42 protein-coding genes, 2 tRNA genes and 1 CRISPR repeat array are annotated in these 57,671 nt (G+C 62.4%); of the genes, 14 read left to right on the forward strand and 30 right to left on the reverse strand.

Going from position 1 to position 57,671, the window contains the following annotated elements; all coding sequences use genetic code 11:
* Positions 1-234: 234 nt before the first annotated feature.
* Positions 235-310: transfer RNA gene (locus ACRQFC_RS06855), tRNA-His, on the reverse strand.
* A 181-nt stretch (positions 311-491) separates the two neighbouring features.
* Positions 492-1,415, reverse strand: a complete 924-nt coding sequence (locus tag ACRQFC_RS06860; RefSeq protein ID WP_087071074.1) for an ATP-grasp domain-containing protein — start codon at positions 1,413-1,415, stop codon at positions 492-494.
* Between the two features lie 31 nt (positions 1,416-1,446).
* On the opposite strand from ACRQFC_RS06860, the gene ACRQFC_RS06865 reads away from it, so the two are divergent.
* Complete coding sequence (locus tag ACRQFC_RS06865; protein WP_087071075.1) at positions 1,447-3,018, forward strand: aspartate:alanine exchanger family transporter; 1,572 nt, start codon at positions 1,447-1,449, stop codon at positions 3,016-3,018.
* Between the two features lie 198 nt (positions 3,019-3,216).
* Complete coding sequence (locus ACRQFC_RS06870) at positions 3,217-3,660, forward strand: hypothetical protein (RefSeq protein ID WP_145989816.1); 444 nt, start codon at positions 3,217-3,219, stop codon at positions 3,658-3,660.
* 96 nt (positions 3,661-3,756) lie between these two features.
* On the opposite strand, the gene ACRQFC_RS06875 is transcribed toward ACRQFC_RS06870, so the two are convergent.
* Both ACRQFC_RS06875 and ACRQFC_RS06880 read right to left on the reverse strand, forming a co-directional pair.
* Positions 3,757-4,866, reverse strand: a complete 1,110-nt coding sequence (locus ACRQFC_RS06875) for an alpha/beta hydrolase (protein WP_284897079.1) — start codon at positions 4,864-4,866, stop codon at positions 3,757-3,759.
* 94 nt (positions 4,867-4,960) lie between these two features.
* On the reverse strand, positions 4,961-6,433 hold the full coding sequence (locus tag ACRQFC_RS06880) for a sugar porter family MFS transporter (protein WP_284897081.1): 1,473 nt from the start codon (positions 6,431-6,433) through the stop codon (positions 4,961-4,963).
* 420 nt (positions 6,434-6,853) lie between these two features.
* On the opposite strand from ACRQFC_RS06880, the gene ACRQFC_RS06885 reads away from it, so the two are divergent.
* A complete protein-coding gene (locus ACRQFC_RS06885) occupies positions 6,854-7,741 on the forward strand; it encodes an AraC family transcriptional regulator (protein WP_284897082.1) in 888 nt (295 codons plus the stop codon).
* Positions 7,742-7,880: 139 nt separating this feature from the next.
* Here the strand turns inward: ACRQFC_RS06885 and ACRQFC_RS06890 are convergent, their stop codons facing one another.
* From ACRQFC_RS06890 to ACRQFC_RS06900, 3 genes are all read right to left on the reverse strand, one after another.
* The gene (locus ACRQFC_RS06890) at positions 7,881-8,372 is read right to left on the reverse strand and encodes an Hsp20/alpha crystallin family protein (protein ID WP_284897085.1); all 492 of its coding nucleotides are present in this window, start codon (positions 8,370-8,372) and stop codon (positions 7,881-7,883) included.
* Positions 8,373-8,567: 195 nt separating this feature from the next.
* A complete protein-coding gene (locus ACRQFC_RS06895) occupies positions 8,568-9,008 on the reverse strand; it encodes a hypothetical protein (protein WP_284883184.1) in 441 nt (146 codons plus the stop codon).
* Between the two features lie 368 nt (positions 9,009-9,376).
* Positions 9,377-9,449 (reverse strand) — tRNA-Lys (locus ACRQFC_RS06900).
* 910 nt (positions 9,450-10,359) lie between these two features.
* Between ACRQFC_RS06900 and ACRQFC_RS06905 the strand changes: the two genes are divergently transcribed.
* Together ACRQFC_RS06905 and ACRQFC_RS06910 are read left to right on the forward strand one after the other, a co-directional pair.
* On the forward strand, positions 10,360-13,131 hold the full coding sequence (locus tag ACRQFC_RS06905; protein WP_284897087.1) for a DEAD/DEAH box helicase: 2,772 nt from the start codon (positions 10,360-10,362) through the stop codon (positions 13,129-13,131).
* Positions 13,132-13,231: 100 nt separating this feature from the next.
* Positions 13,232-14,164, forward strand: coding sequence for a YggS family pyridoxal phosphate-dependent enzyme (locus tag ACRQFC_RS06910; RefSeq protein WP_284897089.1), 933 nt, complete (start codon positions 13,232-13,234; stop codon positions 14,162-14,164).
* A 6-nt stretch (positions 14,165-14,170) separates the two neighbouring features.
* Here the strand turns inward: ACRQFC_RS06910 and ACRQFC_RS06915 are convergent, their stop codons facing one another.
* The 3 genes from ACRQFC_RS06915 to ACRQFC_RS06925 are packed head-to-tail and all read right to left on the reverse strand — an operon-like array spanning position 14,171 to position 17,318.
* Positions 14,171-14,998, reverse strand: coding sequence for an ABC transporter ATP-binding protein (locus tag ACRQFC_RS06915; protein ID WP_284897091.1), 828 nt, complete (start codon positions 14,996-14,998; stop codon positions 14,171-14,173).
* 2 nt (positions 14,999-15,000) lie between these two features.
* Positions 15,001-16,152 (reverse strand): FecCD family ABC transporter permease, encoded by a 1,152-nt coding sequence (locus ACRQFC_RS06920; protein WP_284897093.1) that lies wholly within the window; start codon positions 16,150-16,152, stop codon positions 15,001-15,003.
* Positions 16,149-17,318 carry a FecCD family ABC transporter permease gene (locus ACRQFC_RS06925; RefSeq protein ID WP_284897094.1) on the reverse strand — a complete coding sequence of 390 codons (1,170 nt, stop codon included), beginning with the start codon at positions 17,316-17,318 and terminating at the stop codon, positions 16,149-16,151. The genes ACRQFC_RS06920 and ACRQFC_RS06925 overlap by 4 nt, the downstream gene beginning before the upstream one ends.
* Positions 17,319-17,452: 134 nt before the next feature.
* On the opposite strand from ACRQFC_RS06925, the gene ACRQFC_RS06930 reads away from it, so the two are divergent.
* A complete protein-coding gene (locus ACRQFC_RS06930; protein ID WP_284897095.1) occupies positions 17,453-18,493 on the forward strand; it encodes an iron-siderophore ABC transporter substrate-binding protein in 1,041 nt (346 codons plus the stop codon).
* Between the two features lie 291 nt (positions 18,494-18,784).
* Here the strand turns inward: ACRQFC_RS06930 and cas5e are convergent, their stop codons facing one another.
* Genes cas5e through ACRQFC_RS06950 form a run of 4 tightly spaced genes read right to left on the reverse strand, consistent with a single transcriptional unit; the run spans position 18,785 to position 22,890 of the window.
* Positions 18,785-19,510: a type I-E CRISPR-associated protein Cas5/CasD gene (cas5e, locus tag ACRQFC_RS06935; RefSeq protein ID WP_284897096.1), complete on the reverse strand. Its 726-nt coding sequence runs from the start codon at positions 19,508-19,510 to the stop codon at positions 18,785-18,787.
* Positions 19,503-20,612, reverse strand: a complete 1,110-nt coding sequence (locus ACRQFC_RS06940; protein ID WP_284897097.1) for a type I-E CRISPR-associated protein Cas7/Cse4/CasC — start codon at positions 20,610-20,612, stop codon at positions 19,503-19,505. Before ACRQFC_RS06940 ends, cas5e begins: the two co-directional genes overlap by 8 nt.
* Before the next feature lie 23 nt (positions 20,613-20,635).
* Positions 20,636-21,265, reverse strand: coding sequence for a type I-E CRISPR-associated protein Cse2/CasB (casB, locus tag ACRQFC_RS06945; RefSeq protein WP_284897098.1), 630 nt, complete (start codon positions 21,263-21,265; stop codon positions 20,636-20,638).
* Between the two features lie 2 nt (positions 21,266-21,267).
* Positions 21,268-22,890, reverse strand: a complete 1,623-nt coding sequence (locus ACRQFC_RS06950) for a type I-E CRISPR-associated protein Cse1/CasA (protein WP_284897099.1) — start codon at positions 22,888-22,890, stop codon at positions 21,268-21,270.
* A gap of 305 nt (positions 22,891-23,195) precedes the next feature.
* Here ACRQFC_RS06950 and cas6e point away from each other — a divergent pair, with 305 nt between their 5' ends.
* The 5 genes from cas6e (at position 23,196) to ACRQFC_RS06975 (ending at position 33,650) form a co-directional block, all read left to right on the forward strand.
* Complete coding sequence (gene cas6e / locus ACRQFC_RS06955) at positions 23,196-23,819, forward strand: type I-E CRISPR-associated protein Cas6/Cse3/CasE (RefSeq protein WP_435731067.1); 624 nt, start codon at positions 23,196-23,198, stop codon at positions 23,817-23,819.
* Positions 23,816-26,512: a CRISPR-associated helicase Cas3' gene (gene cas3, locus ACRQFC_RS06960; RefSeq protein WP_284897104.1), complete on the forward strand. Its 2,697-nt coding sequence runs from the start codon at positions 23,816-23,818 to the stop codon at positions 26,510-26,512. The genes cas6e and cas3 overlap by 4 nt, the downstream gene beginning before the upstream one ends.
* 2 nt (positions 26,513-26,514) lie before the next feature.
* A complete protein-coding gene (gene cas1e / locus ACRQFC_RS06965; protein WP_284897106.1) occupies positions 26,515-27,459 on the forward strand; it encodes a type I-E CRISPR-associated endonuclease Cas1e in 945 nt (314 codons plus the stop codon).
* Between the two features lie 9 nt (positions 27,460-27,468).
* Entirely contained in the window at positions 27,469-27,945 is a 477-nt protein-coding gene (cas2e, locus tag ACRQFC_RS06970) for a type I-E CRISPR-associated endoribonuclease Cas2e (RefSeq protein ID WP_284897108.1), read from the forward strand.
* A gap of 132 nt (positions 27,946-28,077) precedes the next feature.
* Positions 28,078-33,353: a CRISPR direct-repeat array (repeat unit 29 nt; unit sequence CTGTTCCCCGCGCAAGCGGGGGTAATTCC).
* A 51-nt stretch (positions 33,354-33,404) separates the two neighbouring features.
* Entirely contained in the window at positions 33,405-33,650 is a 246-nt protein-coding gene (locus ACRQFC_RS06975; RefSeq protein ID WP_284897353.1) for a helix-turn-helix domain-containing protein, read from the forward strand.
* Between the two features lie 222 nt (positions 33,651-33,872).
* Here ACRQFC_RS06975 and ACRQFC_RS06980 read toward each other — a convergent pair whose 3' ends face one another.
* On the reverse strand, positions 33,873-34,187 hold the full coding sequence (locus ACRQFC_RS06980; protein ID WP_284897355.1) for a hypothetical protein: 315 nt from the start codon (positions 34,185-34,187) through the stop codon (positions 33,873-33,875).
* A 374-nt stretch (positions 34,188-34,561) separates the two neighbouring features.
* The gene (locus ACRQFC_RS06985) at positions 34,562-35,551 is read right to left on the reverse strand and encodes an aldo/keto reductase (protein WP_284897356.1); all 990 of its coding nucleotides are present in this window, start codon (positions 35,549-35,551) and stop codon (positions 34,562-34,564) included.
* A gap of 158 nt (positions 35,552-35,709) precedes the next feature.
* Between ACRQFC_RS06985 and ACRQFC_RS06990 the strand changes: the two genes are divergently transcribed.
* Complete coding sequence (locus tag ACRQFC_RS06990) at positions 35,710-36,690, forward strand: diacylglycerol/lipid kinase family protein (protein WP_284897358.1); 981 nt, start codon at positions 35,710-35,712, stop codon at positions 36,688-36,690.
* Between the two features lie 139 nt (positions 36,691-36,829).
* Here ACRQFC_RS06990 and ACRQFC_RS06995 read toward each other — a convergent pair whose 3' ends face one another.
* Together ACRQFC_RS06995 and ACRQFC_RS07000 are read right to left on the reverse strand one after the other, a co-directional pair.
* Positions 36,830-37,972 (reverse strand): branched-chain amino acid aminotransferase, encoded by a 1,143-nt coding sequence (locus ACRQFC_RS06995; protein ID WP_284897360.1) that lies wholly within the window; start codon positions 37,970-37,972, stop codon positions 36,830-36,832.
* 30 nt (positions 37,973-38,002) lie between these two features.
* Positions 38,003-39,073, reverse strand: coding sequence for a 3-isopropylmalate dehydrogenase (locus tag ACRQFC_RS07000; RefSeq protein ID WP_284897362.1), 1,071 nt, complete (start codon positions 39,071-39,073; stop codon positions 38,003-38,005).
* Positions 39,074-39,249: 176 nt separating this feature from the next.
* Between ACRQFC_RS07000 and ACRQFC_RS07005 the strand changes: the two genes are divergently transcribed.
* The gene (locus tag ACRQFC_RS07005; protein ID WP_087071098.1) at positions 39,250-40,431 is read left to right on the forward strand and encodes a thiolase family protein; all 1,182 of its coding nucleotides are present in this window, start codon (positions 39,250-39,252) and stop codon (positions 40,429-40,431) included.
* Between the two features lie 23 nt (positions 40,432-40,454).
* Here the strand turns inward: ACRQFC_RS07005 and ACRQFC_RS07010 are convergent, their stop codons facing one another.
* The 6 genes from ACRQFC_RS07010 to ACRQFC_RS07035 all read right to left on the reverse strand — a co-directional run bounded on the left by ACRQFC_RS07010 (position 40,455) and on the right by ACRQFC_RS07035 (position 47,003).
* Positions 40,455-41,822 carry a PFL family protein gene (locus ACRQFC_RS07010; RefSeq protein ID WP_284897364.1) on the reverse strand — a complete coding sequence of 456 codons (1,368 nt, stop codon included), beginning with the start codon at positions 41,820-41,822 and terminating at the stop codon, positions 40,455-40,457.
* A gap of 148 nt (positions 41,823-41,970) precedes the next feature.
* Positions 41,971-42,237, reverse strand: a complete 267-nt coding sequence (locus tag ACRQFC_RS07015) for an ACT domain-containing protein (protein WP_284897366.1) — start codon at positions 42,235-42,237, stop codon at positions 41,971-41,973.
* 133 nt (positions 42,238-42,370) lie between these two features.
* Positions 42,371-43,186 carry a DsbA family protein gene (locus ACRQFC_RS07020; protein WP_284897367.1) on the reverse strand — a complete coding sequence of 272 codons (816 nt, stop codon included), beginning with the start codon at positions 43,184-43,186 and terminating at the stop codon, positions 42,371-42,373.
* Between the two features lie 201 nt (positions 43,187-43,387).
* Positions 43,388-44,416: a ketol-acid reductoisomerase gene (ilvC, locus tag ACRQFC_RS07025; protein ID WP_284897368.1), complete on the reverse strand. Its 1,029-nt coding sequence runs from the start codon at positions 44,414-44,416 to the stop codon at positions 43,388-43,390.
* Between the two features lie 144 nt (positions 44,417-44,560).
* A complete protein-coding gene (gene ilvN, locus ACRQFC_RS07030; RefSeq protein ID WP_026429557.1) occupies positions 44,561-45,124 on the reverse strand; it encodes an acetolactate synthase small subunit in 564 nt (187 codons plus the stop codon).
* A gap of 46 nt (positions 45,125-45,170) precedes the next feature.
* On the reverse strand, positions 45,171-47,003 hold the full coding sequence (locus tag ACRQFC_RS07035; protein ID WP_284897369.1) for an acetolactate synthase large subunit: 1,833 nt from the start codon (positions 47,001-47,003) through the stop codon (positions 45,171-45,173).
* A gap of 293 nt (positions 47,004-47,296) precedes the next feature.
* Between ACRQFC_RS07035 and ACRQFC_RS07040 the strand changes: the two genes are divergently transcribed.
* Positions 47,297-48,598 (forward strand): threonine/serine exporter family protein, encoded by a 1,302-nt coding sequence (locus ACRQFC_RS07040; protein WP_284897371.1) that lies wholly within the window; start codon positions 47,297-47,299, stop codon positions 48,596-48,598.
* Positions 48,599-48,683: 85 nt separating this feature from the next.
* On the opposite strand, the gene ilvD is transcribed toward ACRQFC_RS07040, so the two are convergent.
* From ilvD to ACRQFC_RS07070, 6 genes are all read right to left on the reverse strand, one after another.
* The gene (gene ilvD, locus ACRQFC_RS07045) at positions 48,684-50,528 is read right to left on the reverse strand and encodes a dihydroxy-acid dehydratase (RefSeq protein WP_284897372.1); all 1,845 of its coding nucleotides are present in this window, start codon (positions 50,526-50,528) and stop codon (positions 48,684-48,686) included.
* Between the two features lie 88 nt (positions 50,529-50,616).
* Entirely contained in the window at positions 50,617-51,546 is a 930-nt protein-coding gene (locus tag ACRQFC_RS07050) for an ABC transporter ATP-binding protein (protein ID WP_284897374.1), read from the reverse strand.
* Positions 51,539-52,633: a FecCD family ABC transporter permease gene (locus ACRQFC_RS07055; protein ID WP_284897376.1), complete on the reverse strand. Its 1,095-nt coding sequence runs from the start codon at positions 52,631-52,633 to the stop codon at positions 51,539-51,541. Before ACRQFC_RS07055 ends, ACRQFC_RS07050 begins: the two co-directional genes overlap by 8 nt.
* 33 nt (positions 52,634-52,666) lie before the next feature.
* Positions 52,667-54,430 carry an amino acid ABC transporter ATP-binding/permease protein gene (locus ACRQFC_RS07060; RefSeq protein WP_284897379.1) on the reverse strand — a complete coding sequence of 588 codons (1,764 nt, stop codon included), beginning with the start codon at positions 54,428-54,430 and terminating at the stop codon, positions 52,667-52,669.
* Positions 54,414-56,219: an ATP-binding cassette domain-containing protein gene (locus ACRQFC_RS07065; protein WP_435734657.1), complete on the reverse strand. Its 1,806-nt coding sequence runs from the start codon at positions 56,217-56,219 to the stop codon at positions 54,414-54,416. The genes ACRQFC_RS07060 and ACRQFC_RS07065 overlap by 17 nt, the downstream gene beginning before the upstream one ends.
* A gap of 136 nt (positions 56,220-56,355) precedes the next feature.
* Positions 56,356-57,447, reverse strand: a complete 1,092-nt coding sequence (locus ACRQFC_RS07070; RefSeq protein WP_284897382.1) for a heme/hemin ABC transporter substrate-binding protein — start codon at positions 57,445-57,447, stop codon at positions 56,356-56,358.
* Positions 57,448-57,671 lie beyond the last annotated feature (224 nt).

Below are 57,671 nucleotides of genomic sequence, written 5' to 3' on the forward strand. Positions count from 1 at the left end.
CCGAGTTTGAACCCGACTTTAGCCCGCTAGCAAGCCGAAAAGTCCGGATAAAACCAACACCAAGTGTCCTATAGGCCGGATCTGATCCGGATCCAAGCCAACGACACGCCGTCATTAGACCCACTTTTTGTCTATTAACCCGATAGGCCGGCACCACCGCCATCCCCTACCAGCGATACGACTCAGGCTCGTTTCGCCTGCTTGCTTCCAAACATTCAAAACGAGCCTGAACTCTGGGGTGGCCAACGGGGCTTGAACCCGCGACCTCCTGGACCACAACCAGGTGCTCTGCCAGCTGAGCTATGGCCACCATTTCGGCGAAAGAACGCCGATAAACAACTATAGCCGGTCACCGCGCGCAAAGACAATTCAGCGGCGGTGATAGCGGCCACGTTGTGAGCCAGATCGGCGCCCCGCCCGGCTGCGCCGTCGTACCTCAGTCGCGTTTATGCGCGGGAGCGGGAGCTGCGCCGTCGTGCTATTTAGTACCGCTACCAGGCCGTACGCACCGCAATCGCGTCCGCGAAACGATTGAGGTGACTCTCATCCAGCGACAGGTAGAGCGAGCCGTCGATCAGGGAAATCTCCATAACGTAAAACTCGTTCGGGTCCCCCGGCGCGGCCGGCACGATGTCCACGCGGTTGAAGAGCAGCAGGTGGTCGCGCCCGGTATGTTCGCGGATGAGCCCGTGCAGCACATTGCGCACCCGCTCGCCCCAGCGCCATTCCGATTCGCGCGCCGCGGAAACTGAGACCACTTCTTCCTGGATTTGGTCCGCGCTGCGGAAACGCGGGTGGAGCAGCGGAGCCTTTTCCACCCGGTAGGAAGCCAGGCCGTTGAGGAAGATGAGCGAGACCTCACCGGTGCGGTCGATATTCTCCAGGTAGCGCTGCACCATCACGCTGCGGCCCTTAGCCAGCTCGTGCTGGGCGTGCAGAATCGCCTGGGACCGCGAGGCCGGATCGGTGGCGGTATAGCGCCCCGTGCCGCGCCCGCCGGATGACACCGCGGGCTTGACCACAAAATCGCCGTGCGCCGGGAAACGGGTATGGACCTGGTGTTTCGTGAGGTTTTCCTCCGGTTCCAGCCAGGTGGTGGGAATGGTCGGCAAACCCGCCGCTTCCAATTCCCGCAGGTAATGCTTATCAGAATTCCACGCCATAATATCGGCGTGGTTGAGAATCCGCGGAACGGAACGGGCCCAGGAAATGAAAGCCTGCGGATCGCGCCCGTAATCACGAACTGAGCGGACAACGACGACTCCGGCGTTATTCCAGTCGTAATCGGGATCGTTCCACGCTACGACGCGCGGTTCGATATGGCGCTCACGCAGGGCATCGGGCAGGCCGGCCTCGTCCACGTCGAGCTTCGGTAAGTCTTTGCTCGTTGCAAGAGTAACAATGGGATCAGACACACTCTAACTCTACCCCGGCTAGTCTTATGGCGTGGCGATCCTTGACTCTTCTCCTTTATTAACAATTTTCGTTGTGGTGGCCCTCGGCTCCCTGCTCGGGGCGATTCCGCTGGGCCGGATACGTATCGGCGCGGCCGGCGCGCTCTTTGTGGGCTTGGCCATGTCCGCGCGCTTCCCCGAACTCGGGGCGGGTATGGACGTGGTGCAGTCCCTCGGGCTCGCCCTTTTCGTGTACACGGTGGGCATCGCCTCGGGTGCAGCCTTTTTCGCGCAGCTGCGGCGCAATCTTTCCTTGCTTCTGGCCTCGGTGGTTGCGGTTTTCCTCGCCGCGGGCGCCGCCCTGGTCATGGGCATTCTTTTCGGTATCGAACGGCCATTTTTGGCCGGCCTTTTCACAGGGGCGACGACGGCGGCACCGGCCCTCGCCACCGCCACCCGACTCACGGACGGTTCCACACAGCCCGCTATCGGATATGCCTTCGGGTATCCTCTGGCTGTCATTATCGGCATTATCCTGGTTTCCCTCATCGTGGGGCGGGCCTGGCCGGGGCTGCGCGATACCCCCTCGCTGGCGGGAAGCCTGCTCGATCCGCGCACCATCACCGTGGAACACCCCATGAACCTGCGCGATATTCCTGAGTGGGCCGACGGGCGGGTGCGAGTATCCTACTTGCGGCGCGGCGAACGCGTGCGGGTGGCCCTGCCCGGTGAGGACCTTGAGATAGGGGACGACGTCGTTGTTGTTGGTTTGGCGGCAGATGTGGAGGCGGCCGCCGCGCACCTCGGGCATTTGCGCAGCGAACACCTGGCCGATGATCGCAGCCACGTGGATTTCAACCGCCTGGTGGTGTCCAATCCGGACGTGGCGGCGCGTTCCATCGGGGAACTCAATCTGCCCGCTAAATACGGCGCGGTGGTGACCCGGGTGCGGCGCGGAGACCTAGAGCTGCTGGCCCGCGATGATTTCATCCTGGAGCCGGGCGACCGCGTCACCGTGGTGGCCCCGCGGGAACGCTGGGATGCCATCGCGGATCTTTTTGGGGATTCCGAACGCTCCATCTCGGAGATTGACGTGCTGAGCCTATCGGTGGGGATGGTGGCCGGGTTGCTGCTCGGCTTCGTGACGTTCCCGCTGCCGGGCGGTCAGGTGTTCCAGCTGGGTACCGCCGCCGGGCCGCTCATCGCGGGAATGTTCTTGGGGGCGGCCAGGCGCACCGGGCCCTTTGTGTGGGCCATGCCGGAGGCCGCGAATCTGACGATGCGCCAGCTGGGGCTCACCCTGTTTTTGGCGGGCCTGGGGCTCACGGCCGGGCCCGGTTTCGCGCAGATCGTGGTCTCCCCGCAGGCCGTGGGCGCGGCGGTGACGGTCTGCGTGATCACGCTGGTCTCCTGCGCGGCTCTGCTGGTGGCCGGCGCCTGGGTGCTGCGCCTTTCCGCGCCCCGTACCGCCGGCGCCATCGCCGGTTTCCTGGGCCAGCCGGCGGTCCTGGATGCGGCCACCTCCCGGGTGGGCGATGAGCGCATCGATAATGCCTACGCCACCCTCTTCGCTTTCTCGATTGTGGTCAAGATTTTCCTGGTGCCCGCGGTCTTGGTGTTGTAGCGAGGCTGGAGCGGTGTGGCGGCGCGCCGGAGATCGGCGCGGTGGTGCGGTGGCGCGGACGCGAACGTGGCGGTTCCCTAGCGCGGCCGCGCGAACGTAAGCCGCGGCGTGGAAGCGAGTGGGCGGGCCGGGCGGCGGCGTCGTACCGCGGCTAAAGTAGGGACGAAGATACGAAACCGTTTCCGGAAAATACGGGAAGTGAGGCGTGAGATGCGCGATATGGTGCGCAAGGTGGCGGCGAGCGCGGCGGCGCTGGGCCTGGCGGGCGCGGGGGCGCTGCTGCTGGGCGGCTGCGATGCTGGCGAAACCACCGAGGCCGGGAGTTTTATGCGGCAGGCGGGGGCGTCTATGTACGTGGTGAGCGTGGATGGGCGCGAACTGATCTCCAAGGTAGTGGATTGCAACGGCGGGGAATCCCAGGTGATGACCGGGCTTTTTGAGCCGGCGAATAACCTCGTGACCTGGAAGGATATCGACGGTAAGGAGATCGGCACCTCGGTGGCGCATTTCGCCGAGGACGGGAAGAGCATCACGCTGGCCAATGAGGCCACTCCGAATGCCGGAGCCACCTACGTGCGCGAAGGCACGCCGGAAGCCGAGCTCATGGCGCGCGGGCAGAAAAGCGAGTGCGCGCCGAAGTAGAGAGCTCGGCTTATCCGGCGTGTGCTACCGGTTTTTAGGATGCTCGTGGCATTCCGGGTGCGACCGGTATTCCACGGACTACCGGCATTTCAGGTGCTACCGGCATTCGAGGGCGAAACGCTTGAGGTCGCTCAGCACCTCACGGCTCTCCTCTAGCCACACCTGCCCCACCGGGAAAACGTGGCCCAGGGTTGCCCCGCGCGGGGGCCGGTAGGAATGGCATTCCACCGGGATTCCCTTGCGGGAAAGATAGCCGGCAAAGAGCAGGGTCTCGAATTCGATAAAGTCATCCGAACTCGTGACCAGATAAGCCGGCGGGAGCTCGCAGCGCGAAACGAGCTTTTCGGCACACAGTAGCTCTTCGCCGAGCACCTGCACGGCGCGATCGATGAAGCCACCCATCTCCGTCAGATAGGCGAGAGTGGGAGTGGCGGCGTCGTCGTTCCCACCATCGCGGCGGCCGGAAACGAAAGGCACCAGGTCCGAGAGGTCGAAAAGACCGGAGACGAAAGCCATGCCCGCAACGGCGAGCCGCTCCTCCCCCAGAACGGAAGGCGCCGGGGCGTGCGGCGCGCTGCCCGGCGCAACCGGCGCAACGGCAGGCGTGTCAGGCGCATCCAGGGCCGCGAAAATTTCAGGATTACGCAAAGCCGCAACCGCGTACAGCCCCAGGGTGGCGCCGGCGGAATCCCCCGTGATCACAACGGAATCCGGATCAACCGGGTAATCATCGAGGTGGCGCGCAATCCAGGCGCAACCCGCGAGCACATCGCGGAGCTGGTCGAGGAAATCAGCAGCCGGGGCGAGCCGGTAGCTCAGCGAGAAGACCGCGCATCCCCGCTCCGCGAGATGGACTCCGAAATTCTTGTTGAGATCCTTCGTTCCGTACACGAAACCGCCACCGTGAATATCGATGTAGACCGGCAGCGCTTTGCCGCCGCGCAGGTACGCATCGTGGGGAAGGTAGAGATCCAGGCGGTGGAAAGGATTGGTTTCCCCGTCGGGAAGATAGGGAATATCCGCGATCACATCCACCGTGTCCGGGGTGTGCCAACGTTCGCACCGCACGATATCAACATCGAGAACGAAAGATTTCCGCACCTCGATGGCGCGTTGCCGGATCGCGGCATCAACGCCGGCCAGATCCTCATCAATAGGCGTCCACGTGCGGGCCCGGGCAATATTCTCCGGGGTATCAGGATGCATGTGTTGTCCTCACTACTTGGTTCATGAGCGCTCGGCTATTTAGCGCGCGGCTCATGACACTTGAGTTAATTGCACTCGATTAATTGGCACGCGGCTACTCCGCCGGCATATCTTCGAGCTCAACACCGGCAGTTTCCGGAAGGGCCTTCATCACGAAGATCAAGCTCACGGCGGCGAAGACGGCGTAAAGCAGGTAGACGTTACCCGTACCGATGGCGTCTTTCAAGGGCGGGAAAGTGGTCGAGACCAGGAAGTTCGCGATCCAGTTGACCGCGCTTGCCACCGCAACGCCGAGGGCGCGGATGTTGTTCGGGAAAATCTCGCCGAGCACAACCCACATGACCGGGCCCCAGGTGAAGCAGAAGGCCAGGTAGAAGATGTAGACCGAGACCAGGGTAATCGGCCCCCACATGCCCGGCAGGGTGATGGATGCGCCGTCGACTTCGGCCTGGTAGAAACCGAGGGCGGCAACTCCCAGGAAGATCGTCATGACGGTGGAGCCGGTGATGAGCAGGAAACGGCGGCCCACCTTGTCGACGATGAACATCGCGAGGATAGTCGCGATAATCGCGCCGATGGTCCGGTACACCGAAATATTCAGGGCGAGCTGTTCGCTGAAACCAACCGACTTCCAGAGCGAGGAATCGTAGTAAAGGATGATATTGACGCCGGAGAGCTGCTGGAGGGCGGCGACCGCCATGGCGATCCAGACCACCTTGCGCAGCCCGAAGGTCTTGCCGCGCAGGTCGGAGAGCTTCGCGGCTTTCTCGCCGGAGAGGGTTGCGCGGATTTCCCGGACTTTGCCTTCCGGATCCTGTTCACCGGTGAGGCGCTTCAAAATCGCGGCGGCTTCCTCATCGCGGCCCTTCATAACGAGGAATCGCGGGGATTCGGGGAGTTTGAGGGAGACGATGAGCATAATGAGGGCCGGCACGATCATGCTGAGGAGCATGATGCGCCAGGTGGGCATCCCGAACCAGAAGGTTTCGTCGGCGCCGCCCGAAGCCTTCGCGTAGCTGGCGTTCACCACCACGGCGGCGAGGATACCGAAAGCGATGGCCATCTGCTGGAAGGAGCCGAGGAATCCTCGCATCTGAGCCGGAGCTACCTCAGCGATATAGGCCGGCCCGATCACCGAGGCGAGGCCAACGCCAAGACCGCCAATGAATCGGAAAATAATGAAGATCCAGACGCTCGGGGCGATCGCGGAGAAAATCGAGCACACCACGAACAGGATTGCCGCGATGAAAATTGTGGGAACACGGCCCAGGCGATCAGCAATATGGCTGGTGAACCAGGCGCCGATCACGCACCCGAAGAGGGCGCAGGAAACCGAGATACCACTCATGAAGGCGCTCAGGTCCCAGCCGGTTCGGGAACCGGCAATGGAATCGACCGCGCCGTTAATAACGGATGTGTCGTATCCGAACAAAAAACCGCCGACGGCGGCGGCCAGGCAAACAATAATAATGCGGCGTTTGATGACCGGGTCCAGCGGGGCTTTTGCGGTAGTACCGTGCTTTGCCGCTGGTGCCGGGGTGCCGCGCTGTTCTTTATTACGCGTCATTGCGCATCTTCCTCTCTATCAACCGCCCCCTTCTCCCATTCGAAGGAGGCACTGTCGAAAGCCGGGGTAAGTGCGGAGCCGAAGCGCATGCGTGCTACTTCCTGCTTCGCGTGAATCTTGGCTGGTGTTGTGCTTCTCAGCCGTTTTGATTCTTGGCTGTTCCTTACCCCTCGCGCCACTGAGCCTAGGCGAAATTTTCCGGGCGGTAGTGCCGAAATGTGGCACACTCTATGCTCAAACGTGACATGGTTGGCGGCCCCGCAGCTTTTCTCACGAAGAATGGGGCCATCCCCTCATACCTGGGAGCTATCCCCTCATACCTGGGAGCTATCCCCTCATACCTGGGAGCTATCCCCTCATACCTGACCAGACTCCGGGGCGGCTCGTTACTATGAGAGATGAATCCGCGAGGAGTTAAGCATGATGGATAACCGCATACACACCCCGAGAGAGCCCATCCTCAATCGTGCTTTTTGTGAGGTGGGTTCCATGCCTGCCGAATATCCCGCTCTGGTGCTGGTCCATCGCCACCCGGAAGTGGTTCCGACCCACTGGCATTCGGGCGTTGAGGTCAATTACGTTGTGGAGGGTGGCGGGAGCGTGACTATCGATTCGCGCGTTGAGGCCCTCCACCCGGGAAAACTCTGCATTATCAGCCCTTATACTCCCCATTCATTTATTACGGAATCACGCGGCGGGAAAGCTCCGCTCATTCTGTCCATTACGTATGACAGCAGCCGTATTGAACGGATTTATAAGAAGGCTGATCTTTATGTGATGTCCGTGGATTCAGCGCGGGCACGTGATGAGGATCGCCAAGCTCTCATTGACTTATGCCTACGCATGATCGACACCACCCGCATGCTCGGCCCGGAACGGGTTTTCGGAATTAACGCGATCCTTTTCGACATCCTATTTTTGCTCTACCAGAACTTCGTTGTTCGGTGCCGCCCGCGCGGAGTTCGCCGCGCTACCGACACCACGATTCTCGCGATTGTGAGCGATATCGAGCGCCGCCACAAAGAACCGCTGACCGCTGCGAGCGTGGCCGAAGCGCACGGCTATTCGCGCGAGCATTTCAGCCGACTTTTCCGGCTTAGCACCGGTATGACCTTCAAACAGTACGTCACGCAATTGCGGGTCGAGGACGCGTATTACCTGCTCATGGAGGAGCAGGTCCCCACCCTGGAAGATATTGCCCAGCGGGTCGGTTTTCCCAGCACTCGGGCGCTCAATCGCGCTTTTGTGGAGCGGCACGGGATGACGCCGCTGGAATATCGCAGAACGCGGTTAGGGAAGAGCAGGTAAAACGCGCGGGGAAGAAAACGCGGCGAGGCAAAACGGTTGGCAAAACGGTTGGCAACGGGCAGCCACAGGGAGGAATAATCCCGGGGCTGCCCTTCACCTCGATTTTTACGGTTAGCGGCGCGTAGGCCGCTTCAGCCGGCTAGGCGGCCGGGGTTTCAGCCGGAGCCTCTGCCGCGGTTTCTGCCGGAGCTGCCGAAGCCGGCTTAGCCGAACCAATCTGAACCTTGCGCCCCTGCGCACCCGCGGTGGTCTTCACCGAGACGGTGAGCACGCCATCACTCAGATCCGCATCCACCGTGGTGGTATCCACCGCCTGATCGAAGCCGAGGCTGCGGGAGACGGAGCGCGTGCGCGTACCGCCCTCAATTTCCTCTTCCTGCGAGGCCTTGAGGGTGATGTGATCCGGGTAAACATTGAGGTCAATATCCTCCGCGGCAAACCCGGGAACATCGAAGAGAACTTCGTAGCCGTCCTCAGTTTGCTTGAGCTGCGAACGGTATTGCAGCGCGAGATTCTCCAGATCGGAGCGCCGCCCGTTCACCATCCGAGTGGGAACGGCGAAAAAGCCATCAAAGGGGCTGAGGAACCGGTCCACCGCGTTGGACACTGTGCGATCAATATCGTATGCCATGGTCAATCCTTCTTTCACTTCTATGAACGACGACGCCGCGCGCCTTGCGGCGCCCGGGGCCTATCGCCTTGACATCAACTTCAACCTCCACTGCCCTGCATTTGTTCCACTCAGGGATAATTGTTCACTCTAGGCTCAATAGTAGTTGAGTCAGTAGCACTCAGGTTTAGAGAAGGTGCGTACCGCGACCGCCGCCTAACCCGCGCGGCGCGCATCGCGGACGAGAGCCGCGAAGAAAAGAAGACCAGCTCCGGCGAGCGCGGCACCCAGGCCCGTATAGAAGAAAGCAATGAAGGAATCAGGCAAGAGTCCGCTGGCGCGCAGACCAATTCCACCACCCATCATGATGGCCATAACGAGGTAGGAGCGTGCATCAAAGAAGTGCCACAAGGGCCGTGCCGGGCGCGGATGGGAGCGAATACGCCGAATGTGTTTCCCGGCAACTTTGGCAAACATCGCCCCGAAGGCGGCGAAGACGAGCAGAGGAAGCAGGCAGATCCACGGCGCGCCCATAGTGGAGCCCGCAATACTCTCCACTCCGATTCGCACGACGTTCACCCCCGCCAGGCACCACACCCCGCCGGCAAGCACAATCAGCCCGCTCTTAGAAATCCGGAAATAGGAACAGTCGCTCATGAATACTCCTCTGCCGCAGTCACAGCGGTCGGGCGTGCGAATCGCAACGTTTACACAGTTGGCTCCGCTCAGCTCGCGCTACTAGTTCGCGCCGCCCAGTTCGCACGGCTCGCGCCAACCACACCGGTCCGTTCACGCCGGTCGCGCCAACCTCTTAGTTCGCCACCAAGAATAACGCGACAGGTGTCGCTTAGATAGTTGCGGGACGGATCCGCAATTTCGCCCTACGCGTAGCCCTAAAAGGCTCCTATGGCGCAGTGCTGAAAAATGGTGGCGTAAAAACAATCCCCGACGTACGCTAGTCACATGACTGTTTTCCGTACGATAATGCGGAAAACCCCGTAGCTTGAACACTACGGGGCCTGCTGTACACCGCCTGGGACTCGAACCCAGAACCCACTGATTAAGAGTCAGTTGCTCTGCCAATTGAGCTAGCGGTGCTCGTTATTCTTTTATGTTTGCCGCCCGCGGCAACGAATAGATACTTTACTCAGGCCCACCACCCAGCGCAAGTTAAGAAGCCTACCTAAAGCTGTTTCCTCCCTCACATCACCTCCCCACCACCAGATAAGCGCAAGATAGCGCGCTTTTCGCCGCCCTACAAACGGTATCCCACGCGATTGCGGCAACCCTTAACCCCGGTGATTAAGGGTCTACGGGCACTCGCCCAGCGCAACATCGCACCCTCCCCGTTTCCACGCCCCTGCACCCCGCTTGCGCGGGGAACAGCGATGCACAGGCCCGAGCACTTTTGCTGGGCTGGAATTACCCCCGCTTGCGCGGGGAACAGCTTGCCCATCGAAGCGCAGGTAGGCAGGTAGCAGAATTACCCCCGCTTGCGCGGGGAACAGACACTGAAATCGCTTTGCTCTTTCGGGTCCACAGAATTACCCCCACTTACTTGGGGAACAGCTGGCTGACCTGGCTGTTTATCGGCGGCGGACTCGGAAAACGCAATGGAACAGAGTTCAAGATTTGCGGCTCGCCGCGAGATATGCCGGTGCGCCGGGCGCAACAACCACGTTAGTTCCCACCTCTCAAATTTAGCTTATTGCGCCATACCTATACCCTTTGCACTCGTCCCGATAAGCAGCACGCCATCCAAATCAAAAACAGGGCGACTGCCGGTTCCGGTGCCGCGCAGAGCGATGCCTTGCTCGCGGGCGGCGTCGTCGTAAATAGAGAGTAAGACTGTCGGTACCCGCAGCAGATACAGCGCGTGGGTCTCGTTTGCACAGGAAAGATTCGAACGCGGTCACATCGCTATCTATTTCTTCAGAATTTACTGGACAAACACCGTACATCCGTTTCGGCCAATTTTTATGTCGTAGGAGTGTGGCACCCTTAAGTCATGAGTTCACAACAGTCAGATCAGCCCGGGGCCGCGGCGCCGCGCCCTCGTCCGCAACTCAATGTTGCCCTGGACCTTCTGGAGGATAAGTATGGGCTCAACCCGCCTGATGATGCGCTTTATGAGGCGTTCACCCAGTGGGCGGAAAGCACCGGGCGGCCGCTTTACCCCCATCAGGAAGAAGCGTTGCTCGCCGCTATTGATGATGCTCATATGATTGTCTCCACGCCTACCGGGTCGGGAAAGTCACTCATTGCGCTCACCGCCATTTTCTGCGGGCTCGCGCGCGGGAAAACCGCGTATTACACCGCGCCTCTCAAGGCTTTGGTATCGGAGAAGTTTTTCGAACTCATCAACGTTTTCGGTGCGGATAATGTGGGGATGGTAACCGGGGATTCCACCATTAATGCCGGCGCTCCCGTGGTGTGTGCCACCGCGGAAATCGTGGCGAACCTGAGTCTGCGTGATGGTGCGGCTGCGGATATCGGAGTGCTGGTCCAGGATGAATTCCACTACTACTCCGATCCGCAGCGCGGTTGGGCCTGGCAGGTGCCACTTCTGGAACTCACCCACACTCAGCAGGTACTTCTTTCCGCCACTCTGGGGGATACCACCTGGCTGGCGGAGGATCTTGAGAAGCGCACCGGGCGCGCCGTCGAACTTATGAGTAACGCGGAACGGCCGGTACCGCTGTCCTTCTCGTATTCCTATCAGCCGCTCGGTGAGCTCCTCCTGGAACTCACCTCCACGCACCGGGCGCCCGTATATGTGGTGCATTTTTCGCAGCGGGAAGCGGTGGCGCAGGCCCAAGCTCTCCTCACTCACGCGCTCGTTTCCAAGGAACAGAAAGCCCGCATCCAAGAAGCCCTCGGGGATTTTTCCTTCGGGCCGGGTTTCGGGAAAATTCTCTCTAAGCTGCTCCGTTCCGGTATCGGCGTGCATCACGCGGGCCTCCTCCCCCGCTACCGGCGGCTCGTGGAAAAGCTGGCGCAAGCGGGCCTGCTTCCGGTTATTTCCGGTACAGATACCCTCGGGGTCGGTATCAACGTTCCGATTCGCACCGTTGTGATGACCGGGCTGGCTAAATTTGATGGCCAGCGTAATCGGCACCTGAGCGCACGCGAATTCCACCAGATCGCGGGCCGCGCCGGGCGGGCCGGCTTTGACACTAAGGGTGACGTGATCGTGCAGGCGCCCGAATTTGAAATAGAAAATGCGCGGCTGGTTGCCCGGGCCGGGGATGACCCGGTCAAACAGCGCCGCATTCAAAAGAAGAAGCCCCCGGAAAATACGGTGCTGTGGTCGGAAAAAACTTTTGAGTACCTCAAGGGTGCCGCTCCGGAAACTCTGACGTCCCAGATGCGGGTCTCCCATTCGCTCATGCTCAATTTGTTCCAGCGCCCGGGGGATAACGTCGCGGCCGTCACCACGTTGCTCACGGATAATCACGAACCGCGCACGGCATCCAACCAGCTTATCCGGCAAGCCACCCGCATCTATATGTCTCTGGAGCGGGCCGGGGTGATCCTCCATCACACTCCGCAATGGCTGGCCGAGCACCCGGGCCACTCCCCCATCGAATACGCGCGCGAAGTTCCTTTTGATTTTGCTTTGAACCAGCCGCTGGCACCCTTCGCGCTGGCTGCGCTGGATATTCTTGATCCGGACAGCCCCGAGTACGCCCTCGATGTCATCTCGGTTATCGAAGCGGTCCAAGATAACCCCATGCAGGTTCTATACGCGCAGGAACGCGCGGCGCGCGGGCGTGCCATCGGGCGTATGAAAGCCGCGGGTATCGGCTACGACGAACGCATGGCCGAAGCAGATAAAATCACCTGGCCGCAACCCCTCGCGGAAGAACTAGGCGCGGCGCTCCAGATCTACCGGCAAACCAACCCGTGGGTGGATGATTTCCAGCTCTCCCCCAAGTCCATCGTGCGGGAAATGATCGAAAACGCGATCACCTTCTCCGAATTTATTTCTCGCTATGACCTGGCCCGATCCGAAGGAACCCTGCTGCGTTACCTCACGGACACCTACAAGGCACTCCGGCAAACCGTTCCGTTGGAAGCCCGCACCCCGGATCTTGAAGACATGACGGGCTGGCTGGGTGGCCTGGTGCGCTCGGTGGATTCCAGTCTGCTGGACGAATGGGAAGCCCTGCGCGATGGCCGTATCACCGCCACGGAGATCGCCAATCTTGACAGCAGCGCCGGGGGCGCCCGCGAGCGCGCTTTCGGGGCGGATGAAGATGGCAAGGTCACGCTCTCGCGCAGCCCGCACGCGCTGCGCGTCTCCATCCGCAATGCGCTCTTCCGCTTCGTGGAAGCCGTGGCGCACGAAAATCTCGACTGGCTTGATCGAGCCGCCCTGGATGATGGCGCCGGTGTAGCCCGCGGGGACGGCATCCCGCTCTGGCTGGGCGGGCCGGTCTGGGATGGCGATACCTGGATGGATGCTACCGACGCCTACTTCGATTCCTACCAAGAGATCGGCATCGGACCCGAAGCACGCTCCGCCCAACTCGTCACCATGCTGGAGCACCCCGACCGAGCCGATTTCATCACTGCCGGCGTCCCTGCGGAACACGTGGATAGCGTTATGGACAACTTGAGCTCCGCCACCGGGCGCCTGCGCGCCTGGTTAGTGCGTCAAGTTTTTGACGACGGCGCAGGTGACAACGCCTGGGGATTCTGGGCAGTTGTGGACCTTGAGGCAAGCGATACTGCCGGGCATGCCATCCTCGACATTATTAGCGTGGGAGAACTATGAGGCTATCTATCCGGTTCTGAGATCATTTCGCCAGTTCGCGGCCCAGAGACCTACCATAAACACCGGCGGATACCCGATACCTGTGGAGCTGACACAAACCATGACATATACGGAGCATGACAAGCTTGCTCGCCTTGCTGAGCTATCCAGCATCACCCCAACCGCGGAGGAAATCCCCGGGCGCATCAACCTCGTGCGAGACGCCCTACGCGGAGCGGAAGAAGCTGCCGGAATACCGCTCGGCACTGCCCGACTCCAAATCGTGGTGAAACACCAGCCCATCACCGCTATCCGCGCCGCGCTCGCCGCCGGTTCCCGTCTCATGGGCCAAAACTTCATCCAACAACTCCAAGAAGTCGAAGCCCAGCTTGCGGTGCCCGAAACGGCAGCGGAAACAGGCTCCGGAACCGCGCCTGCACTGGCACTCAACACGGCTTCCGCCTCAACGCCCGGCGCCGCTTCAGAATCAACTGAACGCCTCATTCATGACGCCAGCGCCTGGGAAGGAAGCGGCACGGCCCCGGCCAGCGCAGGCAACCCACCCCACTGGACCCACGTCATCGGCCACGTGCAATCCAATAAGGCCGGGCGCGCCCTCGAACTGGCCGATTGCATCGAAACCGTGGACAGCCTCAAATTAGCCCAGCGCCTCAACCGGCTCCAAGGCCGCCTGCTTGAGGAAGGCCACGCCCACGGGCCCTTCTCCATTTACGTGCAAGTCAATTCCTCCGGAGCTGCCAGCCAATACGGAATCGACCCGGAACAGGTAGAAGAAATCGTCGGCCAGATCGCGCAGCTCCCCCACCTGCGGATAGACGGCCTCATGACCATCGGCGCGAACACCAGCGACGTGCGGGCAATATCCCGATCCTTCGCGCTGGTGCGCGAACTACGCGACCAACTCCAGCGCGAGCACCCCACCGTGCGCGAACTCTCCATGGGCATGACCCACGATATGGGCATCGCCGTGGCGGAAGGCTCCACCCAGGTGCGGGTCGGCAGCGCCATTTTCGGGCCCCGGCCCGCAGCCTGATAACGGCTACGATTCCGGCGCGCCCGCCGCCTCACTACGCGCCGAAACCGGCACCACCATCGGGGTGCCCGTCACCGGATCCGGGATAACCACCGCGGTCAGCTCGTAAATCTCCGCGATATTCTCCGGAGTAAACACTTCCTCAGCCGAACCCGAAAAAACAATACGCCCGTCCTTCATCGCGATGACATGGGAGGCGTAACGCGCTGCCTGATTCAGATCATGAAGAACCGCAACCAAAGTCCGCCCCTCCCGATTCAGGCGGGCACACAAATCCAATAGCTCAATCTGGTAGGCAATATCTAAATACGTCGTCGGCTCATCCAAAAAAATAATCGGAGTATCTTGGGCCAGCACCATCGCCACCCACACCCGCTGGCGCTCCCCACCAGACAGCTCCCCCAGCAGCGCATCGGCGAAATCCGCGGTCCCCGTAGCTGCCAAAGCCCGAGCAACCGCCTCCTCATCACGCTTCGAAGGCCGCGAAAAGACGCCCTGATGCGGATAACGCCCCCGGCCCACCAGCTCGGCAACCGTAATCCCCTCCGGAATATGCGGCGACTGCGGTAGCAACGCCAGCTCCCGCGCGAAATCCCGCGAACCCATCGCCGCAATATCCCGCCCATCCAGCAGCACCCGGCCACTCGCCGGTGCAAGCAACCGCGCCAAACCCCGCAGCAGCGTGGACTTCCCGCACCCGTTCGCCCCCACGATCACCGTGAACGACCCATCCGGAATCGCCACATTCAAATCCCGCGCCACTGCCACATCGCCATAGCCGAGGCAGAGATCCTCCCCGCGCAGCCGCGCGGCACCGCCCTCGTTCTCGCGCATATTTATCGCCCTTTCCGTTGCGATAGCACCACAACCAGCACATACATCCCGCCGACCACCGTGGTAATCGCCCCCACCGGAACCGGCCGAGCCAGCGCAAATTGGGCGAATAGATCAGCCAGGAACAAAATCGAGGCGCCCGCCAGCGCGCTATGCACGAGCGAAATTCCGCGCCTCCCGGCCGCCGCCCGCCCCACCTGCGGAGCCGCTAAAGCCACAAATGCAATAGGTCCGGCCGCCGCCGTCACTACACATGTCAAAGCGATACCGACCGCGAGGATCCCCCGGCGAGCCTTCTCGACCGGCAAGCCGTGGGCAGCTGCGGCGTCGTCGCCCAATTCCAGTTGCCGCAACGGCCGCACGCAACACGCCACCAGCGGCATCAAGCACGCAAGAATTCCCAGCGCCGGCCCCACATTCGCCCACGACGCCTGCCCGAGCGACCCGGCGCCCCACACCGCGAGGCTGAGCGCCACCTCGTCCGAAGCCCGCAACAACAGCCAGGTATTCGCCGCGCTGAGCATCGCCGTCATGCCGATCCCCACGATGATGAGGCGAAATCCGGACACGCCGTTGCGGTAGGCCAGCGCATAAATAATTATTCCGACGACGACGCCACCTGCCAGCGCGCCCATACTCACCGCGAGGGCTCCACCCACGAGGAATGTCCGGGTGAGAATAACGCCGGTATAGGCGCCAGCGTTGAAGCCGATAATATCCGGCGAGCCGAGCGGGTTACGGGTGAGGATTTGGAAGAGCGCTCCCGAAAGTCCGAGCGCCGCCCCAAAGGCGACCGCGGCGAGGATGCGCGGCAGGCGCCAGGTGAGAACAACCTGGGCCACGAAATCCCCCTGGCCTGCGGCAACCGCCCTCATCGAATCCGGGGAGAAACAGGCGGCCACCTCGGCCGGAGTGAGGGGTAAATCCCCGAGGAGCAGCGCCCCGAGACAACCGACCACGAGGGCGAGGCTCACCACGGCCGCAACCAGGCGGGAACGGCGGCGTCGTCGTGTAGCGGTAAGGCGAGAACGTTGGGGGCGCGCAGATACTGGAGCTACGGGGCTTAGCTCTGGCGCGGCGGGAACGGACTGCGGCGCGGCACCCGTGTGCGGTGCCGTGAGCTGCTGCGCTGCTGGTTGCGGCGGCGTACTCATAGCGCGAATGCCTTTCGCCGGCGGACGAGGTAGATGAGGACCGGGGCGCCCAGGAAGGCGCTCACCACGGAGACGGGCAGTTCGCCGCTGGGGAGGATGATGCGCGCGAGGATATCCGAGGCGAGGAGCAGAGCCGGCGCCCAGATCGCGGACAGTCCCACGACCCACCGTTGATCCGCGCCGGCAAAAGTGCGGATGGCGTGCGGTGCCATGAGGCCGATGAAAGCGATGGGACCGGCGATGGCAACTGCGCCTCCGGTGAGGAGCGTCATCGCCGCTATGCCCGCCAGGCGAATGGCGGTGACGTTCGCGCCGAGGGCCCGGGCGGTATCGTCACCGAGGGCGATGATATTGAGAGCCGGGGTAAGCGCCGCGGCCACGATGAGCCCAAGAGCGAGGAGCGGGAGGACCGGCAGGATCACCTCCCAGGGGCGGTTTTCCAGCGTGCCAGCCGTCCAGACGAGGATTTCGTTGAAGGTGCGCGGGTCGGCCAGGCGCAGGACGCCCACAATACCGTTGAGCACGGCAGAAAGCGCCACCCCGGCCAGGATGAGGCGCACCGGATCCGCGCGGCCGGTGCGCTGCGATCCGATCAAGAGCACCACCGCGGTGGCGGCGAGCGCACCTGCCACCGCCCACCACATGTAGATGCTCGGCCGGCTGATGCCCGCGAGCGCGATGGCGAGGGTGACCGCAAAACCGGCACCGGCTGAGACCCCGAGGATTCCCGGTTCGGCCAGCGGGTTGCGCGAAATTGCCTGGATAAGGGCGCCGGCAACCCCGAGGGCGGCACCGATGGCGATGGCGGCGATGGTGCGCGGCGGGCGCAAAGTAAGCACTGCTTGCGCGTCCATGGAATCGCGGTCTGCGCCGGAGAGGATAGTAAACAGTGTTCCCGGGGAGATGGGGCGGGCGCCGATGCAGATGGAGAGGATGGCCAGCACGAGAACAGCGATTGCTCCGACGATAAGAGCCGCGGCGCGCCGGTGCGCGATGGTGCGGCCGGGGGTCGTATGTGCGGTTCGGGAACTGCGGGGAGGCGTGCCGCCTCCGGGGTGGCGGGCCGCGGCAGGTGCCCGGCCCGGGTTCCGGTGATCCGGGGATTTCGCGGGAGCGGGGCAGGCGCGGCGTCGTACCGAAAAACGCAGGTGGGCGGTGCTGTTCATAACGAGAACAGGCTACCCCAATTAAACAACGCCAGCGTATCCTAATAGGGCATCTGTGGTTTCAGTGACAACCACACGCCCACCGCAGCCGCAGGTGCGTCCGGCCGCGAGTGCGGCATCCACGAAAGGAAGTTATGAAGAAGTCCCTGACCGCGTGGGCAGGCACCGTGCTGGTGGCTTGCCTGGCTTTTGCCGGATGCGGTTCTCAGAAGAGTAATGATTCTGCCGATTCTTCGGCGTCCCCTGCCTCGTCCTCCGCGGCGGCAAGTTCCGCAGCGGATGGGAACACCACGAACGAGGCCGTGTTCCCCGCCACGATTGATACAAAATTCGGACCCGTCACCGTCAAGGAAGCCCCGCAGCGCGTGGTCGCTCTGGGCTGGGGCGATGCCGAAGTGGCGCTTTCGCTGGGCGTGCAGCCGGTGGGCGCTGCCGACTGGCTGGCTTTCGGCGGCAACGGCGTGGGCCCGTGGGTGAGCGAATCGTACGAGAAGGCCCCGGAGATTCTGGGCACCATGGAGCTTTCGTACGAGAAGATCGCGGCGCTCAAGCCGGATCTCATTCTCGATGTGAAGACCTCGGGCGATAAGGAACGCCACGATAAGCTTTCCCAGATCGCGACGACGGTCTCGCTGCCGGAGGGCGCGGATAATTGGCTGACCTCCACGAAGGACCAGGTCACCATGATCGGTGCGGCGCTGGGCAAGCCGAAGGCCGCCGCGGCGCAGCTGGACGCGGTGGAGAAGAAGTTCGCCGAAGTCACGGCCGCGCACCCGGATTGGAAGGGCAAGTCGGTGACCGTGGCGACCAAGACTTCCGAGGGCTGGGGCGCCTACCTGAAGGGTGATACTCGCCTGGAGTTCATGACGAAGCTGGGCTTTGTGCAGAATCCGAAGGTTCAGGAGCTGGCCACAGCCGATAGTAGTTTCGCGGTGCAGCTGTCCCCCGAGCAGCTCGATGCTATCGATGCAGATCTGATTGCCGCGTTCCCAATTTTCATTGATACCGCGCAGATTACCGACGACGCCACCTGGCAGAAGGTCCCGGCCGTTGCTGCCGGCCACGCCTTCGTGGTGGACGGCGACCTCTCCAATGCGTTCTCCCTGGGCACCCCGGCCGCGCAGCTGTGGGCTCTGGATAAGCTGACGCCGCTTATTGAGAAGGCTGCGAAGTAAATACTCTGTGAAGTATACGCTCTGTGAAGTAAATACTCTCGCGGCGAACCGCCTAAGCTACCCGCTGCTGGCGTGCGCATAGATATGCACAGAGCGCCCCGGAACGACCACTCATATGGGTGATCGTTCCGGGGCGTTTTCTGTGGCGCGAAGTCACACCGCGACGCGCAGGCGGGTTCGCAGCCGCGACATGCCGGCATTCGCCACCACTTCGCGCCGTGACGCGCGGGCGGTTCGCGGAGGTGCTCGCAGCCGCTACGCGACGGCATTCGCGCCGCGACGCAACGGAACCTAGCGTTCCAGCAGATCAGCTACCCGATTGAGCCACTCCTTCCGTTCTGTCACCACGTCCACCATGCTCGCGGTGCCGGGCAATGCTCCCGGCCCCCTATCGGGCATATGTGGGGCCCGCGAATAGGTCCACACCTGTTTTTTCGGTTTCTCGAAAGACGGGTCACACACCGGGATCCGGTTGAGCATGTCATCCTCGCCGCGCCCCAGATAGAACGGGAACGACGGCGCAAAGGCTTTCTTCCCCAAGTAGGTAACGAAAGCAGGACTGCGCAGCGCGGCATCGACCTCCTCCTGATGTCCCGGGCAGGTGACTCGCACGAGGAACTCAGCTCCGGCCAGGTAGGTGCGGCGGATGACCGCGTTCGAGTTTTGCTGGTCCGGGGTGAACGCCAGGTTTTTGTCCGAATCACTTTGTTTCCGGATCCACAACTGGCGTGTTCGGAACTCAAGCTCGTCATTGCGGAGGCCGCTTTTAGTAGCACGGGGATTAATGGTCTGAAATTCATTGATGAGACGACCGGGGCGATCAACCCTTACTGCAAAATCAGCTCCTTCCAGCCACTCTGGCCATTCTTCGCGCGGAGCGCCTAGAGCGCCCGCGAGGAGACCAAGGAGACCGGACCGGGTAGGCCTAAGTTCCGAATTGACCACGTTCCCCGTCACTCGCGGCCCCGCCCAGGATTGCACGGGACCCGCTAGACGCAGGAATGTTGGATTACTCATTCTGGCCACCCAAAATCCACGCCACGACCGTGTCAACCAGGCCGTCCTTCGAGGTGGGCTCCACTCCAAACAACTCTTCTAGCTGGGGGAACGTTCCCGTAAGGGCCAGCGCGCTCCCGAAGTTATCAGGATCGAAACGGCGAGCAGCATGGAATTGGTCCCCGAGAGCCCGCACGGACGGCTCCCGGTATCCACCTTGGGAGCTGGTCTTCACCGGCGTTTCAAAGCTGTAGGCGCAGCGGTAGCGCTGCTCTTCAGCAAGGACGACGACGGGCTGCGTGTAGGGCGCCGTGGAATGCTCCTTACCGCGCGGTTGGCCGTAAATAAGAGCGGTAATCATCTCACGTAGGTTTTCCTCCGCCTCCGGCTTGCCAAAAGCGGTCCAGCTAACTTGAAGCTGCTCGCGATCAATAGTCACCGTGCGGTAGAAAATACCGCTGGTAAATTGGCTGATCCCTAGGTAGGTTGCCCCACTGCGGGATTCTTCCCCGGCGAACTTATTCTGCTCCCGAATATCGTCAACGGTCGAGAAATAGTCAGTGCCAATGGTGGCAGCGTGGGTGGTCACGGCAGGAGATACGCTCAGCGCCGCTTCTGTACCCTTCTCAGGTTTCGCCGCAAACATACGCCCAAAAGCGGCGATGGCCAGGGAACCGGTGCATCCGTTAAGCACGAACTCCGTATCAGGATCGACTTCGCCAGCCACAACCTGCGCCGCAACCTGGATCTCTTCCCCACTCAACCAGATCGAACGATCCGCTTCAGCAGCTCCCGCACCATCATCGGCATCAGCTTTCGTCTGCTTCTTCGTGAATTGACCGACGAGAGCACGAGCCTTTGTCAAAGTTTTCTTCGGGTCTAGATCGGGGGAAAGCTCGAGTGCGGCGTCGCGAATAACTTCCTCGAGTTTGCCAGAGCGCACTGAAACGTCAAGGCTGGCCTTTTCGTAAGCAACGCGTGCACCACGTTTGATGGCCTGCGAGGAATGCATGGCGCGGAGAACACCGCCCTCCATGAGGCGCTTGGGGGTTCCCGAATCGTCACGGTTGAGATTCGAGTAGCTGATCGGAGTAAGGAAATGCAGGGTTAGGTGACGGTACATGATTGGTCCTCTCGGTTATGGTTTTAGTTTTCAGAAGCTTTGGCAGGAACGGTTTCAGGTTGATCCGAAACCACAAGTTGAGGTGCGGAATAGAATTCCTCTATTACTCGCATTCGAATGTGCTGAGATTGAGGTGACAGGCCGTTCCCCCAGCGCATCAACGTATCGGCAATATCGAAATAATTGACAGGAGGAACCGGACCCGGAATCGTTGATGCCACCTCAAAAATTCGCCTGATGGATCGGGCTGCTTCTTCCATATCTTGGGTATGTAGGTACGCTAGCCGCGCGGCAATCATTCCTGGATTATCTGGTGAAACTGATTGTGCGCGTCCGTTTTTGTTCTCAGCGGTTGCCACGCAATATGCCCACCGCCCCAAACTGTTGCGGCGCTTACCCTCACTGGAATGAGGCACCCGGTCGTATTCCGCGGCCAGGGCTGCTACCCGCAGCAAGGCATTACGTTGCTCGGGGCGTGCATCTTCTGGCACCGCGGGTAGGACATAGGGATAAGCACGCATTTGAGTGAACGGCGTTGCCCCTTGCCGAATTGCTGCACGCGAGGCGCGATAGTCAGGATCTTTACGCCGTTGCAAAATCTCGTATAGTAACGCCTTCCAAGGCTCCCGTTGCGGGGTATCTATCTGCGTCATTGTTATTTCTCCTCATAAGCCGTGGGAACATCAAATTGTTTTGTGACAGCCCGAATATGACGAGCAACATTCGAATAAACTGCCGCGAAGAGCGCCGGATCTTGACCCCGGTAGGGCGCAATCGCTTCTTCGAAAGCTCTGAGCGCAACCTGAGCAGCTCCGCCGCGAGCCATACGGATTTCTTCAGGACGCCGCTCAGCGGTTGTCACTTGAGAAAGAAAATCTTCATAGGAGCGAGTGATCGAACGCCAGAAAATATCCGATGCCGAATCCCGATAGTTTTCGAGCGAGTCAAGAACGGTGGGCAAGCCGTTAGGTGCAACGGAGGCTGCCCCGCGTGCGCGTCGGAAAGGTTGGATCACGCAATAGTGCAGAGCCTGGATGAACTCTGCATGGCGCCGAACTTGGCCCTGTGCTCGATCAGATAGCCCGAAAGCCCATAGCTGCGGATCTGCCACATCAACCCGCGAGGAACGGATAACTGGAGAAGATGCGGTTCCTTCGATGTAATGGCGGATAAATACCAACCGACAGCCAGAGGAAGAAATAATGCGATCATGCGCTTCGGCCACTTGTGCCAGTCTGCCGCGGGCAGCCCACTCCACTGCGAGATCCGTCGCGTCCCTCCCTACGTCCATCCGCTGAGCCTTTAACTCGCCGGACTTATTAGGCAAATACAGGTAGAAGGGATCGCTCTGATCGCGCTCAACCCAATAAGCTTTTCGGCTCTCTTTCGTTGCTCCTGCTTCTGGGGGAACCCACGCCGGTGGAACGCCACCGATGCGCACACCGGCGAGCTCGTTATCCTCCCAGTAACAGGCAGCACTATTGGATGACCAGGTAGCCCGCCATAACGGGTGATCAGTTCCACCCCGAGATCCGGTTCGATCTGCCCATGCTGGTAAACCGTCGCCTTCTACCCATGAGCGTGGGATCATCGCTAAAAGCGTATGAAGAAGCGACGGGCCTTCCCAAATCAGTTCGGTAGCCGTCATGCCTACGCCGACAAAATGGAAACCAGGACTTCCCATTTCAGCTTTTTGACCAGCGTAAGAGTTATTTCCAGCCGGCGAATAGCAGTGATAGGCGAGAAGGTAAAGCGCTGCATCTTCCAGGGAAAGGGTATCGCGCTGCGTTAGCAGACTCCAGAATTCTTCACCTTGATCGGAGATCATGGAAGGTAGCAGCTTCTTGAGCCGCAGCTCCCCTTTCCCGAGCTTGCGCTCGTTATCTTTCGCATTGCGCATCGGCTCAGCCGGCCGTTGCATAAATGGCTGCTGGTCATCGAATAACAAGGACCCCGGTGCGAGTATTTCGATGGCTTTGTCAATCGCCTCGGGTTCAAGCCCCTCCGAGAGAATGTGTTCCCATTCGATCCGGAATGGATCCCGGTGGGTGTGATTGGACTGCCTTAAAACCACGGCAACGACCGCCGCTAATAGTCGCAACTCTGCGCCATACACATAGCCCGGGACGGTCTTATCCAGGACCACCGGTTCGCGGCCCATTTTTTTGTCGGAGGGCTCTTTTAGAATATGAGCATCGAGAAGCGCATCACGAACTGTCAAGCGCCCGCGTGGCGTAACCAGTAACGGAATGTCCGTCAAAGCATTGATCTTTTCCATGCTTCCTCTCCTTTGAGATGGAATGAGACTAACAAGAGCAGAAAGCTTTGTCAATCCATTTGACCCGTCTTTACAATTACGTTTCTCCCCGCTAATATGAAACTCAAGATAAGGGAGAAACCCAGCCTCGAAAACGCTGTTACCCCCGCTTTCGCGGGGAAAGCGGCCTATCTAGGCAATCCATTAGACCCTGAAATACCCACGCTAGCCGTGGAAACCGCTCGCTAAGAGCCTAGTCGACGGAGACGAATATGGCAGATCAACACACATCGGAACCTCAGCCGATCTTTCTAACAAAAGTACCGGTGCACACCCTTCTTTCACGCGTTGCCCTGCACAAGCCAGAGCGCGGATGGACACTGAAGGACCCGCAAGTACGCCACCGCGCGATCATGGCGCTCTTCCCACAGACCAACGCGGAACACCCCCGGGCGGAGATGGGGATTCTTTTCCGCTTGGATCACGTTCCCGGAGATGCCCCATTCTTCCTTATCCAATCCCGCGAGCCGGTGCCGCAACTCAACCTCCCCCATGAGGCCGCGACGAAAGAGGTTGAACTCAAGGAACTCCCAGCTGGAACTCCAGTTTCGTTCCGGATCGCTATCAATGCGATTCAACGCATTGGAACCGGGGGAACTCGGTCAATCCCGCTCGACGGGGAGGAACCTGCCCCTGGAATCCCAAGTCTCTCTGAATGGCTGAGCGCAAAACTATCCCCTGCCCTCACGAATACAGAGATCATTGACGCGCGGCGCGAAGTTCTCACCACCGGTTCGGGAAAAGATAAACAACGTGCCGTCCAGATTGATACGATCAACGGAGTTGCCACCGTGGGAGATAGTGGAGCACTACTCACAGCCCAAACCAACGGGGTTGGACGTGCAAAAAGCTACGGCTGCGGACTCCTCTCCATCCAGGCACTATCGTGACGCGCACACACCCCAGCATATGGGCCAAGCAGCGCGGTACGGAAACGTCCTACCCACTTCTTGCCCACTTGCTGGATACCGCAACTACTGCCGGAGTCCTCTATGAGGCTTGGCTGAGGCCCGGTCTGCGCAAAGTTCTCGGACCGGCGGGGAAACGGGAAGTGGTGGAATGGGTGGCCGGATCGCATGACATTGGAAAAGCCTGTCCGGTATTCCAGTACCAGCAAACCCAAAAGGGACCGCAGTGGGATGAGATTCGGACTGCACTCCGTACTAACGAACCGCAACTTGGTGACATTTCCGAGTGGTCTCGAAACTTCTGTGAGGATTACGCTCCCGATATCCGCCACCACCAGAAAATGTCAGCGCTCCTGCTTCATGGGACGAAGATCAATCCGGACGCATACGCAGCGCCATCGTGGAGATTCCTCTCCGCACTCGGGCATCACGGCCGCTTTGAGACCCCATCCTGGAACACTGAAGAGACCGACTACCTTTTCGAAGATATGGAAAGCACCGGCTGGCTCGCCCTGGCCGATGATCTTCTCTCCTGCTTCGAAGAAGGCATCGGCATAACCCGGGCTGATCTTCCTGCCGAGATTTCGCCAGCCGCAACAATCCTGCTTTCCGGCCTCACCGTGCTAGCCGACCGCATTGCTTCGGGAACCGAATGGGTGGCCGCTCAGCAGGAACTCCTCGCGGCCGGCAAACTCACCCTTGATGATCCAGCCGGGTGGATTACCACGTGCCGTGCCCGCGCTCGCGCTCGCATCGAAGAAACCGTTGGTGTCTATCACGGCTGGGAATCCGCTGAGCAAAGTCAACGGGCAATTCTCGGCAACCGCACGCCGCGCCCACTCCAGGAAGAAGCCACCCGGGTAGGTGGCGGACTGTGGAATGTTATGGCGCCCACCGGCGTGGGCAAAACCGAAGCGGCCCTACTCCGGCACGCCACCGCAAACGAACGCCTTATTTTCCTGCTTCCCACCCAAGCCACCTCGAATGCGCTCATGCGGCGTATCCAGCGCTACTACGCAGCTACTCCCAATGTGGCTTCGCTCGCGCATTCCCTCGCCTCCACCGAGGATTTTTATAATCAACCGGTCACCATGGGGGAAAACTCCGTTGATAGCCCACGTGCCAGCAGAACCACATCTACAGCGCATGGAGCTAACACGGCTGGCCTTTTCCCCACCGACTTCGTTCGCTCGGGAAGCTCCCGCCTCCTGGCACCCGTATGCGTCGGCACTGTGGACCAGGCACTCCTGGGCGCCCTACCGGCAAAATGGACCCACCTGCGGCTCCTCGCCTTAGCCAATGCCCACGTTGTTGTGGATGAGGTTCATACGCTCGATCAGTACCAGAGCGGCCTGCTCAGCAACCTTCTGCTCTGGCTGCGCGCCACGAACACCCGGGTCACCTTCCTTTCCGCCACCCTCGCCAGCGATCAACGCGCCACTTACGTCAAGTCCTACACTGGCCAGCCCCCGGAAGGCGAAGCGCACTTCCCCCTCCTGGAAAACCTGGACACCAACGGAACTCAGCTGCGGAGTATTTGCCCCGACGGCCCGCCCCGCACCCTCACAATTGAACGCAGTACCGAAAAGTACTGCCAGCTCACCACCTCCCACCGCGATTGGGTGCGCGAACAGCGCCGGCGTTACCCCCAGGCCCGCATCGGAGTCATCTGCAATACGGTTGCGCGCGCTCAGGAGCTCACCCGAGCCCTCGCCGCCGAGGTCAACGTTGTTATCCTCCATTCCCGCATGACAGCTGAGCATCGTCGTCGTAACGCTGAACTCCTCGAACGCGAAATCGGATCGGGCAGCGCGGGCGCCGCGCTCACGGTTATCGGAACCCAAGCAATCGAAGCATCGCTGGACATCGACCTCGACCTGCTCCGCACTGAGCTATGCCCGGCCGCATCCCTCATTCAGCGTGCCGGGCGCCTGTGGCGTTCCGCCGATCCTAACCGCTCCACTCGAGTGCCGGGACTGAGCGGGCCGCGAGTGTCCGTCGTCGCTATTAATGGCAGCGAGGGGCAACAGCTACCGTACCTGGCCAGCGAACTGGCGCGCGTGGAGAAATGGCTCAAGGAGCACAACGTCATCCGAATCCCGGAGGATTGCCAGGAATTTGTAGATACTGGCACCCTGCTGCTGGCGGATATCGAGGAAGATAAGCCCGATGAACTCAATGAATTCGCGAAGAAATCGCTAGCAGCAATTCGCGCCCGGAACGCTACGTACGATATGAAGGAGTGCCTGAGCGAAGGCTCCCAGGTGAAATCTTTCGCTGCCATGACGCAGCGTGATAAAAACCTCGGGGATGAGCGTTCAACCAGACTTATCGAAGTCGAAACTACCCGCCTGATTGTATGCGGCGATCCGGATATTATCCCCGGCGCGTGGACCGGGGATCCTGAAGATTTGGGGAAGCTGCGCGGCAGTGACCGTGAAGGCATACGCCGCGCTTTGCGTGCGTCCGTTCCGGTCACCGTCACTGGTCGTGCGAAAACACTGTTTACGGATGCGACACCGCTTGAAAATGCGCCGTCGCTACTCTGCCGCTACCACGTTTTGAACGACGGCGCAGCTCATTACGACCCGCTCATCGGGCTCGTTGTGCCGGGTAGCATTCCGGATCCCACTTGCTCCGGCACGTCCGCACAGCCCGCCACCGGGAAGGAGTGAACATGGCTTACTCAGATGAGGCTCTGGCCTTCCGCACTATCAAGGCGAGCGAGCAGGTGCGTCTCGAGGACCGGGTGTCCTTCCTCTATCTCGAATACGTGCAGATTCGCCAATCGCGCACGGGCGTGGTGGCTTATGACGCTGGCCGGGAAGGAAAGAACGGATCCCTGGAAGGAACCCGCGCCCGGGCAATCCAACTCCCCGTCGCCGGGTTAGCAGTGCTTACTTTGGGGCCCGGTACCTCGATTTCGAGCGCGGCGCTCACTTCCTGTGCCCGCGCCGGAACCACCGTCCTCGTTACGGGTGGGGGCGGAGTACCGCTCTATACCCACGCCACGCCGCTGACCTCGAGCGCGCGGTGGGCCATTGCGCAAGCTCGGTTGGTGAGTAACGAAGCCCGGCAGCGCGAAGCTGCGCTGGTGCTCTACAAAAAGCAGCTGGGTGTGGAGAATGCGCCTGGTAGTTCTATTGCAACGATGCGCGGGCTGGAGGGGCAGCTCATGCGCAATACCTACCGCACGATGGCGGCAAAATATGGAACCGGGAGCTTCACGCGTGATACTTCCTCGGACGACCCGGTCAATGCCGGCCTCAACTTAGCGAACTCAATCCTCTACGGGTGCGCAGCTTCCGTGTGTGCGGCGCTGGGAATCAACCCGGCGCTGGGGATTATTCACCGCGGCGACGCGCGTTCCTTACTTTTTGATCTCGCAGATCTGTATAAACCGAGCGTAACGATTCCTCTGGTGTTCGCGGCGGCGCGCGAAGATGACCCCATGACGGCGGTCCGCAAAGCCGTGCGGAGAGCTATCGTGAACCACCGGATTCTTCCCGATATGCTCGCCACCATCATGGACATCCTCCAGCCTTTTCTCCCCGCACGCGACGACGACCGGCTTATCTCCGGAAATAACGTCGAAGTTTCCGGCCATATCCAGTACGGATAGGAGACCGGAATGTTCGTTGTTGTTAATGCGGTCGCCATACCGGATCACCTGCGCGGATACTTGAGCAGGTTTCTTTCCGAGGTGACCACCGGATTGTACGTGGGCGTTGTTTCCGCGCGAGTGCGGGACAATTTGTGGCAAAGCGCGGTGTCCGCTGCGGGTTCCGGCAGCCTCACTCTTATTTATAACGACGCCGCTCGTGAGCAAGGCTTCGCTCTGCGTAGCACGGGAACCGGCAGTCGCCCAGTCCTTGATCTGGACGGCATGTTGGTTATCGGGATGGGTGCGGAGGATGCAGTTGGTACGGAAGCAGATGACGTCGATCTTCCAGGTGCTTCGCTCAGCTCTCCGGATTCGGGTAGCGCTACGCCGATTCATCGCGAACGGAGGAGCCGGGTCCGCAAGCGCACGGTCACTATAGTCAAACGGGATGATCGGGAGCACGACCCTGCGTGCGATAAAGATAGGCATGCCGAAATAAGCTAAATTTGAGAGGTGGGAACTGACGTGGTTGTTGCATCCGGCGCACCGGCATATCTCCCGGCGAGCCGCAAATCTGGAACTCTGTTCCATTGCGATTTCCGGGTCCGCCGCCGATAAATAACCAGGTCAGGCAGTCTGTTCCCCGCGCAAGCGGGGGTAATTCCTGGAAAGGCCCCGCCCCGCGCGATGCGAAGCTCTGTTCCCCGCGCAAGCGGGGGTAATTCCCTTGCCCGTCCAGTGCGGCTGCTCCGCGCTAGCTGTTCCCCGCGCAAGCGGGGGTAATTCCCCCCCAAGGGGAATCTTCCTAAGAATGAAGAGGCTGTTCCCCGCGCAAGCGGGGGTAATTCCAGCTCGGCGTAGAGCGTGGAATCGGTGCGTTGCTGTTCCCCGCGCAAGCGGGGGTAATTCCACTACGTAGTAAAATACTACGCGGCGTTAGAACTGTTCCCCGCGCAAGCGGGGGTAATTCCATTCTCAAGCGCGTGAAAACCGTGGAAGTCGCCTGTTCCCCGCGCAAGCGGGGGTAATTCCCAGTTCAGGAGGAGAAAATGACGCTCACGGTCCTGTTCCCCGCGCAAGCGGGGGTAATTCCGAGGGCGTCGCGGCCGGCCGTGGTATTTGAGACTGTTCCCCGCGCAAGCGGGGGTAATTCCATATTTTTATTGTGGATTACGAAGCGGCGTTGCTGTTCCCCGCGCAAGCGGGGGTAATTCCAAGCCGGGTACGCGCTCAGGGGCTTGAAGCGCCTGTTCCCCGCGCAAGCGGGGGTAATTCCATGGTAAAGGAATCCCCTTATACCACGTGGCTCTGTTCCCCGCGCAAGCGGGGGTAATTCCTACCGCGGCAGCCGCGCGGTCACTCATATCACCTGTTCCCCGCGCAAGCGGGGGTAATTCCGTGGATGTTTACAACGCCTAATAACTAACTGACTGTTCCCCGCGCAAGCGGGGGTAATTCCGGGTCGAATCGATGGATGAGCTGATTAGCGATCTGTTCCCCGCGCAAGCGGGGGTAATTCCCATGTGGTACGAGTTCCCGCTAGAGACAACCCCTGTTCCCCGCGCAAGCGGGGGTAATTCCGGCTGAGAAAGAGGCAGTACGCGCCGGGGAAACTGTTCCCCGCGCAAGCGGGGGTAATTCCTCTTCGCGCATTGTGGCAAGCCGCGTGAAAACCTGTTCCCCGCGCAAGCGGGGGTAATTCCCTATTTACGCATTCCTATGACCTGCCGAAAAACTGTTCCCCGCGCAAGCGGGGGTAATTCCATGGCCGTGCCGCCCGCTTCTGCCTCGATGCCCTGTTCCCCGCGCAAGCGGGGGTAATTCCCTCGCCCTCCAAGTCAAAGGCATCCCCGACCCCTGTTCCCCGCGCAAGCGGGGGTAATTCCGCCAAAGAAGCACGCCTAAACGCACCCGACGCCTGTTCCCCGCGCAAGCGGGGGTAATTCCGTGGCGCGCGGGCACGGGAACATCAACGTAGTCTGTTCCCCGCGCAAGCGGGGGTAATTCCTCCCATTACTCCTAGGGAATAACCCAGGTAAACTGTTCCCCGCGCAAGCGGGGGTAATTCCGGTTATGGACGGCGCCGTACCACACCGCCCCCCTGTTCCCCGCGCAAGCGGGGGTAATTCCCCATAAGGCTCTCGATGCTGTGCAGGCGGTCGCTGTTCCCCGCGCAAGCGGGGGTAATTCCATACCCCAGCCGGATCAGCGAAAAGAGACACACTGTTCCCCGCGCAAGCGGGGGTAATTCTTGGTTCGTAGTCCGGGTGTGGGCTGAGTGGGACTGTTCCCCGCGCAAGCGGGGGTAATTCCGCAGATAAACACCCAGGTGATCGCTAATCTGGCTGTTCCCCGCGCAAGCGGGGGTAATTCCGAGGGCCGTAGCACCTGGACTTATAGCCGGGACTGTTCCCCGCGCAAGCGGGGGTAATTCCTTGCGTTTTATGCGCTAGCGTGTCCTGCTCAGCTGTTCCCCGCGCAAGCGGGGGTAATTCCGCCGCGCAGCACAGAAGGCGGGGTTGCCGAAGCTGTTCCCCGCGCAAGCGGGGGTAATTCCTTGCGTTTTATGCGCTAGCGTGTCCTGCTCAGCTGTTCCCCGCGCAAGCGGGGGTAATTCCGCCGCGCAGCACAGAAGGCGGGGTTGCCGAAGCTGTTCCCCGCGCAAGCGGGGGTAATTCCGATATCTTCAGAGCGCTGCACGCTCAGCTCCCCTGTTCCCCGCGCAAGCGGGGGTAATTCCACGCACGCGAATACTGGGAAACCACACAGTTTCTGTTCCCCGCGCAAGCGGGGGTAATTCCTGGATTATTCAAGAAGCCCGTCTACACCTGCTCTGTTCCCCGCGCAAGCGGGGGTAATTCCCAGCGGCGGGCGGCGCGGGATTTCTTTTATCACTGTTCCCCGCGCAAGCGGGGGTAATTCCCAGCGGCGGGCGGCGCGGGATTTCTTTTATCACTGTTCCCCGCGCAAGCGGGGGTAATTCCGGCTGAGAAAGAGGCAGTACGCGCCGGGGAAACTGTTCCCCGCGCAAGCGGGGGTAATTCCTCTTCGCGCATGGTGGCAAGCCGCGTGAAAACCTGTTCCCCGCGCAAGCGGGGGTAATTCCTAGGCGTTTATATGCGTCGGTAGTTGGCATCACTGTTCCCCGCGCAAGCGGGGGTAATTCCCGGCATACTAGCGCTAGGTGGCCGCTTATCGTCTGTTCCCCGCGCAAGCGGGGGTAATTCCATCGAAAAGCACGGCGACGCAGCTAGCGCGATCTGTTCCCCGCGCAAGCGGGGGTAATTCCGGGCTTACGGGGCACCCGTAAGCTTGAGTCATCTGTTCCCCGCGCAAGCGGGGGTAATTCCGCGCCCAGGCCACCCACCAGCGGGTTTATCGCCTGTTCCCCGCGCAAGCGGGGGTAATTCCACTGAGACCGGCGTCCCTGAGGATATCGGCTACTGTTCCCCGCGCAAGCGGGGGTAATTCCGGGGGTGGACAACGCGATTTCTTCTACCGACCCTGTTCCCCGCGCAAGCGGGGGTAATTCCTCCTCAAATACGGAAAAGCAAGTGAAAAATATCTGTTCCCCGCGCAAGCGGGGGTAATTCCGTGAAGAATTCATCATCTGGGCAGAAAAATACCTGTTCCCCGCGCAAGCGGGGGTAATTCCGCTTGCCGCGTGCCACCCGTCAAGTTGCATTGCTGTTCCCCGCGCAAGCGGGGGTAATTCCACAGATTAAGGAAAACGGCGCGGACACGGTGACTGTTCCCCGCGCAAGCGGGGGTAATTCCGGATTTTATGGCTTTTGTGGATGACGGTTCGCCTGTTCCCCGCGCAAGCGGGGGTAATTCCCCGGGGCGGGGGCTGTACCGCGTGATGGATGCCTGTTCCCCGCGCAAGCGGGGGTAATTCCAGTCAAGATCACGCTCGAGGGCGGCGGCAAGGCTGTTCCCCGCGCAAGCGGGGGTAATTCCATGGTGATGCGGGTCGATGAGCTGGAGAAGGACTGTTCCCCGCGCAAGCGGGGGTAATTCCCATCGAGCGTGCGGATGGGGCGATCTACCAGCCTGTTCCCCGCGCAAGCGGGGGTAATTCCGTGACCATCGCGGCATGGATTGGAAAGGATAACTGTTCCCCGCGCAAGCGGGGGTAATTCCATTATCGGAGGGAAATACCCGCGTGTCTTGACCTGTTCCCCGCGCAAGCGGGGGTAATTCCCTGCCACTCCAGCCCAAGCAAAAGCGGATTATCTGTTCCCCGCGCAAGCGGGGGTAATTCCTATACGTAGCTTGCTGCGCGGTGCGTGGGGAGCTGTTCCCCGCGCAAGCGGGGGTAATTCCACCACGCGGCCGGGCTATCCAGACCAGCGCCGCTGTTCCCCGCGCAAGCGGGGGTAATTCCGGGTGGCACGCGGCAAGCGTTCTAGTCAAGCTCTGTTCCCCGCGCAAGCGGGGGTAATTCCTAAAACCCTATGGAAAACCACCGTTAAGGCACCTGTTCCCCGCGCAAGCGGGGGTAATTCCCGTATCGAAATGGGTAAACGGCAACTCTTTGCCTGTTCCCCGCGCAAGCGGGGGTAATTCCCATCAAGGCCGGCCTGATACCGGATGTTATCCCTGTTCCCCGCGCAAGCGGGGGTAATTCCATTAGCCACCTGTTGCTGCCAGGGCATGAGCTCTGTTCCCCGCGCAAGCGGGGGTAATTCCGGCAGGGGGGCGGTAGTCCAGCGAGGGCACTCTCTTCCCCGCGCAAGCGGGGGTAATTCCGCGGTTATCTTGTTTGAGGGCTTGCAAGAGGGCTCTTCCCCGCGCAAGCGGGGGTAATTCCGATGACCGGGAAAATGGTTGACCGCGCGATCACTCTTCCCCGCGCAAGCGGGGGTAATTCCATAGCGATACGTAGCGATACACCACCAGGAACCTCTTCCCCGCGCAAGCGGGGGTAATTCCATGCGAGCACAAAGACAACTCAGCGGTATGTACTCTTCCCCGCGCAAGCGGGGGTAATTCCCTTACTTTCGCGATTGGATAAACCATGTATGCCTCTTCCCCGCGCAAGCGGGGGTAATTCTAAGCTGGGAATCCAGATTCAAATTGATCGAATCTCTTCCCCGCGCAAGCGGGGGTAATTCCTGCGATGCCGTGGACTGCACAAAGCCCGCTTCCTCTTCCCCGCGCAAGCGGGGGTAATTCCGCTCCAAACCCAAGTGACATACCCACGCTTGGCTCTTCCCCACGCAAGCGGGGGTAATTCCTTTCCCCTCGGTCTGGAAATAGGGGACACGGTCTCTTCCCCGCGCAAGCGGGGGTAATTCCCTTCACATCCCGGAAATGAAATCACGCGAAGACTCTTCCCCGCGCAAGCGGGGGTAATTCCCGTGATAGTGTCACCACCCGGCATAAGCAAAGCTCTTCCCCGCGCAAGCGGGGGTAATTCCATCGACGGGAACCGCCCCGGTCTGCACTTACGCTCTTCCCCGCGCAAGCGGGGGTAATTCCATTTGGACGACGGGGGCGCCTAGTTGCGCGGTCTCTTCCCCGCGCAAGCGGGGGTAATTCCGAGGGCGAACTCGAGGATATCGCCGCCGAGGCCTCTTCCCCGCGCAAGCGGGGGTAATTCCCAGAAGGCCGCGCAGGATGCTATCGCCCGCGCCTCTTCCCCGCGCAAGCGGGGGTAATTCCTATCGAGGTGTATCTCCGAGGGGGATTCTGAGACTCTTCCCCGCGCAAGCGGGGGTAATTCCCTACATGGCCTAAGACCACCCCGGCGGTGTCTCTCTTCCCCGCGCAAGCGGGGGTAATTCCCGCGAGGTGACCGCCTACCAGCCCAAAGTTTTCTGTTCCCCGCGCAAGCGGGAGTAATTCCACAAAAACGTACGTTCCGGGCAGATTCTTACCCTCTTCCCCGCGCAAGCGGGGGGGATTCCATTGATAGGGCGCTACGGCGCCCTATCACCGTATATAAGTAGCATTGAACCATGGATAAAGACACTTTCGCCGCTAGCCGGCGCCGCCTGCACCTATCAGTAAAGCAATGCGCCGCGGCCCTCGGCGTCTCACCCCGCACCCTGCGCGCCTGGGAATCCGGACGTGATCCTATCCCGCCCGGCGTCGCTGATGACCTCGCCGCGCTCATGCAGTGGCCCGCGCCACCTCACGTAAGCGACAGTAACCCTTCCCTGCGCAAGCGGGAAAATTATCAAGAACGCGTTAAACCGGAATGACTGATGCAAGTGCATCTGGTGACTACTAAGTCAGAAACTGATAGCGTAAGCGCCTATATAACCACGTTTCAGGCAAGCGTATTCCAAAGCATTTTCTCGTGGATTTCGAGAGTGAAACAGGTTTAACCAGTGTGCCGTGATTGTCATGGAAACTCCCCAAACAGCACACCTATGATTAATTCACAATCACACCGTCAACCGTCGACTTGCCAATGGCCCCGATTATTTCTGATGTGGGTGGCCTGCCTGACATGCGAAAAAGCTCGAAGCGGCTTTCAGGAGTTCGTTGACGTCGCGTAGTTCTTGGTTCTCCCGGCGTAGACGCATGTTCTCCGCAAGCACGTCTTCTTCCACCCACCTGACCGGCCCGTCCTTACGGGCTTGCTGAACCCATCGGCGGGCTGTGTGCCACGAAACATCAAATTTGGGTGCCACAGCCTTGCAAGCATCTTGTAAAGACATACCCTCGGCACGAACCTGATCCTCGACAAGATGAATAACACGGGCCTTAGCTTCCTGATCAAATTTCTTCGGCATAATCCAGATGTCCTTATCTACTCAAAAGGAAGAAACCCTCGGTCAGTTCACTTTCCCACACTCCCTTTTCTTTGAGATGAAACGAGACTACCAGAAATAAAGTACAGTACCAATACTCTTGACCCGTTTATATAATAAACCCTTCCGCTAATGCAAAGCTAGACATAAAAGCAATGACGCAAAACAGAGGTACTGTTACCCCCGCTCACGCGGGGAAAGCGGCCTGCCTAAGCAAAACACTAGACCCAGAAATACCCACGCCTCGGCGTGGAAAACCGCTCGCTACGAGCCTAGTCGGTGGAGGCGAATCTGGAAAACCAACACACATGAGAAGTTCTGCCACTCTTCCAAACCAGACGGCCACCCCACAGTCCCTAGAACAACGCCACCTTCTCCGGCGGCGGGAAGATCGCATCGAGCTCAGCGAGGTCCGCACTGCTCGGTTCCCACACCAGGGAGGCTGCATTCTGGCGGACTTGCTGCGGCGTCGTCGCACCGGCAATAACGGACGCCACGCACGGCCGCGCGGCCAACCACGACATCGCCACCTGCACCGGCGTCAAGCCGCGCGCCTGCGCGAACGCAACAAAAGCCTCAATCTGATCCCAGTCCGTGGACTCCAGCAGCGCCGCCTTCGAGTGCGCAATCCGCGAACCTTCCGGAGCCGCACCGCGCCGATACTTGCCTGTCAGCAACCCGTTCGCCAGCGGGAAGTACGGGAAAATGCCCAGGCCAAAGCGCTGCGCGGCCGGCACCACCTCGAGTTCCGCGCGCCGATCAATCAAGTTGTAATGCGACTCTGTCGCAATCGGCCCCACCAACCCGCGCGCAGCCGCCAGATGCGAGGCATCGGCAAGCTGCCACCCGGCGTGGTTCGACGTCGCGTAATACCGAATTTTGCCCGCCCGCACCGCATCCGACAGCGCCTCGAGCGTCTCCTCGGGCGGCGTCACACCATCCGGCGTGTGATAAAAATACAGGTCAATCGCCTCCACGCCGAGCCGGCGCAACGATGCCTCCAAGGCCCGCGTCACGTAGCGCCGCGAACCGCGCGCCCCGTAATCCGCACCGTTGCGCCCCTGCATATCCATACCAAATTTTGTTATCACGACGACGCCGCGGGCCAGCTCACCCGCTTCCCGCAACGCCGTTCCGAACATAATTTCCGAAAGTCCGGGCTCTTTGCCGTACACGTCGGCAAGGTCGAAGGTGGTGATTCCCTCTTCAAGCGCGGCCCGCACGACGGCATTCGTGCCTTCTTGCGTTTCGGTTCGCGTGTGGGCGCGGCCAAAATTATTACCACCGATGCCGACGGCGGATACCATCAGGCCGGACTTCCCTACCGGGCGATACGTCATTGTCATACCGCCAGCCTAGCGGACACCGGCCGCGTCCGTTCGGCAGCTCGGTTACGATGAGGGAACAGTGCTCACCTGTGAGCGGTGTTTTCAGGCGCGGCCCTGCAGGGAATTATGAGGCTCGGAGCGCGCCACCACCACCGAGGGAAAGAGGGCTTGCCACTATGCAAGATTCTGCGGCGCAGCAGCACCAGCACAACGGCTATCCGGAGGAACCGCGCCAGATCCGGCGCGTCGTCCTCCTCACTAACCCGACCGCGGGAAAGGGCCGCGCTACTTCTCTAGCTGCCCATATGACCGCCGAGCTGCTCAAACACAACGTTGACGTGGTAGGGCACTACGCCACCACCGTCGCGGAAACTCGCAAGAATGCCAGATTAGCACTAGCCGATCCCAATATCGACGCGTTGGTTGCCTGCGGTGGGGACGGACTGGCGAATCTCATCGTGCAGGAGCAGGCCGGCACCGGCAAGCCGCTCGGCTTGGTTGCTGGCGGAACAGGGAACGATATTGCGCGCGGGCTTGGTATTCCGCTCGACGTCGCCGGGGCCGCCCGCACCATCGCATCCGGGTATACAGTGATCACCGACCTGGGCCTGGCCATTCGCGAAGTAAACGGTGTTTCCCAACCCGAGCGCCGCTATTTCGCCTCGATTCTCGCAGCTGGGATCGATACCCGCATTAATGCTCGCGCCAAACAAATCAGGTGGCCGGGTGGCTCGGCCGCCTATTTCCTCGCGGTTCTTGCCGAAGTGGCGGCCATGCGCACCACCCCGCTCACCTTGAGTATCGACGGCGGCGAACCCTTCACTCTGGAAGCTACCCTCTGCGCGGTGGGTAATACCCGCAGTTATGGAGGTGGGATCCGGATGTGCTCGCATGCGGATCCGCGTGATGGCAAGCTGGCCCTCACCGTCGTCGGCCCGGTATCGCGCCGCACCGCGGCCCGCAACCTCCGCAATATCTACACCGGAGATTTCTCCAAACTGCGCGATATCGTCACCCAGATTCAGGTCAACAGTGTTCGCCTGGAGATGCCCGGTCTTATTCCCGCGGTCGACGGCGAAGACCTCTTCCCCACCCCGCTCAGCGTAACGGTGGCCGCCGGTGCCGGCTGTTTCCTTGTTCCGCCGCCGCGCGCGTAGCTCAACTCGGCCCCACGCGCGTAGCGACCCAGATACGGATCGTCAGCTAGGCCAGCGTCGCGCGCGTAGCTCAACTCGGCCACGCGCGCGTAGTAGTTCAACCAGCCCCACGCACGCAGCGCAACTCAGCCCAGCCCCGCTAAGCGATCCGGTACATCCACCCGAAGGGATCTTCGCGAGTACCGTTTTGGATTCCGGTCAGCTCCTCATAAATCCGCTGGGCCACGGTGTGGGTAGGCAGCTCGACGCTGAAGTCTTCCCCGGTGAGCTGGCCAATGGCAGTCACCACGGCCGCGGTCCCGCAGGCGAACATTTCCGCCACGCTACCGTCCTGAATTCCGCTCACCACATCGCGCAAAGCGAGGGTATCTTCGCGTACCTCCACCCCGGCGCGGCGCAGCAGCTGCATAATGCACGAACGGGTATTACCAGGCAAGATATTACCGGTAAGTTTCGGGGTGGCCACGCTGCCGTCGGCGTAAACCACGAAGACGTTCATCCCGCCCAGCTCATCAAGGTTCGTAGCGGTTGCGGCGTCGAGGAAAAGAACCTCATCGTAGCCGGCAGCGCCCGCGGTGACCTTGGGCAGCAGCGAGGCCGCGTAGTTCCCGCCGGTCTTCGCCGCGCCCATGCCGCCGGGGCCGGCACGGTGGTAATCGGGCTCCACCCACACCTTGATGGGCTGGAAACCGTTGGAGAAATACGCCCCGGCCGGCGAGGCGAGCACGATGTACTCGTAGGCCGCGGCCGCCCGCACCCCGAGGAAAGCTTCCGAAGCGAAAATGAAGGGCCGCAGGTACAGCGATTCACCCGCCGCTCCCGGAACCCAGCGCCGGTCCTGGCGCACCAGATCCACCAGCGAGGCCACGAAATCATCCACAGGTAGCTCCGGTATAGCGAGCCGATGCCCGGAGAAGTTCAGGCGCGCCCCGTTGTAGGTGGGGCGGAATAGCCACAGCGATCCATCCGCATGCCGGTAGGCTTTCAGGCCCTCAAAAACTTCCTGACCGTAGTGGAGCACCGCGCCGGCCGGGTCCAGGCTGAGCGGCCCGTAGGGCACGATGGCGTGGTTATGCCAGCCCTTTTCCGCGGTCCAGGTTGCCCGCGCCATATGATCGGTGAAGTAGCGGCCGAAACCGGGGCTGGCCAGGACCTGGCTGACCTCCTCTTCGCTGGCCGGGTGCTCATTCGGATGCACAGCGAACCGCCCCGCGAGGCTATCCGCCGGCGCGGGGGTGGTAGCGGCAGCTTCCATTTCTTCCGGAGTCATCGGAACGCTCATACCTGAGTCCTTCTTTCTTGGTGGTGATCCTTAGCGGTTATCTTCCATAGCGGCGAGAATAGCATCCCCGATCTGGGTGGTTGTGCGGCGCAATGGCACACCGCGCGCCGAGGCCTCGGCGCGTGCTTCCATATCCCCCCGGATAGCCGCCTCAATACGCGCGGCCGGCCCGGCGAGCCCGAGGTGGCGCAGCATCAGCGCCACGGAGGCAATGGTCGCCGTCGGATCGGCTTTCCCGGTCCCCGCAATATCCGGTGCCGAACCGTGGATCGGTTCGAACATGGAGGGGAAATCTCCTTCAGGGTTAATATTGCCCGACGCCGCAAGCCCCACTCCCCCGCTTACCGCCCCGGCTTCGTCGGTCAGAATATCGCCAAACAGATTATCCGTCACGATAACGTCGAAACGCTGCGGGTCGGTCACCAGGTAAATCGTGGCGGCATCCACATTGCAGTAATCAACGTTGACATCCGGGTACTCCGCGGCGAGGCGATCAACAGTGCGCTGCCAGAGTCCGCCCGCGTGCACGAGCACATTGGTTTTGTGGACGAGGGTGAGGTGGCGGCGAGGCCGGGAGGCGGCCAGCTCGAAAGCATAGCGCACCAAGCGCTCAGTTCCGTGAGCGGTGTTGACAGATACTTCCGTTGCCACTTCGGTGGGCATGCCACGGTGAACACTGCCCCCGTTGCCCGAGTACAGCCCTTCGGTCCCTTCGCGCACCACCACCAGGTCAATATTTCCCGGTTCCGCCAGCGGGGTGGGAACCCCGGGATAGAGCACACTGGGCCGCAAATTAACGTAGTGGTCGAAGGCGAAGCGCAGCCGCAGCAAAATCTCCCGCTCGAGGATTCCCGCGGGCACCCGCGGATCCCCGATAGCCCCGAGCAGCAGCGCATCATGCCCGGCCAGCGCCTCTAGATCCGTGGCGCTCAGGGTTTCCCCGGTATCCAGGTAGCGTTGCGCCCCGATACTATAGGGAGTCACGCTTAGTTCCGTGCCGCTTTCCGCCAGCGCGGCGCGTAGCACTTTCAGGCCTTCGGGCACAATTTCCGGACCGATGCCATCCCCGGCAATAACGGCGAGATTAATAGAGGCGCGCATGTGGATGAGTATACGAGATCCGTCCACCTAGTGAGACCAAATATCTCACTCTGCGAGACGCCCGCGCGCGGCGTGGCGACGCGAAGATGCGTTCTTTCGGGAGGTTAGGTACGTCTCCTGGAGCCGGCGCCGCTCTCCTCGTAGAATTGAATTCTTGAATCTCTGGAGGCAAGGTTATGGCGTTCGATTCAACTATCGTCATTGTTGGCGGTGCTCGCATCCCCACGGGGAAGTTCCGCGGCTATTACGCGACTACTCCCGCGCATGAATTGGGTGCGGCGGCGGCGCGCGCGGCGGCGGAGCGGGCCGGTATCCCGATGGCGGATGTGGATGATTTCGTGGTGGGGTGCGTGGGTCAGACCGGTGCCGATGCCTATATTTCCCGCCGTATCGCGCTCACCGCCGGGGCACGCGCCTCCTCCACTGCCCTGACTGTCAATCGGGTGTGCGGCTCCGGGGTGCAGGCGTTGGCTAGCGGCGCGAGCGCCCTGCGCTCGGGGGACGCGCGCATCGTCATGGCCGGCGGTGCGGAAAATATGACGCGCCAGCCGGTGATGGATTTTTCGCGGGCCGGCCACCTCGATGGGCCCGAGCACGTGGATGGCACATTTTCGCTGATTTCTGATCCGTTCTCGGGCCGGCCGATGGGCTGGACGGCGGAGCGGGTGGCGGAAAAATTCGGTATTTCGCGCGCCGAGCAGGATGCTTTTGCGGCCCAATCCCAGGCCCGCGCCCAGGCTGCCATCGCATCCAGGGCTTTTGATAAGGAAAAGGTCCCTTTCACGATTGATGCCGGGAAGCCAACTGAGCGCGTCGTCGTTGCTGAAGAGTATCCACGCACGGGCGTGACCGTTGAAACGCTCAGTCACCTGCGCCCCGTTTTTGCCGCGCACGGCACCGTGACGGCCGGTAATTCTTCTGGGATTAACGACGGCGCAGCCATGCTTGTCCTCATGCGGGAAGAGGATGCGATTGCGGCGGGTGTGGATATTCTGGGTGAGCTGGTGGATGTGGCGACCGTCGGCGTGGAGCCGGAGTATATGGGTTATGCCCCGCGTTTGGCTATTGAGAAGGTGCTGGAGCGCACCGGCTTGAGCCGGGCGGATATTGGTTGGGTGGAGCTTAATGAGGCTTTTGCCTCCCAGGCGATTGCGGTGATTCGTGATGCGGAGTTGGATCCAGAGATCGTTAATCCGCTGGGCGGAGCGATTGCGCTGGGTCATCCGGTGGGGGCCTCGGGAGCGATTATTTCGCTGCGTGCCCTCCTCAACCAGCGCGAACGCGGGATTGAGCATTCGCTTGTGACGCTGTGTATCGGCGGCGGGCAGGGCATCGCCGCGATTATTCGCGCCCGCTAGCGGCGCCCCGCCGCAACCGCCGCCTAATTCTTGAATGCGTGTACCGGCGCCGGGATGGTGCCCCCGCGGGCGATGAAGGCCGCGCTGGAATAGGGGCTGACCGGCATGACCGGCGCACTGCCAAGCAGCCCGCCGAATTCCACGGTATCGCCTTCGCTCAATCCTGTTGCGGGGATGACTCGCACGGCGGTGGTCTTGGAGTTCATGATGCCGATGGCGGCTTCGTCAGCGATCATGCCGGCGATGGTCGCGGCCGGGGTATCCCCGGGCACCGCGATCATATCCAGGCCCACCGAGCAAATCGCGGTCATGGCTTCGAGTTTGGCTAGGCTAATGGCGCCGAGCCGCGCGGCTTCGATCATGCCTTCGTCCTCGGAGACCGGGATGAAGGAACCGGAGAGCCCGCCCACGTGCGAGCAGGCCATGAGTCCACCCTTCTTCACCGCGTCATTGAGGAGGGCGAGGGCCGCGGTGGTGCCGTGGGCGCCCACGCGTTCCAGGCCCATGGCTTCCAGGGCCCGCGCCACCGAATCTCCCACTTCCGGGGTGGGAGCCAAAGAAAGATCGACAACACCGAAGGGCACCCCGAGGCGCTGGGCGGCCAGCTGCCCCACCAGCTCCCCCATGCGGGTGATCTTGAAAGCACTGCGCTTGATTTCTTCCGCGAGTTCATCGAAGGAAGCACCTTCCGCAGCCGTAATCGCCCGGGTAATAACGCCCGGCCCGGATACCCCCACAGACACCACGCAATCGGGCATTTCCACCCCGTGGAAAGCCCCGGCCATGAAGGGGTTATCCCCCACCGAATTAGCAAAAACGACTAGCCGAGCAGCCCCGGAACCCTTATCCGTGCGGGCGGCGAGTTCGCAAATGGTCTCCCCCATGCGCGCCACCGCGCTCATATTAATTCCGGCGCGCGAAGTCCCGATATTAACGGAGGAGCACACCACCGAGGTGGCGGCCAGCGCGGCGGGAATCGAATCGATGAGCGCCTCGTCCGCCCGCGTCATGCCTTTTTCCACCAGTGCGGAGAACCCACCCACGAAATCCACGCCGATGTCCCGGGCGCATTCATCGAGCATAACCGCCCACGGGGTGAGATCCTTTTCCCCACTTGCCGCGGCCACCATAGCAATCGGGGTCACGGAAATGCGCTTATTAATAATGGGAATGCCCAATTCCGCTTCGATTTCCTGGGCCACCGGCACCAGGCGCGCGGCCCGCTCCATAATGCGGGCGCGGGCCCGTTCGCGAGCGCGCTCGCCATCAGAATCCGCGCAGTCGAGCAGGGAAATTCCCATGGTGACGGTGCGGATATCGAGGCGGTCCTCGCGAATCATCGCGAGGGTTTCCAGAATGTTGTGGGCAGTGGGCTCACTGCTGGCATACATAGGTATTCTCCCGTTCCTGTGCGCGTTCCCATGCACGTTGGCGTGCGTATTCCCGTGCGTGCTATTGTGCGTGTTCTCGCTTCTGTGCGTAGTTCCCGTGCGCGCCGGCCGGAAATAGGCATCGGACCGGACGCTACATCGGCCGACCCTAGACGCGATGCATGGCGCGGAAAATGGAATCCGCCTGCACGTGAATTTCGAGTGCTTCCGCGGAGCCCAACTCCGCCATGGCCTGCTGCACTTGGGTGATGGAGCTACCCTCCGGGAGCGCCACTTCGAGGATCATGGTGAAGTACTCATCCATGAGGGTCTGCGTCACGTTGATGATATTTACCCCGAGGCGGGCGAGTTCAGCGGAGACGGCCGCAATAATTCCGGTGCGGTCCACTCCGGTCACAGTCATGATGGCTTTCATGGCCTCTATTGTGCCACGCCGCTACGACAGTTTTTTCGCCCGCTTCGCCCCGCGCGCGACCGTGCGCTTAGCGCCGCGCTACAACTGGGCAGCGCCGCGCCCGCCGCACACCAACCGCTCGCTATCGCCCCACTTACTTCAGCGGCGCGAGGAATTGGTCCAGGTTGCCGTTATTCGGGTCGCTCACCAGTTTCTCGTCAATAACGACGGCGGGAATGTACTTCATGCCGTCCGCGAGGAATTGTTCGCGCAGCTGCTTGAGGAGAGGGAGGTACTCATCCCCCGCCAGCGTGGTGCGCAAGCTTTCCAGCTGCGCCGCATCCAGGCCCACCCGGGTGGCAAATTCTTCAATCAGAGCCGGATCGGGCTGCTGGCGCTGGGCACGATCCACGTGCTTGACCACCGGGATGGAGCCTTCTTTATAGAGCAGCTCGTGGAAATCGAGGTATTTATCCGGGGCGTTGACCGCGAACCACACTTCGGCCTGCTCCCCCTTGACGCTGTAGGGCGATTCCTCGAAGCGCATATTCGGGTGGTAGACCAGGGTGATCTTCCCGTCTTTAGCCATCTGGATGAGTTCTTCGCCGTGGTCGCGCACCAGGTCATTGCACCAGGGACACCAGTAATCGGAGTACACCCGCACCACCGGCTTGCCTTCGTTAACGCTTCCGGCCACCCCGTCCGCCCCGATGGGAATGCCGCCCCATTGATCGAGGGGCGCCGGGATTTTCTCCGTCACCACATTGGCGCCGCGCTGGATGGGCACCAGATGAGCGGGTTCTTTAGTCGCGCTCGGAGTCGCGCTGGCGGTGGGCCCGCTGGGCGCCGTCGTACTATCTGTGGTGGCGGCCACGGTAGGTTTCACCCCCGGTGCGTCCGAAGTATCGGTGCAGGCAGCAAGGCCGAAGGCCAGTACCCCGAGGAAAGCGAAAGCGGAACGACGACGCATCTGCGGCCTTTCTCCCAACAGAACTGAACTCATGCAAACCGGCCCACCCGCGGTACCTTGCCGCGAGCGGGCCGGCTAACTGGCGCTCATCCTAGCCGCCCCACCTGGGAACGGCAACAACGGCGGTCACGTCGCGCGCGCCCACAGCGCGCCCGGTTTCGCGCACCGTGCACGCACCGTCGCGCACCGTAGTCACGTCGCTTAGCGCGCCGTCTGCCCATCGGTGTAATCGGCGTCCACGTCGGTATTCCACGCGAACATGGAACGCACCTCGCGCCCGGTGGCCTCCAGCGGGTGACTTTCGTGTTCGGCGCGCAGCTTCTTGAATTCGGGGGCGCCGGCATCCTGGTCGTCGATGAAACGCTTGGCGAAGGAACCGTTCTGGATATCGGCCAGCACGTCCTTCATATGTTCCTTGACATCCGGGGTGATCACGCGCGGGCCGGATACGTAATCGCCGTATTCGGCCGTATCCGAGCAGGACCAGCGCTGCTTGGTCAGCCCGCCTTCGTTGATGAGATCAACGATGAGCTTGAGTTCGTGGCACACCTCGAAGTAGGCCATTTCCGGCTGGTACCCGGCTTCCACCAGGGTCTCGAAACCGTAGGTGATGAGCTGGGAAACCCCTCCGCACAGCACGGTCTGCTCGCCGAAGAGGTCCGTTTCGGTCTCTTCCTTGAAGGTGGTCTTAATGGCGCCGGCGCGGGTGCCGCCGATCGCCGCGGCGTAGGACAGCGCCACGTCCCAGGCCTGCCCAGAAGCGTCCTGTTCCACACAGACGAGCACCGGCACCCCGCGGCCGTCTTCGTACTGGCGGCGCACCGTGTGCCCCGGGCCCTTCGGCGCCACCATACACACATCGTGGCCGGCAGCCGGCTTGATATAGCCGTAGTGAATATTGAAACCGTGGGCGAAGAACACCGCGGCGTCGGCCTTGAGATTCGGTTCGATTTCCGCGGCCCACAGCCCGCGCTGGGTCTGGTCCGGCACCAGAATCATCACGACGTCCGCTTCCTTGGTGGCATCGGCCACGGAGCGCACCGTCAGGCCCTGCTCCTGCGCTTTCGCCACGGAGCTGGAGCCTTCGCGCAGGCCCACCACCACGTCCACGCCGGAATCGCGCAGGTTGAGCGCGTGGGCGTGCCCCTGCGACCCGTAGCCAATAATGGCAACCTTCTTCGACTGGATGAGGGACAGATCGGCATCGGCATCATGGAAAATTTCTGCCATGGTTTTCTCCTTTTGTTGGGTCGGGGCCAGGCCCCACGGTTGTCGTTGTCTCGGTTTCGGTTTCGTTGCGGTCACGGCGCCGCGTTGCGTGCGGGCCCGTATTAAGTACGACGACGCCGCCAGCTGGCCGCGCGCCACTCTGGCTTAGATGCGCCCGCGGGCGAGCTCCTCCGGGAAGTTACCCGGGTCTCCCGCCATATCGGCGGTGACGCGTTCGGAAAGCGAATGCGCTCCGCGCCCGAGCGCCACGGTTCCCGACTGCACAATTTCCCGGATCCCGTAGGGTTCCAGGGCGGTGAGCAGGGCACCGATTTTACGGTCGGAACCGGTGGCTTCAATGGTGACGGCATCCGGCACCATATCCACCACGTGGGCGCGGAAAAGATCCACCACCTGCACCACGTGGGAGCGAGTCGTATCATCAGCGCCCACTTTAATGAGGACGAGGCGGCGCAGCACCGCTTCCTCACTGTCCAATTCCACGATTTTGATGACGTTCACCAGCTTATTGAGCTGCTTGGCCACCTGTTCGAGGGGTTGCACCGCGGCATCGACCACCACGGTGATACGCGAGAGCGCCGGATTTTCCGTTTCTCCCACGGCGAGCGAATGAATATTGAACGCGCGGCGGGCGAAGAGCCCGGCCACCCGCGTGAGCACTCCGGGTTTATTCTCCACCAGTACGGAGAGCGTGTGGCGCTGCGGCATTGTTATCCTTCCTTTCGTGGCGGCTCGAGCGGCGAAAATGCGCTACTCACGCGAAGTTCTCATCCACTTCGGGGCGCAGCCCCTTGGCGTACATAATCTCATCATTGGATACCCCGGCGGCAACCATCGGCCACACTTCCGCATCCGGTGAGGTAATAAAGTCGATCACGACGGGGCGGTCATTGATCTCCATGGCGCGCTGGATGGCGGTGTCGACGTCGTCCTTCTTCTCCACGCGCCAGGCCGCGCAATCATAAGCCTCAGCAAGTTTCACGAAATCGGGGATACGGCGGGTGTTATTCCCGGTTTCCAGATCGGTGAAGGAATAGCGCCCCTCGTAGAAGAGGGTCTGCCACTGGCGCACCATCCCCAGCGAGGAGTTATTAATAACAGCCACTTTGATATTGATGTTATTGAGGCGGCAGGTGGCCAGTTCCTGATTGGTCATCTGGAAGGAGCCGTCGCCATCAATCACCCACACGGTGCGTTCGGGCTGGCCCACTTTCGCGCCCATACCGGCCGGGATACCGTAGCCCATGGTGCCCGCTCCCCCGGAGGACAGCCAACGGTGCGGATGCTCGAAGTGCAAGAATTGCGAGGCCCACATTTGGTGCTGGCCCACCCCGGTCACCCAGATAGTGTCTTCACTTCCGGCCACGGCGCCCAGGCGCTCGATCACGTATTGCGGGGAGACGAGGCCGTCATCCGTGGGGGCGTAGCCGGCCGGGTAGGTTTCCCGCAGGCGGTTGAGGTAACCCCACCAGGGATCCAGATTCGCTTCCCCGTACTGGGCGCGGGCCGCGCGCACCTCCGCGAGGAGTGCGGGAACGGATTGCGCCAGATCCCCGATAATTGCCACGTCCGCGGTGCGGTTCTTGGATACTTCGGCCGGGTCAATATCGAGGTGGATAACCTTCGCCTTCGGCGCGAAACCGTCCAGGGCCCCGGTCACGCGGTCATCGAAACGCGCGCCCAGCGCCACGATAAGATCGCTGCGCTGGAGGGCTCCCACCGCGGGAACGGTGCCGTGCATCCCCGGCATCCCCAGGTTATGGGGATGGGAATCGGGTACGGTGCCGCGGGCCGGCAGGGTGGTGACCACCGGGGCACCGGTGAGGTCGCTCAGCTCGGTGACCTCGCGGGAAACCCGGGCGCGCACCGCCCCTCCCCCCACGTAGAGCACGGGGCGGGCCGCGGTGGCAATAAGCCGGGCAGCTTCGCGTACCGCAGCGGAATCCGGCTGGCCGGCCGGGCGGTATCCGGGCAGGTCCAGGCGCGGGGGCCACACAAATTCTGTTTCTTGGTTCTGCGCGGATTTCGCGATATCCACGAGGACGGGGCCGGGGCGCCCGCTTGCCGCCAGGTAAAAAGCTTCGGCCAGGCGGGCCGGAATATCATCGGCATCGGTGACGAGGAAAGAATGCTTGACCATGGGCATGGTGGCACCCACGATATCGGCTTCCTGGAAGGCATCGGTTCCGATGGCCGCCGCTCCCACCTGGCCGGTGATGGCCACCAGCGGGACCGAATCCATATTGGCATCGAGCAGCGGGGTGACAAGGTTGGTAGCCCCCGGACCGGAGGTGGCCATTACCACGCCCACGCGCCCCGTTGCTAGCGCGTAGCCTTCGGCGGCGTGCCCGCCGCCCTGTTCGTGGCGCACCAGGATATGGCGGGGAGAATCGCTATCGTACATCGGGTCGTAGGTGGGCAAAATAGCTCCGCCGGGCAGCCCGAAGACGACATCAACACCGAGTTCCGCTAAGGTGCGGACAATGGCGCGGGCGCCGTCCATTTTTTCGCGGATCTCACCGGGATGGTCCCGGCGGGACGCGGCCGACGCGCTCATCGCGGATGCATTCATCTCGGATGCGGCCATGGTTCCTCCTTCAACCTGGTTCACCTGGTTCTTCGGGCCTGTTCTTCCGGTATCAACGAGCGGGGTGCAAGCGTGGTGGTTGGCGCATAAAAAATCCCCTCACGTGAGGGGAGCGCGCAACCGGTGGTGCGCGCTACCTCACTACGATAATAAGAAGAATCTGAGCCATGCCCTTCAGACTACCGGAGCGCGGTCCCCGAGCGCTAAAAAGATCAATCTGTCTCACATCGTGGATTTCGGTTTCATTGTTCGGACAGTTTTCCGCGGTTTTTCGAGAAGCGTACTCTGGACGCGTGAGCTTTTCGCACCGGCCGCCCGCCCCGCAGCACCCGAACCACCTGCGTTATGCCGCACGGGCGGTTTTGCGCGCCGGCTTACTCCTCCTTGCCAGCGGCGCCTCCGCTTACCGGGTCAAACATTCCATGGAGCGCACCGCCCACGCCCTGGGGATCCGCACCACCCACGCCGCGGTCTCCTTCACGGAGATCACGGTCACCTGCTACGGCTGCGGGGATGTGTGCACCCTCACCGGGGAGCAACGCACCCTCGGCGTGAATGCCGCCCGTATTGACGCCCTTATTGTGGCCATTGATGCTCTCCCGGCCGGCTCCACTCCCGCGCAGGTCACGAGCGTTCTCGATGAGGCGATTGCGCGGGCCCGCAGCTATCCGGCCTGGGTGCTGGCGCTGGTGTCCGGGCTGGCCTGCGCCTGTTTCTGTTTCCTCAACCGGGGCGGGGTGGTGGAATGCGCCGCGGTCTTCTTCGCGGCGAGCGTGGGGCAGGCGGCGCGCGGGTGGCTGGCTCGCCGCCTCGTCAATCATTTCGGGATTTGGTTCCTGGTGGGGGCGCTGGCCGCGCTGCTCTATCTGGCCACGGTAGGCGTTGCTGAGGCGTGTTGGGATATTGCGGTGGTGCACGAAGCCGGGGTGGTTTCCGCCCTCCTCTTCCTCATTCCCGGTTTCCCGCTGGTCACCGCGATGCTCGATACGATTCGCGCTGATTTTTCCGCCGGGCTCACCCGCGGTGCCTATGTCACCATGCTCATGCTGGCCGCCGGGATGGCGGTCTGGGTGGTCACCGTTATTTTCGGTACCGATATTGCCCCGCATGCCGCCTACGTGATCCCCGAGCCGTGGCTGGCTCTGGCGCGCGGTGCCGCGACCTTCGTGGCATCCTACGGTTTCGCCATGCTTTTCACCGCGGAGCAGGGCGCCGCGCTGCTGGCCGGCGCCATCGGCGCGATTGTCAATGCCGCGCGCCTGACCGCCCAGGACGCCGGTTTCTACAATGTGGCCGCGGTTTTCCTCGCGGCCCTCGGGGCGGGGGTGCTCGCCCACCTCCTCACTCGCCGCACCCGTTTTTCCCGGGTCTCGCTGAGCGTACCGGCCGTCGTCGTCATGATTCCGGGGGTGGTATTTTTCCGCGGCCTGCACGCCATTAATGCCGGACAGATCGCCCAGGCTGCCGGCGCGCTCACCAATGTGGTGCTGGTGATCTGCGCGGTGGGTGCCGGGGTGGCGGCCGCGCGCATGATCACCGACCGGCACTGGCTCATGGAGCCACCCCACGAGCTCAGCCCGGCCTTCGACGAGTAGCGAATAGCGGCCGGGGCCCGTGCGCGCGCCGCCGTAGAGGCACCGGCCCACAAACCCGCAGCCGCGACCAGCGCGACCGCGGCACCTAATCCACCCGGCCGTCCACCACCCGCACCGCCCCGCGATCCGCCGAGGTGGTCAGCATCGCGTAGGCCCGCAGCGCCTTAGAAACATGCCGGTCCCGCTTCTCGGGGCGCCAGGGCAGCTCGCCCATCTGGGCGCGCCGCTCGGCCAGTTCTTCTTCGGACACATCCATGGCGAGCAACCGGGTGGGCACGTCGATAATAATATGGTCACCTTCGCGCAGCAGCGCAATATTGCCGCCCGCGGCCGCCTCCGGGGACACATGCCCGATGGACAGGCCCGAAGTTCCCCCGGAAAAACGCCCGTCGGTAATGAGCCCGCACACCTTCCCGAGCCCCAGGCCCTTGAGGTAGGAGGTGGGATACAGCATTTCTTGCATCCCGGGCCCACCCTTGGGGCCCTCGTAGCGGATCACCACAATATCGCCCGGTTCCACCGCTTTGGACAAAATAAGTTCGACGGCGGCCTCTTGGGAATCGACCACCCGGGCCCGCCCTTCGAAATGGAAAAGCTCTTCGCTAATCCCGGCCGTCTTAATAACCGCACCGTCCTCGGCAAGGTTCCCGCGCAGCACGCACAGCCCGCCGTCCTTGGTATAGGCGTGATCGGCGCTGCGAATACAACCGTGTTCCCCGTCCAGATCCGGGCTTTCCCAGGTGGAATCCTGCGAAAATGCACGGGTGGTGCGCACGTTCCCCGGCGCGGCACTGAAAAGATCACGGGCCTGCTCGGAGGGCGCCACCCCGCGAATATCCCAGGTTTCCAGCCAGGATTTCAGGTCATCGGAATGCACCGAATGCACCGAATCATCAAGCATCCCCGCCCGGTACATTTCCCCGAGCAGCGCCGGAATCCCGCCGGCGCGGTGGAAATCCTGAATATGGAATTCGGTGGAATTCGGGGCGAGCTTGACCATGCAGGGCACCCGCCGCGAGAGCGCGTCGATATCCGCGAGCGTGAAATCCACGTGGCCTTCCTGGGCGATGGCCAAAATATGAAGCACGGTATTGGTGGAGCCACCCATGGCCACATCCATGGACATGGCGTTGGTAAAGGCCGCTTTCGTCATAATATTGCGCGGCAGCACGCTGGCGTCGTCGTCGTTATAAAAACGTTTCGTGAGCGCGACGATACGTTTCCCAGCCTCCTCGAAAAGCCGGCGGCGCCGGGTGGCGGTGGCGAGGGTCGAGCCGTTGCCGGGAAGGGACATGCCCAGTGCTTCGGTCAGGCAATTCATGGAATTTGCGGTGAACATGCCCGAGCAGGAACCGCAGGTGGGGCAGGCGTTTTCTTCCACGCGCGCGAGCTCGTCGTCCGTGATGGAATCGTCCACGGCCAGGGCCATCGCGTCAATGAGGTCAATATTATGATCGACGACGCCTTCCACCGGCTTACCCGCCTCCATGGGACCGCCGGACACAAAAATAGTGGGAATATTCAGGCGCATGGCCGCGATGAGCATACCGGGCGTAATTTTATCGCAATTAGAAATGCAGACGAGGGCGTCCACGGTATGCGCATTGCACATATATTCGATGGAGTCGGCAATAATTTCGCGGCTGGGCAGCGAGTAGAGCATGCCCTCGTGACCCATGGCGATGCCGTCGTCCACGGCAATGGTATTAAATTCGCGCGCCACCCCGCCGTTCGCCTGGATCACGTCCGCCACGATTTTCCCGACGTTGCGCAGGTGCACGTGCCCGGGAACGAATTGGGTGAAGGAATTAGCGATGGCAATAATCGGTTTTCCGAAATCTTCCGAGCCCATCCCGGTGGCGCGCCAGAGTGCCCGCGCCCCGGCCATATTCCGGCCTGTTGTTGAGGTTGCCGATCGCAGCTGCGCCATTATTCCCCTTCGTATCGTGTGTTGTGGTGGCGGGCGGTGCCGCCGTGATCTTTAGTCTAGCTGTGTCCACGTAGTGAGAATTGCTTTCTCACTTTACGGACGTGCTTGCGGTGGTGGTCGCGGTGGTGGTTGCGGTGGTAGGAACGACGACGATGGTCCCATCCCGCAGCGTCTCCACTCGGATCGGCCATTCGTAGACCCGGGTGAGTAGCTCAGAGGTGAGTACCTGGCGCGGGGTGCCGGCCGCTTCCACCCGTCCGTGGCGCAAGAGGACCACGTCATCGCAGAGCGCGCCGGCCAGTTGAATATCGTGCAGCACGGCGACGACGGTGTGCCCGCCGGCAGCCAGGCGCCGGCACAGCTCGAGGAGGCGCTGCTGGTGGGAAATATCGAGGGCGGCGGTCGGCTCATCGAGAAGCACCACCCCGGCGCGCTGGGCGAGCACCCGCGCGAAAGTAACGCGAGCCTGTTCGCCGCCCGAGAGGCGGGTGACATCGCGGTCCTGGAGGTGGGTGACATCGGCGGCGCGCAGGGCGGCGTCGATAATGGCGGCATCCGCGGCTCTGCCGATACCGGCCCCGTTCTGGGTACTGGTGCTTGCGCCTACCGCGCCGTTCCCACGCCCGGCACCGTTGCCTCGCCTGGCGCCGTTGCCCCGTGCCACGCCGTTTCCGGATCCGAGGCCCATGGCCACCAGGTCGCGCACCAGGTAGGCGAAGGGGAAGGTGGAATTTTGCGGCATGACGGCGCGCAGGCGGGCCAGCTCCCGCCAGGAGAGGGAGGTAACCGCGGTGGTGCCGATGCGCACCTGCCCGGAAGTGGGGCTGAGGTCGCCGGCGAGCAGGGAAAGCAGGGTGGATTTGCCGGTGCCGTTAGGGCCGAGCACCCCGAGGACCCGCCCGGGGCGCGCGGTAATGCTGACGTCGTGGAGAACCCGGTGGGTACCGTAGGCGAAATGGAGGTGCTCGGCGCGAAGCTCCCCGGCCGGCCCGCCCACCGCGGAGAAAAGATCAACCACGGGCACCTCGCAGGTTCTTGCGCAGCAGGATGAAGAAGGTGGGGCCGCCCACCAGCGCGGTGAAGATTCCGATGGGGAGTTCCGCGAAAGGCACGAGGGTGCGGGCCGCGAGGTCGGCGTAGGTGAGGAGCACCGCCCCGCCCAGGAGCGCGGCGGGGATGAGCATCCGATTCATGGGGCCCATGAGGAGGCGCAACACGTGCGGAACAATGAGGCCCACGAAGCCGATCACGCCGGCAAAGCACACGGCGGCGGCAGTAAGGATGGCGGTGAGCACGATGGCGGCGGCGCGCAGGGCGGCGACGTTCACGCCCACGTGCCCGGCTTCGCGCTCCCCCAGGCTGAGCAGGTCGAGGCGGCCGGCCAGCGCGAGGGCGCCGAGGATACCGATGCCAACCACCGCGCCCACCACGGCGACCTGGAACCAGGAGGCGCCGGCCAGCGATCCCATCTGCCAGAACACGATTTGTTCGCGGGCATTGGTATCGGCCAGGTAGGTGGCGATGGAGGTGAGGGCGGAGGCCACCGCGGTCACGGCGATGCCGGTGAGCACCAGGGTGAGAGTTTCAGCCCGCCCGTGCGAGCGCGCCAGCAGGTAGACGGTGGCGGAGGTGACGAGCCCGGCGGCGAAAGCTCCTAGCGGTACCGAGAAACCGCCCAGGGCTCCGGGAACAAAGACCATGGTGAGGGCGGCTCCGAAAGCACATCCGGAGGACACCCCGATAATTCCCGGTTCGGCCAGCGGATTGGAGAAGACCGCCTGCATAACGGCGCCGGCCACCGCGAGCGCCCCACCCACCAAAACGCCTAAGCAGATGCGGGGGAAGCGAATATTCCAGAGCGCCGCCATGACGAGGGGATCTTCCGGGGGCGCGGCCAGCCCGAAGCGGGCGGCAACGGCCCGCGCTACATCCCCCACGGTGACGGGGAATTGGCCCAAGTGTGCGGAGAGGAGCATACCCAAAGCGAGGAGCACGGTGAGGATGAGGAACGTCCAGAAGCGCCGGTGGCGGCGTGCTTTTATGCCGGCGGGCACCGCGGGGAGCGCGGTGGCCGCGTGCCCCTGGTTGCCGCGCTGTCCACTCATCCTGTCTATCCTGCCTTAATGTTGTACGGAGCGCTAATCGCGCGGCGCGGTATCGTTCTCCCGCACCGCTTCCCGCACCCGTGCTTCGGTGACCTCTGCGGGCGGGCCGGCCAGCACCAGGCGCCCGCCGGAAAGCACCGCCACGGTATCGGCTTCGCGCACCGCGTCGAGACGGTGGCTCACTTCAATAATGGTGGCCTCGGGCAGGGCAGCGCGTAGATTAGCGCGGATGCGCGCTTCAAGTTCGCTATTGAGGGCCGCGGCGAATTCATCAAGGATGAGGACGGCCGGGTGCATGAGCACCGCCCGGGCCAGGCACAGGCGCTGCACCTGCCCGCCCGAAAGCGCATATCCGGTGGGCCGCCCGTGCGAGGTACCGCCTCCCACCCGGGTATTCAAGCCTTCCGGCATGGCCCGCACATCGCTATCCAGCCCAGCCACGCCGAGGGCGCGCCACAGCTCAGTTTCGGTAGCCTTCGGCACTCCGAGCCGCAGATTATCGGCGATGGTCCCGGCCACGATCTGGCTCTTTTGAGACACCCCCACCACGCAGGCATGTAGCGAAGCGACCTTGAGGTCCGTGGTGGGAATCCCGCCGATCCGCACCGTCCCGGACGTCGGGTCATCGTAGCGTTCCACCAGATGCACCAGGGTGGATTTACCCGAGCCGGAACGCCCGGCCAGCACCGTATGGGAACCGGCGGGAATACGCAGGCTCACTCCGCGCAGCACCTCGCGCTCGCGCTCCGGGTAGGCGTAGTGAACGTCGTCGAATTCCACGGAGAGGCCGCGTTCGGGCATGAGGATCCCAGGGCCGTCCGGGCACGGCTGGGGCGCGTGCGCGAGGGCATAAATGCGCCGCGCGGCCGCCAGCGAAGCATCGAGGGACGACGCCGCATCTTCGAGGGCCTGGGGGCCTTCCCATACCCGCAGCGCCGCCACCGCGCCGGCCGCCGCGAGCGGCAGTGAAATACTCGGGTCACTCACTCCCACCGCGATAATCCACACCGCGCTCATACCGGCGGCAATAATATTGGCCCCGCGGCGCAGCCCGGCCACCCAGGCCGGGAAAGATCCACCGGTGGCGACTTTCGCACCCAGGGCCGCTGTTTCGTCCATCCGGTCGGCGGTGCGGCCGAAGACGAGCACGTCTTCGAGGCCGTAGAGCGAATCGGTCACATGCGCGGCCAGATCGGCGCGCGCGGCGAGTTGCGCCGTCGTCGCATCAATCGCGCGCCGGGTACCCGCGTACGGAATCACGGCGAGGGCGAGTGCCGCGGCCACGGCCGGCAGCGCCATCGCGTTCCACCCGAGCAGCGCGCCGCCCACCAGCAGCGCCGCGGGGGTGAGCACGTAGGCGCAGACCACCGGCGCCACCGTGTGGGCGTAGACCACTTCGATGCGGTCAATATCGCGGGTGAGGGAGGCGACGATATCCCCCGAACGCGAGCGCGCCATAATCCCGGGAGCCTTGGGCCACAGGCTGGCAAAAACGCGGGTGCGCAGTAGTTCGAGGGCCCGGAAGGCCACGTAGTGCCCGGTGAATTGTTCGAGGTAGCGCAGGGCGGCTTTGAGGAGCGCGAGGAGGGCCACGAACCAGAGGAAGCCCGCTCCCCCGCCGCTGCTCACGGCCGCCACCATCCCGTAGGTCGCCACCGCGAACAGCCCAATATCGGCCACCTGGCCAGCGGCCCGGCACAGGGTGGAGAGGGCGAGCGGGCCGTGGACGGGGCGGGTGAGGGAGAGCAGCCAGCGCAGCACGGTGCGCAGCGCGGCTTTATTACTCGGCATGGACATCGCTGACCTCCTCGAGAATTCCGTCGCGGACCCGCACCACCCGGTCCGCCAGCGCCGCCAAGGCGGGACGGTGCGTGACCATGACGAGCGTGTACTCGGGCCCCAGCCCCGCCAGCGCCGCGCAAATCCGGTCTTCGGATTCGAGGTCTACCTGCGCGGTGGGCTCGTCGAGCAGCAGCAGGGTGCGCCCGGCCAAAAACGCCCGCGCCAGGGAGATACGCTGCGCCTGCCCGCCGGAAATCAAGGCGGAATCCTCCCCGAGGTAGGTATCGAGCCCTTCCGGCATGCGAGCCACGTCCTCGGCGACCTGGGCGCGCCGCAGTGCCCCCCACATTTGCTCCGCGGTGGCATCCGGGCGCGCCAGGCGCAGGTTATCTGCAATAGTTCCGGTAAACATCCACGTTGTTTGGGCGACGACGGCGCTGCGCGCGCGCAACTGCGCCAGGTCACCACTCTCAGCATCCACGTAGACCTCGCCGATCTGCACGCTCCCGGCTTGCGGGCGCAGGGCTCCGCGCAGCAGCGCGAGCAGGGTGGATTTCCCGGCCCCGCTCACTCCCACAATCGCGAGGCGTTCCCCGCGCGCCACGCGCAGATTTGCCGAGGTCAGCACTTCTTCACGCCCGTAATTCACCGCGACGTTATTCACGCTGATCAGCGGGGCGGCGCTGGCGGGCGGGGTGGCGCCGTCGCTCTCAGCCGCACCTGAATCTGCAACGGTGCTGGGGGCCGCAGCTGCGCCGTCGTGCAATATACGCGGAGCGATGGCGAGGTACCGGGTGATGGCTTTTTGGGCGGCGCGCCCGCCCATCCCGATGTAGAAGAAGCCCGCTACCTGCGAGAGCGGTTCGAGGAGTACCACCGCGAGGAGGGCCACGGCGAGGGCTTCCCACGGGGCGAGGTGTGCGGCGCGGGCGGTGGTGAGCCCGGCGGTCAGGCAGATGAGGAGGAGCCCGACCAGGCCGTCCATCACAATAATGACGATTTGGTTTCCGGCCAGCATTCGCATAATGGCGCGGCGGTTGGCTTCGCCGCGGCGGGCCAGGTCCGCTTCGGTGCGTTCCCCGGCGTTAAAGAGGCGGATGGTGGTCATATTGCGGATGGCGTCGAGATAGCTATCCACGAGGGTGTCGCGCGCCCGGCGCGATTCGCTGGAGGCGCGTCGGAAGAAACGGAAGAAGAGGCCGATACCTGCGGTGATAAGCGGGAGGGCCGCCATCACGCCGAAGCCGATCACCGGGTCGATGGCAATCCCGATAAAGGCGAGGGTGAGGAACGGGGCGAGGAGCGCGCCGATGGTGGTGCCCACGTAGCCCTGCCGGTAGTTGGTGATGCGCTCGACGCTATCGGTGAGGAGCGGAAGGAGGCGCCCGGCAGTATAGGGCGTGGGGGTGCCGGTGCGGGCGAGCGTGAAGGTGCGTTCGAGGAGCCGGCCGCGCAGCCGGCGTTCCTCCGCGCGGGCTGCCCCGGTGCTGCCCACTCGTTCGGCTACCGCGCAGGCGGCGGCCAGGGCGAAGAAGCCGGCCGCGAGCCAGAGGTGGCCGGTGTTCAGCGGTGCCGCGCTGGCGTGGGCCGCCGTCACGTACCCGGCAATAATCGCCGCGATGGTGGCCAGGCGCAGGCAGGCCGCGATGAGCGCGGCGCGGCGCCCGGGGGTGGAAATTGGATCCGCCCCGCGTGAGACAGGGCGCTGCCGTGAGCTAGGGCCTTGCGCTGGCCGCGCTGCGTGCCCGGCCGGCGAAGAATGCGGATGTCCCTCGCGCGAGCTGGGGCGCTGGGCCACGGTCATCCTCTCACTATCCTTTCGTGTTTTCCCTTCGCGGTGCGCTACCGCGGGCACCCTACCCGCCCGCGTTTCCCACGCCGCGTGGCGTGTTCCCGCTACGTGCCGGCTATGCGTTCCCACCGCAGCCGGCGTTATGCCGCTACTGGGCAGTGTAAAGCGCCTGGCCCATCGCTCGAATAAGATCTCCACTTTGCGGACCGAATCCGAGGGAAAGATTATCGGGGATGGCGAGCACGCGCCGCTTCTTCCCGGCGTCGGTTTGCGAGAGCCCGGGTTGCCCTTCGAGCGCCTCGATCCCGCCGAGCGCGCCCAGCCCATTGGTCATCACGATAATAACTTCGGGGTTGGCCACGAGCAGCGCTTCCTGGCTGGCGGGCCGGGCCTTGGTGACTCCCGCTTCCCCGGCCATATCGCGCCCGCCCACCGCGTCGATCACGTCACTGGCACCCGATTCGCTCCCGAGCAGCATAAACAACCCGGCTTGGGGGCGAATATTAAGGAAGACCATCCGCAGCGGGTCGGCCGGGGCCAGCTGGGCGACGTCGATCCGCGCCTGCGCGATGGATTGGGATATCTGTGCGGCCAGTTCTTCACCGGCTTGCCCGGCTCCCACGGCGCGGGCGACTTCCGCCGCGCGGGCGGGCGCGTCGTCGAACTTTGTTGCGCGCGTAAGCCGCACCACCGGAATACCGGAGGCTTCGAGTTGCGCGAGGGCGCCTTCGGCCCCGCGGATAGTGCCGTCGGTGAGGATCAGGGTCGGGGCGAGGCGCAGTACTGCCTCGGCGTTCACGCTGTGCCCACTTTCGGTGACCACCGGCACATCCGCGAGGCTCGGCTCGGTATCGGATACGGTGCGGCCCGCGATGGTGTTGCCCAGCCCGAGGGCGAGGAGCGTTTGCGAGATCGCGGCGGACATATCGAGGGTCACCACACGCGAAGCATCGGTCACGGTCACTTTCGCGCCGCTGGCATCCGTGATGGTGACGGGGAGGTTGACGGCGGCGGGTTGCGCCGGATGCGGTTCGGGGAGCGGATCGACGCTCACCATTCCGGTGAGGCTGCGCGGATCGGGCACGGCTACCGCGGTGGTGGTGGGCGCGGATACTTGCGCTTCAGCTGCCGGTGCGGATGCGGCTCCTTCCTTCGGGGAATTCCCTTCCGTTTTCGCGGTGGTTCCACAGGCGCCCAGGGCGAGTGCGAGCACCGCGCACAGCGCTCCCCAACGTTTCATTCTTACCTCCATTTCGCGTGTACCTAAGGTACGACGGCGCAGCTAGCCCCCGCGAGCAACCCGCGTGCATGTCGCTATCCGAAGGCGGCGCGCCAATCATGTATCGGACGGTACCACACCCTTACGACAAGGTTGAGCCCTGGCGACGCATCCGCCCAACTGTCGCTATGTGAACCGATCCGGCTAGCCGCACATAAGCGGGCCCCGCTCACGAAACGGAGCGG

Origin of the sequence: Actinotignum inguinis, from assembly GCF_051265835.1 — a bacterium.
Classification (GTDB): domain Bacteria; phylum Actinomycetota; class Actinomycetes; order Actinomycetales; family Actinomycetaceae; genus Actinotignum; species Actinotignum timonense.

What these genes read in the sequence shown, in the direction of transcription:
- ACRQFC_RS06875 (WP_284897079.1), bottom strand. Translation starts at nt 4,866, where the DNA reads ATGCATCCTGATACCCCGGAGAATATTGCCCGGGCCCGCACGTGGACG.
- ACRQFC_RS06880 (WP_284897081.1), bottom strand. Translation starts at nt 6,433, where the DNA reads ATGACGCGTAATAAAGAACAGCGCGGCACCCCGGCACCAGCGGCAAAG.
- ACRQFC_RS06885 (WP_284897082.1), top strand. Translation starts at nt 6,854, where the DNA reads ATGATGGATAACCGCATACACACCCCGAGAGAGCCCATCCTCAATCGT.
- ACRQFC_RS06890 (WP_284897085.1), bottom strand. Translation starts at nt 8,372, where the DNA reads ATGGCATACGATATTGATCGCACAGTGTCCAACGCGGTGGACCGGTTC.
- ACRQFC_RS06895 (WP_284883184.1), bottom strand. Translation starts at nt 9,008, where the DNA reads ATGAGCGACTGTTCCTATTTCCGGATTTCTAAGAGCGGGCTGATTGTG.
- ACRQFC_RS06905 (WP_284897087.1), top strand. Translation starts at nt 10,360, where the DNA reads ATGAGTTCACAACAGTCAGATCAGCCCGGGGCCGCGGCGCCGCGCCCT.
- ACRQFC_RS06910 (WP_284897089.1), top strand. Translation starts at nt 13,232, where the DNA reads ATGACATATACGGAGCATGACAAGCTTGCTCGCCTTGCTGAGCTATCC.
- ACRQFC_RS06915 (WP_284897091.1), bottom strand. Translation starts at nt 14,998, where the DNA reads ATGCGCGAGAACGAGGGCGGTGCCGCGCGGCTGCGCGGGGAGGATCTC.
- ACRQFC_RS06920 (WP_284897093.1), bottom strand. Translation starts at nt 16,152, where the DNA reads ATGAGTACGCCGCCGCAACCAGCAGCGCAGCAGCTCACGGCACCGCAC.
- ACRQFC_RS06925 (WP_284897094.1), bottom strand. Translation starts at nt 17,318, where the DNA reads ATGAACAGCACCGCCCACCTGCGTTTTTCGGTACGACGCCGCGCCTGC.
- ACRQFC_RS06930 (WP_284897095.1), top strand. Translation starts at nt 17,453, where the DNA reads ATGAAGAAGTCCCTGACCGCGTGGGCAGGCACCGTGCTGGTGGCTTGC.
- cas5e (WP_284897096.1), bottom strand. Translation starts at nt 19,510, where the DNA reads ATGAGTAATCCAACATTCCTGCGTCTAGCGGGTCCCGTGCAATCCTGG.
- ACRQFC_RS06940 (WP_284897097.1), bottom strand. Translation starts at nt 20,612, where the DNA reads ATGTACCGTCACCTAACCCTGCATTTCCTTACTCCGATCAGCTACTCG.
- casB (WP_284897098.1), bottom strand. Translation starts at nt 21,265, where the DNA reads ATGACGCAGATAGATACCCCGCAACGGGAGCCTTGGAAGGCGTTACTA.
- ACRQFC_RS06950 (WP_284897099.1), bottom strand. Translation starts at nt 22,890, where the DNA reads ATGGAAAAGATCAATGCTTTGACGGACATTCCGTTACTGGTTACGCCA.
- cas1e (WP_284897106.1), top strand. Translation starts at nt 26,515, where the DNA reads ATGGCTTACTCAGATGAGGCTCTGGCCTTCCGCACTATCAAGGCGAGC.
- cas2e (WP_284897108.1), top strand. Translation starts at nt 27,469, where the DNA reads ATGTTCGTTGTTGTTAATGCGGTCGCCATACCGGATCACCTGCGCGGA.
- ACRQFC_RS06975 (WP_284897353.1), top strand. Translation starts at nt 33,405, where the DNA reads ATGGATAAAGACACTTTCGCCGCTAGCCGGCGCCGCCTGCACCTATCA.
- ACRQFC_RS06980 (WP_284897355.1), bottom strand. Translation starts at nt 34,187, where the DNA reads ATGCCGAAGAAATTTGATCAGGAAGCTAAGGCCCGTGTTATTCATCTT.
- ACRQFC_RS06985 (WP_284897356.1), bottom strand. Translation starts at nt 35,551, where the DNA reads ATGACAATGACGTATCGCCCGGTAGGGAAGTCCGGCCTGATGGTATCC.
- ACRQFC_RS06990 (WP_284897358.1), top strand. Translation starts at nt 35,710, where the DNA reads ATGCAAGATTCTGCGGCGCAGCAGCACCAGCACAACGGCTATCCGGAG.
- ACRQFC_RS06995 (WP_284897360.1), bottom strand. Translation starts at nt 37,972, where the DNA reads ATGAGCGTTCCGATGACTCCGGAAGAAATGGAAGCTGCCGCTACCACC.
- ACRQFC_RS07000 (WP_284897362.1), bottom strand. Translation starts at nt 39,073, where the DNA reads ATGCGCGCCTCTATTAATCTCGCCGTTATTGCCGGGGATGGCATCGGT.
- ACRQFC_RS07005 (WP_087071098.1), top strand. Translation starts at nt 39,250, where the DNA reads ATGGCGTTCGATTCAACTATCGTCATTGTTGGCGGTGCTCGCATCCCC.
- ACRQFC_RS07010 (WP_284897364.1), bottom strand. Translation starts at nt 41,822, where the DNA reads ATGTATGCCAGCAGTGAGCCCACTGCCCACAACATTCTGGAAACCCTC.
- ACRQFC_RS07015 (WP_284897366.1), bottom strand. Translation starts at nt 42,237, where the DNA reads ATGAAAGCCATCATGACTGTGACCGGAGTGGACCGCACCGGAATTATT.
- ACRQFC_RS07020 (WP_284897367.1), bottom strand. Translation starts at nt 43,186, where the DNA reads ATGCGTCGTCGTTCCGCTTTCGCTTTCCTCGGGGTACTGGCCTTCGGC.
- ilvC (WP_284897368.1), bottom strand. Translation starts at nt 44,416, where the DNA reads ATGGCAGAAATTTTCCATGATGCCGATGCCGATCTGTCCCTCATCCAG.
- ilvN (WP_026429557.1), bottom strand. Translation starts at nt 45,124, where the DNA reads ATGCCGCAGCGCCACACGCTCTCCGTACTGGTGGAGAATAAACCCGGA.
- ACRQFC_RS07035 (WP_284897369.1), bottom strand. Translation starts at nt 47,003, where the DNA reads ATGGCCGCATCCGAGATGAATGCATCCGCGATGAGCGCGTCGGCCGCG.
- ilvD (WP_284897372.1), bottom strand. Translation starts at nt 50,528, where the DNA reads ATGGCGCAGCTGCGATCGGCAACCTCAACAACAGGCCGGAATATGGCC.
- ACRQFC_RS07055 (WP_284897376.1), bottom strand. Translation starts at nt 52,633, where the DNA reads ATGAGTGGACAGCGCGGCAACCAGGGGCACGCGGCCACCGCGCTCCCC.
- ACRQFC_RS07060 (WP_284897379.1), bottom strand. Translation starts at nt 54,430, where the DNA reads ATGTCCATGCCGAGTAATAAAGCCGCGCTGCGCACCGTGCTGCGCTGG.
- ACRQFC_RS07065 (WP_435734657.1), bottom strand. Translation starts at nt 56,219, where the DNA reads ATGACCGTGGCCCAGCGCCCCAGCTCGCGCGAGGGACATCCGCATTCT.
- ACRQFC_RS07070 (WP_284897382.1), bottom strand. Translation starts at nt 57,447, where the DNA reads ATGAAACGTTGGGGAGCGCTGTGCGCGGTGCTCGCACTCGCCCTGGGC.